At 53.8% G+C, this 57,671-nt stretch carries 49 protein-coding genes, 3 tRNA genes and 1 pseudogene; 23 read left to right on the top strand and 30 right to left on the bottom strand.

The genetic code is table 11. The annotated features are described in order from the left end of the window. Positions 1 to 255 (top strand): hypothetical protein (locus tag RTK01_RS00410; RefSeq protein ID WP_312279069.1); only part of this gene is annotated, 255 nt, incomplete at its 5' end. 19 nt (positions 256 to 274) lie between these two features. After that, positions 275 to 511 (top strand): hypothetical protein, encoded by a 237-nt coding sequence (locus RTK01_RS00415; RefSeq protein WP_312279070.1) that lies wholly within the window; start codon positions 275 to 277, stop codon positions 509 to 511. Positions 512 to 661: 150 nt separating this feature from the next. Here the strand turns inward: RTK01_RS00415 and RTK01_RS00420 are convergent, their stop codons facing one another. The 3 genes from RTK01_RS00420 to RTK01_RS00430 form a co-directional block, all read right to left on the bottom strand. Then, complete coding sequence (locus RTK01_RS00420; RefSeq protein WP_312279071.1) at positions 662 to 811, bottom strand: hypothetical protein; 150 nt, start codon at positions 809 to 811, stop codon at positions 662 to 664. A 337-nt stretch (positions 812 to 1,148) separates the two neighbouring features. Then, positions 1,149 to 1,233 (bottom strand) — tRNA-Tyr (locus RTK01_RS00425). A 9-nt stretch (positions 1,234 to 1,242) separates the two neighbouring features. Further along, positions 1,243 to 1,318, bottom strand: a tRNA-Thr gene (locus RTK01_RS00430). A 76-nt stretch (positions 1,319 to 1,394) separates the two neighbouring features. Between RTK01_RS00430 and RTK01_RS00435 the strand changes: the two genes are divergently transcribed. Genes RTK01_RS00435 through RTK01_RS00445 form a run of 3 tightly spaced genes read left to right on the top strand, consistent with a single transcriptional unit; the run spans position 1,395 to position 2,099 of the window. Beyond that, entirely contained in the window at positions 1,395 to 1,580 is a 186-nt protein-coding gene (locus RTK01_RS00435) for a hypothetical protein (RefSeq protein ID WP_312279072.1), read from the top strand. Beyond that, positions 1,580 to 1,813: a hypothetical protein gene (locus RTK01_RS00440; protein WP_312279073.1), complete on the top strand. Its 234-nt coding sequence runs from the start codon at positions 1,580 to 1,582 to the stop codon at positions 1,811 to 1,813. The genes RTK01_RS00435 and RTK01_RS00440 overlap by 1 nt, the downstream gene beginning before the upstream one ends. Beyond that, the gene (locus RTK01_RS00445; protein WP_312279074.1) at positions 1,794 to 2,099 is read left to right on the top strand and encodes a sigma-70 family RNA polymerase sigma factor; all 306 of its coding nucleotides are present in this window, start codon (positions 1,794 to 1,796) and stop codon (positions 2,097 to 2,099) included. Before RTK01_RS00440 ends, RTK01_RS00445 begins: the two co-directional genes overlap by 20 nt. A 206-nt stretch (positions 2,100 to 2,305) precedes the next feature. On the opposite strand, the gene gltS is transcribed toward RTK01_RS00445, so the two are convergent. Next, positions 2,306 to 3,559 carry a sodium/glutamate symporter gene (gene gltS / locus RTK01_RS00450; protein ID WP_312279075.1) on the bottom strand — a complete coding sequence of 418 codons (1,254 nt, stop codon included), beginning with the start codon at positions 3,557 to 3,559 and terminating at the stop codon, positions 2,306 to 2,308. Between the two features lie 346 nt (positions 3,560 to 3,905). Here gltS and RTK01_RS00455 point away from each other — a divergent pair, with 346 nt between their 5' ends. From RTK01_RS00455 to RTK01_RS00470, 4 genes are all read left to right on the top strand, one after another. Beyond that, a complete protein-coding gene (locus RTK01_RS00455) occupies positions 3,906 to 5,486 on the top strand; it encodes a transporter substrate-binding domain-containing protein (protein WP_312279076.1) in 1,581 nt (526 codons plus the stop codon). 91 nt (positions 5,487 to 5,577) lie between these two features. Continuing rightward, positions 5,578 to 6,909, top strand: a complete 1,332-nt coding sequence (locus tag RTK01_RS00460) for a sigma-54 dependent transcriptional regulator (protein ID WP_312279077.1) — start codon at positions 5,578 to 5,580, stop codon at positions 6,907 to 6,909. A gap of 244 nt (positions 6,910 to 7,153) precedes the next feature. Beyond that, a complete protein-coding gene (locus RTK01_RS00465; RefSeq protein ID WP_312279078.1) occupies positions 7,154 to 8,041 on the top strand; it encodes a YitT family protein in 888 nt (295 codons plus the stop codon). A gap of 199 nt (positions 8,042 to 8,240) precedes the next feature. Next, a complete protein-coding gene (locus RTK01_RS00470; RefSeq protein WP_312279079.1) occupies positions 8,241 to 8,885 on the top strand; it encodes an HAD family phosphatase in 645 nt (214 codons plus the stop codon). Between the two features lie 257 nt (positions 8,886 to 9,142). On the opposite strand, the gene RTK01_RS00475 is transcribed toward RTK01_RS00470, so the two are convergent. From RTK01_RS00475 to recJ, 15 genes and pseudogenes are all read right to left on the bottom strand, one after another. Further along, positions 9,143 to 9,637, bottom strand: a complete 495-nt coding sequence (locus tag RTK01_RS00475; protein WP_312279080.1) for a S1 RNA-binding domain-containing protein — start codon at positions 9,635 to 9,637, stop codon at positions 9,143 to 9,145. Between the two features lie 94 nt (positions 9,638 to 9,731). Then, positions 9,732 to 10,040, bottom strand: a complete 309-nt coding sequence (locus RTK01_RS00480) for a hypothetical protein (protein ID WP_312279081.1) — start codon at positions 10,038 to 10,040, stop codon at positions 9,732 to 9,734. Positions 10,041 to 10,254: 214 nt separating this feature from the next. Then, a pseudogene (gene yabQ / locus RTK01_RS16780) lies at positions 10,255 to 10,560 on the bottom strand (spore cortex biosynthesis protein YabQ); the annotation flags it as partial. Then, complete coding sequence (locus RTK01_RS00485) at positions 10,508 to 10,789, bottom strand: YabP/YqfC family sporulation protein (protein WP_293009085.1); 282 nt, start codon at positions 10,787 to 10,789, stop codon at positions 10,508 to 10,510. The pseudogene yabQ and the gene RTK01_RS00485, both read right to left, overlap by 53 nt. A 70-nt stretch (positions 10,790 to 10,859) precedes the next feature. Beyond that, the gene (locus tag RTK01_RS00490; protein WP_312279082.1) at positions 10,860 to 11,111 is read right to left on the bottom strand and encodes an RNA-binding S4 domain-containing protein; all 252 of its coding nucleotides are present in this window, start codon (positions 11,109 to 11,111) and stop codon (positions 10,860 to 10,862) included. A 101-nt stretch (positions 11,112 to 11,212) separates the two neighbouring features. Continuing rightward, positions 11,213 to 11,488: an HU family DNA-binding protein gene (locus tag RTK01_RS00495; protein WP_293009082.1), complete on the bottom strand. Its 276-nt coding sequence runs from the start codon at positions 11,486 to 11,488 to the stop codon at positions 11,213 to 11,215. A 60-nt stretch (positions 11,489 to 11,548) separates the two neighbouring features. Next, positions 11,549 to 12,355 carry a nucleoside triphosphate pyrophosphohydrolase gene (mazG, locus tag RTK01_RS00500; RefSeq protein WP_312279083.1) on the bottom strand — a complete coding sequence of 269 codons (807 nt, stop codon included), beginning with the start codon at positions 12,353 to 12,355 and terminating at the stop codon, positions 11,549 to 11,551. Positions 12,356 to 12,412: 57 nt separating this feature from the next. Further along, on the bottom strand, positions 12,413 to 14,035 hold the full coding sequence (locus RTK01_RS00505) for a polysaccharide biosynthesis protein (RefSeq protein WP_312279084.1): 1,623 nt from the start codon (positions 14,033 to 14,035) through the stop codon (positions 12,413 to 12,415). Positions 14,036 to 14,114: 79 nt separating this feature from the next. Next, entirely contained in the window at positions 14,115 to 14,513 is a 399-nt protein-coding gene (locus RTK01_RS00510) for a zinc ribbon domain-containing protein (RefSeq protein WP_312279085.1), read from the bottom strand. An 18-nt stretch (positions 14,514 to 14,531) separates the two neighbouring features. Beyond that, positions 14,532 to 15,464: a nucleoside kinase gene (locus RTK01_RS00515; protein WP_312279086.1), complete on the bottom strand. Its 933-nt coding sequence runs from the start codon at positions 15,462 to 15,464 to the stop codon at positions 14,532 to 14,534. A 57-nt stretch (positions 15,465 to 15,521) separates the two neighbouring features. After that, positions 15,522 to 17,027 carry a coproporphyrinogen dehydrogenase HemZ gene (hemZ, locus tag RTK01_RS00520; protein ID WP_312279087.1) on the bottom strand — a complete coding sequence of 502 codons (1,506 nt, stop codon included), beginning with the start codon at positions 17,025 to 17,027 and terminating at the stop codon, positions 15,522 to 15,524. 3 nt (positions 17,028 to 17,030) lie between these two features. Then, positions 17,031 to 17,651, bottom strand: a complete 621-nt coding sequence (locus RTK01_RS00525; RefSeq protein ID WP_312279088.1) for an MBL fold metallo-hydrolase — start codon at positions 17,649 to 17,651, stop codon at positions 17,031 to 17,033. Positions 17,652 to 17,663: 12 nt separating this feature from the next. Further along, on the bottom strand, positions 17,664 to 18,110 hold the full coding sequence (gene dtd / locus RTK01_RS00530) for a D-aminoacyl-tRNA deacylase (RefSeq protein ID WP_312279089.1): 447 nt from the start codon (positions 18,108 to 18,110) through the stop codon (positions 17,664 to 17,666). Positions 18,111 to 18,263: 153 nt separating this feature from the next. Continuing rightward, on the bottom strand, positions 18,264 to 20,477 hold the full coding sequence (locus RTK01_RS00535) for a bifunctional (p)ppGpp synthetase/guanosine-3',5'-bis(diphosphate) 3'-pyrophosphohydrolase (RefSeq protein ID WP_312279090.1): 2,214 nt from the start codon (positions 20,475 to 20,477) through the stop codon (positions 18,264 to 18,266). Continuing rightward, positions 20,474 to 22,576, bottom strand: coding sequence for a single-stranded-DNA-specific exonuclease RecJ (recJ, locus tag RTK01_RS00540; protein ID WP_312279126.1), 2,103 nt, complete (start codon positions 22,574 to 22,576; stop codon positions 20,474 to 20,476). Before recJ ends, RTK01_RS00535 begins: the two co-directional genes overlap by 4 nt. 240 nt (positions 22,577 to 22,816) lie before the next feature. Between recJ and RTK01_RS00545 the strand changes: the two genes are divergently transcribed. Next, positions 22,817 to 24,340 (top strand): S-layer homology domain-containing protein, encoded by a 1,524-nt coding sequence (locus tag RTK01_RS00545; protein ID WP_312279091.1) that lies wholly within the window; start codon positions 22,817 to 22,819, stop codon positions 24,338 to 24,340. A 108-nt stretch (positions 24,341 to 24,448) separates the two neighbouring features. Here RTK01_RS00545 and RTK01_RS00550 read toward each other — a convergent pair whose 3' ends face one another. The 3 genes from RTK01_RS00550 to RTK01_RS00560 form a co-directional block, all read right to left on the bottom strand. Further along, entirely contained in the window at positions 24,449 to 24,859 is a 411-nt protein-coding gene (locus tag RTK01_RS00550) for a hypothetical protein (RefSeq protein WP_293009060.1), read from the bottom strand. 146 nt (positions 24,860 to 25,005) lie between these two features. Beyond that, positions 25,006 to 26,340, bottom strand: a complete 1,335-nt coding sequence (locus RTK01_RS00555; RefSeq protein ID WP_312279092.1) for a glucose-6-phosphate isomerase — start codon at positions 26,338 to 26,340, stop codon at positions 25,006 to 25,008. 113 nt (positions 26,341 to 26,453) lie between these two features. After that, positions 26,454 to 27,572 carry a D-alanyl-D-alanine carboxypeptidase family protein gene (locus tag RTK01_RS00560; protein ID WP_312279093.1) on the bottom strand — a complete coding sequence of 373 codons (1,119 nt, stop codon included), beginning with the start codon at positions 27,570 to 27,572 and terminating at the stop codon, positions 26,454 to 26,456. Positions 27,573 to 27,880: 308 nt separating this feature from the next. On the opposite strand from RTK01_RS00560, the gene RTK01_RS00565 reads away from it, so the two are divergent. Next, positions 27,881 to 27,954 (top strand) — tRNA-Gly (locus RTK01_RS00565). Between the two features lie 389 nt (positions 27,955 to 28,343). On the opposite strand, the gene nhaC is transcribed toward RTK01_RS00565, so the two are convergent. Further along, positions 28,344 to 29,753, bottom strand: coding sequence for a Na+/H+ antiporter NhaC (gene nhaC, locus RTK01_RS00570; protein WP_312279094.1), 1,410 nt, complete (start codon positions 29,751 to 29,753; stop codon positions 28,344 to 28,346). A 13-nt stretch (positions 29,754 to 29,766) separates the two neighbouring features. After that, positions 29,767 to 30,960 (bottom strand): MalY/PatB family protein, encoded by a 1,194-nt coding sequence (locus RTK01_RS00575; RefSeq protein WP_312279095.1) that lies wholly within the window; start codon positions 30,958 to 30,960, stop codon positions 29,767 to 29,769. Between the two features lie 836 nt (positions 30,961 to 31,796). Between RTK01_RS00575 and RTK01_RS00580 the strand changes: the two genes are divergently transcribed. Continuing rightward, positions 31,797 to 33,248: a YdiU family protein gene (locus RTK01_RS00580; protein ID WP_397352063.1), complete on the top strand. Its 1,452-nt coding sequence runs from the start codon at positions 31,797 to 31,799 to the stop codon at positions 33,246 to 33,248. A gap of 46 nt (positions 33,249 to 33,294) precedes the next feature. On the opposite strand, the gene msrB is transcribed toward RTK01_RS00580, so the two are convergent. From msrB to RTK01_RS00595, 3 genes are all read right to left on the bottom strand, one after another. Continuing rightward, on the bottom strand, positions 33,295 to 34,245 hold the full coding sequence (gene msrB / locus RTK01_RS00585) for a peptide-methionine (R)-S-oxide reductase MsrB (RefSeq protein WP_312279097.1): 951 nt from the start codon (positions 34,243 to 34,245) through the stop codon (positions 33,295 to 33,297). A gap of 203 nt (positions 34,246 to 34,448) precedes the next feature. Next, complete coding sequence (locus RTK01_RS00590) at positions 34,449 to 36,554, bottom strand: ATP-dependent helicase (RefSeq protein ID WP_312279098.1); 2,106 nt, start codon at positions 36,552 to 36,554, stop codon at positions 34,449 to 34,451. Positions 36,555 to 36,702: 148 nt separating this feature from the next. Beyond that, a complete protein-coding gene (locus tag RTK01_RS00595; protein WP_312279099.1) occupies positions 36,703 to 37,548 on the bottom strand; it encodes an AraC family transcriptional regulator in 846 nt (281 codons plus the stop codon). Between the two features lie 1,455 nt (positions 37,549 to 39,003). Between RTK01_RS00595 and adhE the strand changes: the two genes are divergently transcribed. The 8 genes from adhE (at position 39,004) to RTK01_RS00635 (ending at position 49,148) form a co-directional block, all read left to right on the top strand. Next, a complete protein-coding gene (gene adhE, locus RTK01_RS00600; protein WP_312279100.1) occupies positions 39,004 to 41,775 on the top strand; it encodes a bifunctional acetaldehyde-CoA/alcohol dehydrogenase in 2,772 nt (923 codons plus the stop codon). A gap of 99 nt (positions 41,776 to 41,874) precedes the next feature. Beyond that, on the top strand, positions 41,875 to 42,780 hold the full coding sequence (locus RTK01_RS00605; protein WP_312279127.1) for an iron-containing alcohol dehydrogenase: 906 nt from the start codon (positions 41,875 to 41,877) through the stop codon (positions 42,778 to 42,780). A gap of 58 nt (positions 42,781 to 42,838) precedes the next feature. Further along, the gene (locus RTK01_RS00610) at positions 42,839 to 43,726 is read left to right on the top strand and encodes a 4Fe-4S cluster-binding domain-containing protein (protein ID WP_312279101.1); all 888 of its coding nucleotides are present in this window, start codon (positions 42,839 to 42,841) and stop codon (positions 43,724 to 43,726) included. A gap of 402 nt (positions 43,727 to 44,128) precedes the next feature. After that, on the top strand, positions 44,129 to 44,953 hold the full coding sequence (locus RTK01_RS00615) for a glycerophosphodiester phosphodiesterase family protein (RefSeq protein ID WP_312279102.1): 825 nt from the start codon (positions 44,129 to 44,131) through the stop codon (positions 44,951 to 44,953). Positions 44,954 to 45,199: 246 nt separating this feature from the next. Next, positions 45,200 to 45,559, top strand: a complete 360-nt coding sequence (locus tag RTK01_RS00620; protein ID WP_312279103.1) for a hypothetical protein — start codon at positions 45,200 to 45,202, stop codon at positions 45,557 to 45,559. 481 nt (positions 45,560 to 46,040) lie between these two features. Next, positions 46,041 to 47,459: an SLC13 family permease gene (locus tag RTK01_RS00625; protein WP_312279104.1), complete on the top strand. Its 1,419-nt coding sequence runs from the start codon at positions 46,041 to 46,043 to the stop codon at positions 47,457 to 47,459. Positions 47,460 to 47,577: 118 nt separating this feature from the next. Beyond that, positions 47,578 to 48,366: an SDR family NAD(P)-dependent oxidoreductase gene (locus tag RTK01_RS00630; protein ID WP_312279105.1), complete on the top strand. Its 789-nt coding sequence runs from the start codon at positions 47,578 to 47,580 to the stop codon at positions 48,364 to 48,366. A gap of 29 nt (positions 48,367 to 48,395) precedes the next feature. After that, entirely contained in the window at positions 48,396 to 49,148 is a 753-nt protein-coding gene (locus RTK01_RS00635; RefSeq protein WP_312279106.1) for a glucose 1-dehydrogenase, read from the top strand. Between the two features lie 216 nt (positions 49,149 to 49,364). Here RTK01_RS00635 and RTK01_RS00640 read toward each other — a convergent pair whose 3' ends face one another. Beyond that, on the bottom strand, positions 49,365 to 50,162 hold the full coding sequence (locus RTK01_RS00640) for an IclR family transcriptional regulator (protein ID WP_312279107.1): 798 nt from the start codon (positions 50,160 to 50,162) through the stop codon (positions 49,365 to 49,367). 274 nt (positions 50,163 to 50,436) lie between these two features. Here RTK01_RS00640 and ilvD point away from each other — a divergent pair, with 274 nt between their 5' ends. Together ilvD and nifJ are read left to right on the top strand one after the other, a co-directional pair. Continuing rightward, a complete protein-coding gene (gene ilvD / locus RTK01_RS00645; RefSeq protein ID WP_312279108.1) occupies positions 50,437 to 52,119 on the top strand; it encodes a dihydroxy-acid dehydratase in 1,683 nt (560 codons plus the stop codon). A gap of 60 nt (positions 52,120 to 52,179) precedes the next feature. Continuing rightward, complete coding sequence (gene nifJ / locus RTK01_RS00650) at positions 52,180 to 55,704, top strand: pyruvate:ferredoxin (flavodoxin) oxidoreductase (protein ID WP_312279109.1); 3,525 nt, start codon at positions 52,180 to 52,182, stop codon at positions 55,702 to 55,704. A 208-nt stretch (positions 55,705 to 55,912) separates the two neighbouring features. Here nifJ and RTK01_RS00655 read toward each other — a convergent pair whose 3' ends face one another. Further along, positions 55,913 to 56,314, bottom strand: coding sequence for a bacteriohemerythrin (locus RTK01_RS00655; protein ID WP_312279110.1), 402 nt, complete (start codon positions 56,312 to 56,314; stop codon positions 55,913 to 55,915). A 269-nt stretch (positions 56,315 to 56,583) separates the two neighbouring features. After that, positions 56,584 to 56,931, bottom strand: coding sequence for a DUF6176 family protein (locus RTK01_RS00660; protein ID WP_312279111.1), 348 nt, complete (start codon positions 56,929 to 56,931; stop codon positions 56,584 to 56,586). A 269-nt stretch (positions 56,932 to 57,200) separates the two neighbouring features. Here RTK01_RS00660 and RTK01_RS00665 point away from each other — a divergent pair, with 269 nt between their 5' ends. After that, entirely contained in the window at positions 57,201 to 57,617 is a 417-nt protein-coding gene (locus tag RTK01_RS00665) for a hypothetical protein (protein ID WP_312279112.1), read from the top strand. The last annotated feature ends 54 nt before the right edge of the window (positions 57,618 to 57,671 follow it).

Raw genomic sequence — 57,671 nt, forward strand, 5'->3', positions numbered from 1 at the left:
GTAAAGTCGCTTACGATTGCATCTCTGGTTTTGCTTACCATGCTTTCTTATACATTTGTTTTTCAGACTTTGTACAGGCCGCCAGAAGACGATTCTCCAAAAGTAACAGATGTTAGTATCATGCCCGAACACTCATATCTGGAGGAAAAAGCGGATGGTAATTTCCTCTTATACATCAATGGGGAACCCCGTGACACGCTGAGCAGAGAGGGCATAAACGACCCTCCCTATTCAGATTTGCCAATATATAAATAAAAATTTTGGAGGCATTAAAATGAGAAACAAGAAAAAGCCGTTGCTATTTATTCTTGCGGCGCTATGTTGCTTAAATCTAATGGCGGTGTCGGCGGCTGCTAGTCAACTTCCTGAAATTACAGAGGATAGCATTGTAAGCCCCCAGGCGGAAGAACGCGAGTGGATTTACAGAATATACGAAGGGAAGTATCAAAAGAGACTGTGGTCTCTTACCTATGGGTATTGGCTGACAGATTGGATTGATTGCGTTGTTTAATTGGTACGATCTAAACACAAGAATATCTGGATTGATTTTTGAGAAAATCAATTTAATTCGAGATGCGTTAGATGCTTTTCCTGATAAGCAAGAGGATATGTCCTCTAAAAGAAATGCAGTGGACAAACTGGATTCACTGGAAAGGTTTGTTCAAGAGGCATTCTGATCGTCTTTGCTTATGTATAAGTCTTCAGCGCATATTTGAACATTGAGCAATGCTTGCTTCATCTCCTCCAGTTTATTTACCGTCTCTGATACGGCGTTGAACAGGAGCAGGTATTCAGCAGATAAGTTTTCCATAGTAGTTTTCCTTTCTAAAATTTTACTGTTACTTATAGTACGTCAAAGAAACAGTAAAAAATGTGGAAAACTGTCGAAGAATTACAAAAAAATTTATAAAACGACCCTCAAGTGATGATTCTTGGGGGTCGTTTTTATTTTTGTGATCGTAATTCAGTATAAAGATAAAAAAATATGTCATTTATACGGGGGTGTTTGACACCTAAATTGACGGCAATTTTGACGGTAATCTGACGACGTTTAAGAGAAAATAAAGGTATTTAAAAATGCTATAAACTTATAAATAGTAAAAACCCTTGCGGCACTCTTTTCTTAGAGCCGCAAGGGTTTCACATTTTGGTGGGGGAAGATGGATTCGAACCATCGAAGTCGTAGACAACAGATTTACAGTCTGCCCCATTTGACCGCTCTGGAATTCCCCCATATTCATTTGGAGCTGGTGGACGGATTCGAACCCCCGACCTGCTGATTACAAATCAGCTGCTCTACCAGCTGAGCTACACCAGCGCATCCAACAGCAAAAGTTATTCTAGCAGACAGTGAGAGGTTTGTCAACCTTGTTTTTGATGGGAGGGTGATTTATATGAGAAAAATACCATACAGAGGACGGGAAGGTCCCCGCTGCGGGCCGTGCGGCGGAGAACTATGCCCGGGAGAGTCCTATTGGCAGATCAATGGAGAGCTGGTTTGCGCCGCCTGCCTTCCGGAATATGCCCGGGGAGAGCTGGAGCCTTTTCGCCGGGTGCTGGGAGAAGAGGTGAATGCCTGATGACACTGATTGAGATGTCCGTTACATACCGGGACGGTGCCGAGGCCCTGCGCCTGCGCATTTGGGAATTGAAACAGAAGCGGCAGGGGCAAGCTGACCCGGAGGAAATTTTTCGTCTGACCCGGCGCATTGCGGAGCTGGAACCGCTGCTGCGGGAGGCGCGGGAGCTGGCAGTGGTGACTGCCCATTATTACGAAAGGGGGTATCACAAGGATGAAAAGTACTGCTTCTAATGCTTTTTCCACCCGCTCCAGTGAGTGGATGGGAGACATGACAGTGTGGCTGCGGGAAAACGCCGAGGACAACGGAGATCGTCTGGCCCGTCTGCGCCGCCAGCTTCATTTGGCCCGCCAGCGGGAGCTGACGCCCCGCCAGCGCCAGTTTTTGGAGAGGTACTTTGACGACGGGCTGACCATGCGGGAAATTGCGGAGGAGGCGGGTGTGGACCCCTCCACCGTGTCCCGGACGCTGCACCGGGCAAAGGAGCGTCTGCGCCGTGCCCTGCAATACGCGCTGTAAGGCATTTCCCGGCTTTGCCCTTTGTGCTTTTGGCTGAGTTGACTGCGGGATGCCAGCCGAGCGAGGACCGCAGGGAAGGGACAAACACCTTTAGGAAAAGGCTCATGAGAAGCTTGAAAGAAATAATCCCCCCGAAACTCGCTGTTCCTGCGGATTTCGGGGGGATTTTTATCGTTTAAGTACGGCTGGGTGAAAGAATCAGTATCTTATGCCGGTTTGACAAAGGTTGCGATAAACCAAATGGTTACCGGCTGATAAATAATATCCACCAGAAATGCGCCCACAATCGGCACAATCATCATTGCCCTGCGGGAAAGACCATACCGCTCGTTGACGGCGGTCATATTGACAATTGCCGATGGGGTCGCGCCCAGACCGTGTCCCATCAGTCCGGCGCACATGACCGCCGCGTCATAGTTCTTTCCCAGAATGCGAAACACCACAAAATAGGCAAACAGCGCCAGAGCAACCACCTGGCAGAGGAGGACAATCAGCATGGGGCGGGCCAATCCGGCAAGTTCCCACATTTTAAGTGTCATCAACGCCATAGACAGATACAAGGCCAGCATGACATCGCCGATTTTTTCTACCATAGGATAGTCAAATTCATAGAGTTTAATCTTTTCATTTAAATTTCGCACAATGATGGCCATAAACATAGCCCCAACATAGTCCGGAAGGCTCAGAGGATTGGGAGAGACCAAATTGATTAAAATGCTGATCCATTTGGCGACCATTGTGCCGAACGCCATGCAAAACAAGATTGCCGTGACATTTTTTATAATGTCCAACCCACTCAGCGTTTTTCCTGTGGAAACATTGATTTCAGTAACACTGGTATCAAAATTCTCGCTCTCGTCCGGCTTCAGGTTGTATTTCTCAATCAGACGGCGTCCAAGAGGGCCGCCGACAAGCACGGCGGAAATAAGACCGAATGTCGCCGCCGCTGCGCCCACCAATGTACCTTGTGCATATCCGATTTCGGCAAAGCTCTTTCCATAGGCCGCCGCCGCGCCGTGTCCGCCGATCATTGAAATGGCGCTGGAGAGAAGTCCGTATGCGGGGGCAAGTCCCGTGAGGGAGGAGACCACGATCCCGATGGTGTTTTGAATCACGGAAACAACTCCGGCGATCAGCCAGTAGATCACCAGCAAAACGCCGCCTTTTTTCAAAAGCTGTACACTGGCACCCAATCCCACCGTGGTAAAAAACGCCAGCATAAAGGGAGCCTGAAATGTTGTGTCAAAGGTAAACGAGTAAGCTCCGCTGAAGTGGCCAATCCATGTGATCAGCATAAAGATGAAGCCGCCCACAACCGGGGCTGGAATGCAGTATCTTTTTAAGAAGCTCAATTTGTTCGTTACGTAGTATCCGACCAGTAGCAAGACTGCGGCCAGGGCCAGGGTTGTAATCATATCTGTGTTGATGTTCAAGACTTGGTCTACGTTTTCAAAAGACATAAAGGCATACCTCCTAAATTTAACACGCAAATTTTCTTGTGGCTGCTCCCGAGGCTGTCCAACTTACTCCTTTCATCCGAAGCTGAATTTCTTGCTCTAAAATACTATGAGCAAGTTTCGTGCCAAAAAAGTTCCCCCCAAAATCCCCCTATTTTTGCACAAAAACAGAGGGCGGAAAAAGGTATGTGCAAAATTTGCACCGCAAAATTTGCACATACCCTCTGTTGTGGCCTTTCCACAGCATGTGTTATAATGTTGTAAAAATTTTAAGTAAAGACGACGGTCTGTGACACCCGCGGATTTAATTTCAAAGAGCCGACGCCTTCATGACACATCAAAACGAGGGGTGAGCGAAATAAAACGATTGCTTGGCATTCTGGTGAGCTTGTTGATTTTGTCAGTGCTCACGCTGCCCACCGCCGCCGAAACACTGCGGGTTGCGGGAGACGAAAACTTTCCTCCCTATGAATTTGTAGACTCCGACGGAATCTTTAAGGGCTTTAATGTCGATTTAATGAAAGCCATCGGTTTATTTACTGACTTGGAGTTTGAGTTTCTCCCCATGCCGTGGGAAGAGGCATATGCCTCCATCGAAGCCGGACAGGCCGATATTATTCAGGGAATGAAGGTATCTGAAGCCCGAAAGCTGCGCTTTGCGTTTTCGACTACATCGGTCCAGAATACCGACTCTATCTATATTCGTTCAGACACCAAAGGAATCAAGACCTTCAGCGATTTGGCAGGAAAGCGGGTAGGGGTTGATTACGGCGATACACGCAACGCTTTTTTAGATACCTTGGAAAACGTCTCTGCTATTTCCTATCAAAACCCGGAGAAGGCGCTGCTTTCCCTGCATCGCGGAGAAGTAGACGCGATGATTGGGAACACGCTGGTAATCAGCTATTTTAGCACACGAAACAACATTTCCGACGAGGTGACGGTTGTTGGCAAGGCGTTTAACCAGCAAAACTACGCCATTGCTGTCGCTGTGGACAGTACGGAGCTTTTGGCCCGCCTGAATAAAGGTATCGAGGCGGTACAGGAGAGCGGCATTTACGATCAGATCTACCGCAAGTGGTTTGGCGTACCCGTTTCCAGCCCCACGCAAAACATTGGACTTGTCGTGGCGGTTGCGGCGGGGGCAATTCTCCTGATTATGAGCATTATTTACATCTATCACCGGATTAATTGGCGCCTGAAAGCGATTATCGCAGAGGAGACGGCAAAGGAAAAAGCTGCCATGGACAAGCTTCGGGAGTATGATAAGCTCCAGTTTATGGATCGGATTATCTCTTCCATTGCCCATGAAATTCGCAATCCGCTTACCTCTATCCGGTTTTATGCCGAACAAATTCCCGGGAAAATCAGCGACCGGGAATTTATGATGGCGGTGGCGGAAGATATCCCGCCGGAAATTGAGCGGATTGACGCACTCATTAAAGAATTTATTGAGTATACGGTTCCCCGCACGCCGTTTCAGGAAGCCATTTCTCTCAAAACCGCTCTGGGACAGGTGCTTACATTTCTTCATGTCCAGATGCGGGAGATACAAGTGGATATGACTGTTCCACCGGATTTGTTTATTTTATTTGATCGAAATCACTTGCGGCAAATTCTACTGAATATTTTGATTAACAGCATTGATGCGCTGGAAGGAGCTTGCGACCCGCGGATTATAATTCACGCTGCCGCCGATGGCGATATGGTGGGCATTGAGTTTTTTGACAATGGCGGCGGCGCCGACGAAGAAAAACTTCCCTACCTTTTTGACCCGTTTTATACCACCAAGCAGAGCGGAAACGGGCTGGGCCTTTTTATTGTCCGCCAGATGGCGGAAGAAAACGGCGGATGCGTGTCCGTATGCAATCAAGCCGACGGGATGATGATTCGGCTGTCCGTCTTGCGGCAAACATCTGCAACACCGTAATGCAAGGGCCAATTAAAGCACCTCTCGCAATTGCGGTAAGCCGCACCATAGCACTTTTGCCGGATCGCGCGGCGGAAAGGAACTGTCACAAATGATTAAAATATTGGTGGTAGATGATGAACTGCCCATCTTAAAATCCCTTTCTTTTGCACTGAAACAGGACTATCAGGTTTATACTGCACAAACAGGAGCGGAGGCGCTGCGTCTTCTGGCGGGAGAGCACATCTCTCTGGTCCTTCTGGACCTGCGGCTGGGGAAGGAAAACGGCATCACGCTCATGCGGAGTATGCTGCAAATCAACCCGGATGCGGCAATTATCATCATGACGGCATACTCTTCCATTGAAAGCTCAATCGAAGCCATCCGTGCCGGTGCATTTTATTTTGTCACCAAGCCGATTCAAATCAATCAACTGATGCTTTTGCTGGAAAAAGCGGCGAGCCAGCTTTCTCTTCAGGAGACTATTTTGGGTCTGAAGGATGTGATTCGCAACAGTCTCATCGGAATCTCTCCGCAGATGCAGGCCATTTATCATCTCATTGACCGGGTGAAAGATACCAAAGCCAGCGTGCTGATTACAGGGGAGAGCGGAACGGGAAAGGAACTGATCGCCAACAAGCTGCACTTTTCAAGCAACAGAAAAGAAAAACCGTTTATTGCCATTAATTGCGCCGCTCTGCCGGAATCACTTCTTGAAAGCGAATTGTTCGGCTATAAAAAGGGCGCGTTTACCGGGGCGGTTAAAGATGAGCCGGGAATTATCTCCAAGGCCGACGGTGGCACGCTCTTTCTTGATGAAATCAGCGAGATGGAACCCCGGCTGCAATCCAAGCTGCTGCGGTTTTTGCAGGAGGGGGAGGTGCGGCAAATCGGCGGCGACAACCTGCGGGTCAACGTGCGGGTCATCTGCGCCACCAACCGGGACCTGGATCAGGAAATCGAGTCCAGACGCTTCCGCAGCGATCTGTACTATCGAATCAATGTCATCAATATCGCTGTGCCGCCTCTGCGGGAGCGAAAAGAGGATCTATCCGAGTTGATTCCGTTTTTTATCAGAAAATATGCTGCGGCCTATGGGAAACAGGTGTTTGGTATTCGCCCGGAAGCCATGGCTCTGCTGAATCGGTATCATTTTCCCGGAAATGTGCGGGAATGTGAAAATATCGTCCAGCGGGCGGTATTGCTGTGCAGCGGAACTGAAATCGGACCGGAGGCGCTCAATTTAAAATATCAATATCCTGCCACAGAGCTTGGGCAGGAGGATTATATCCGCATTTACCCCTGTAAGACGATGAAGGAAATTGAACGGCAGGTGTTGGCCTTTTATCTCAAGACAAACAAAAACAGCCGGCGGGAAACTGCCCGGACGCTGGAAATCAGCGAGCGGGCATTGCAGTACAAAATTAAGGAATACGGGTTATAGGTTTTCCGGTGACGCCCGCAAGGCTGTATACGAGCGGACTGGATGAACGCCCCAGAGGTCTGCAAAGCGTATAGAATCCCTCGCGGACTACTACGCGCCCCTGCAATACGCGCTGTAAGGAATTTCCCGGCTTTGCCCCTTGTGCTTTTGCCCTGCTTTACGTATAATAGGCTTGCGACAATCTTTGCTGTGCTTGAACCCCGCGGGTTCCTTTGGGAACAGGGGAAATAGAAGGAGGAGCCTTATGATTTACACCGCGCTGCACAACCGCTCGCTGCGTCTTCTTGGTGCCGTATTCGGACAATTCCTCGCCGCGCTGGCGATGAATTTATTTCTGGTTCCCATGCACCTGTACACCGGCGGAGTAATGGGGTTCAGCCAATTGCTCCGGACGCTGATGACAGACTATATGGGGATGAGCTTCGGGCAGTATGACATTGCGGGAATTCTCTATTTTTTATTTAACATTCCTATTCTGCTTTTTGCGTGGAAGACGCTGGGGCGCGGATTCGTGGTGCGGACGTTAATCTGTACGCTGGCGTTCTCTGTTTTTTACTCGGTCATTCCCGCAGCGTCCACGCCCATTGTAGAGGATATGCTGACATCCTGTCTTCTGGGTGGCATTATCACGGGCGTAGCCTATGGCATCGTGCTGACCTGCGGCTGCTCCGGCGGCGGGCTGGACGTGGTGGGGCTGGCGCTGGCGGCCCGGGGAACCAATATTACCGTGGGCCGGTTCAGCTTGGGGATCAACGCGGTGCTGTATACTGCGTGTCTCGTGCTGTTCAGCCCCGAAATCGCCATCTACTCCGTGATTTATAACTACTTTTCCGCCACCATTCTGGACCGGATGCACCAGCAGAACATCTCCATTCAGGCCATGATTTTCACCAAGCAAAACGAGAAGGAACTGGCAAAGTATATTACCGAATCCTTCGGTCGGGGCGTTACCTATTGGATGGGAGTGGGGGCCTATACCGGGGAGAACGTGCACGTGCTGTACGTGTGCCTGTCAAAATACGAAGTGGAGGAGCTTCGCCGGGCGGTTCACACCATGGACCCTCACGCGTTTTTCGTGATTCAGTCCGGCATTCAGGTGGACGGCAACTTCCCCAGAAATCTGGGAAACTGAGAACCGCACGCGAAGGAGCGGGCCGGTCGCTGCTCCGGCAGGAGCGCCTGGGGGAATCCGAAGGCGTGGGCATTTTTACAAGCCTGCCGGGGACCCATGCGGGGAAGCTGCACGGGGCTTTAGAGGAAGAAGAAACGAAGGACAGATAAAGAGCGCCGCTTGGGCGGCGCCCTTTTCATGAAAGGGGAGCATAAAAGCTATGCGGCTGCAAGGCGCGATTTTTGATATGGACGGAACCCTGCTGGATTCCATGGGGGCATGGAGAACGCTTGGCTCCGGCTTTATCCGGCGGCAGGGGAAGGAACCGGAGGAGGGGCTTGACCGAACGCTTCATGCCATGAGTATGGAGGAGGGCGCGGCCTACTGCGTGGAGCGGTATGGCCTGAAGGTCAGGCCGGAGGAAATTTCCCGGATGCTGTACGCCGAAATGGAGGAGTTTTACCGGTTTCAGATCAAGCCGAAGGCGGGGATTGAGCGGCTGCTGTCCGTTTTGAAGATGGAGGGCGTGTGGATGTATGTGGCCACAGCCACAGACCACCCCTTGGCGGATCTGGCGCTGGAGGTTTCGGGTCTTGGGAAATATTTTCGCGGACTGCTTACCTGCGGCGACGCGGGCCATGAAAAGGACCATCCGGAGGTGTATGAGATGGCTCTACGCCGTCTGCGCTGCCGGAAGGAGGACACCGTGGTGTTCGAAGATTCTCTCTTCGCCCTGCGCACGGCTAAGGCCGCAGGGTTTTGCACGGCGGCCGTCTATGACCCGTCCGAGCCGAATCAGGACGCCATGCAAGCAGAGGCGGACTATTACATCCGCTCCTTTGAGGATTGGACGCGGACGGAATGAGGGGCGCTGGGCAGTCCTTCCGCGCCTGAGACAACCAGCTTAAAAATGGCAAAAAGGGGCCGCCGGCGAATAATACGCCAGCGGCCCAAATGGGTGGGATATTGGAAAGCTTCCATGACTATCGTACTCCATACGGCTCAAAAACGCAAGGGGGAAAATTGGTCGATTTTTCACTTTTTATGTACAAAATGGCTTTTCATGAAACACGGTTTAAGAGAAAATCCGCAGCTCCAAAAAGGAGCTGCGGATTTTTTTGGTTACTTTCTTCTCTTGCCGCCGCGCTTTCCGTCCACGCTGCGATTCAAATCAGCCATCTTTCCCTCGGAAGCGGAGAGAAATTTTTTCAGCTTGTCCTCAAAGTCCACGTCGCCAGAAGGCGGAATCGCCTGCGCCCGAGCAGGACCCGAGCGGTTTGCCGGTGCATATCCGCCGCCGGCAGGACGCGGCCCGCCACCGCCCACAGCAGGGCGCGGCCCTCCCACGCCCCGGGGAGCGAAGGACCGGCTCTCCTCCTGAGGCAGCGCCTTTTTAATAGAGAGATTGAGCTTTCCGTTTTCCGAGGTCAGCACCCGGACCTTAACGCTCTGTCCCTCCTGCAAATAGTCGTGGACATCATTTACGTAGCTGTTTGCGATCTCCGAGATATGTACGAGGCCGGAGCGGCCTCCTTCCAGGGCGACGAACGCGCCAAACTTCATAATGGCGGTTACCTTGCCCTCCATAATGCTCCCAACCTCAGGCTCTACTCCCATACTGCGTCCTAGTTCTCCCTTCTCAGGTTTCGTTTGTCCGCCGAAGGCGGAAAGATATTCAGATGACCGGCAGGGCGCGCCGCGCCCATGCCGCTCAATTGCTCACATCGTAGAACACACGGTCCCCCGGGGCCACCAGTCCCAGCTCATCCCGGGCGATTTGCTCCATCTGCTCCTGCGTGCCGCCGCCATCGATGGCCTTTTGCAGATGATCGTTGCCCTGCTGGCTGCTGCGAACCTGCTCGCTCAGCATGATCTTCTGGGTTTCCGCCTGCTCCACCTGCGTCCGCAGATGGTATAGCTGTAACCCGAGGGCGACGATGAGCGACGCCAGCAGCAGCTTTCCGAACAGGCCCAGCCTGAGCTGCCGGCGGCTTTTTTTTGGCGCGCCTGTCTTTGCCACAGCTGCTTCCTCCCCGACCGATTTTGTAACGTCGACACGCAATTTTCTCTATTGTATAGCATTTTTTAATAAAAAGAAAGATGTTTTTCAGACGAAGGCCCATTTTTTTGGAGAAATTTTTCAGCCAAATCCAAGGAATTTGCAGCAAATGAAGCAAAAAGTCCAGCGTATCGGCCCAAAAATCCCAAATCGGACGCAGAAGTGCGGAAAACAGTGTGAAAAACAGTACCGTGCCGCCAAGGGTGCCCACCAGCGCAAAAATGCGCAGTTGCCCCTGCGTTCGGTTCAGGGCGAAGAGAAACAGCGCCGCGGCGGCCCACAGGCAGTAGACCACGTCCAGCACCCAAGCGAACTTTGGCAGACGAAGACGGAAGGGGCGAAGCAGATCGTGGGCCACCCCGATGGCCAGCCCCAGCAGAATCGACTGGAGGAATATCCCCAGTTGCTGGTCCACAAAGTTCCGCATATCATCCCAGCAGCCGCCGCAGCAGCCCTCCTCGGCTTGCGGAAGGCTCCTCATAGGACAGGGAATCAATTTTCCCGTCCACCCGCAGCTCTCCGCCCTCCAGCGAGAGCTGACCGATGTGCAGCTCTTCCCCGGTTACCACCAGCGTTCCGGCGGCGGTGGACATGACAATCCCCGTTTCGTCAAACCGCTCCACATCCTCCACGCCGGAGACAATCAGGTGCTCCCGTCCGTTCAGCTCAACCCGATGGGCCTGCGGCATGGCGTTTCCATAGTCGTTCATCTTACGTCCCTCCCCGGTCTGCGCCGGTCCAAGCCGGCGGTCACACCATTCTATGGGAGCGCGCGGCGGATTATGCCCCGCCGGAAACTTCGCGGTACAGGCCCGCCGCGTCCGCCTGACGGACATTCTCTGAAACCGCCAGAACCTCCACCGTCAAGGTCCGCACGCCGAATCGCAAAGAGAGCACGTCGCCCACCTTCACCTCATAGCTGGCTCTGGCGGGCTTGCCGTTGGCCATTACAAGGCCGCTGTCACAGGCTTCGTTAGCCACGGTGCGCCGCTTAATCAGCCGCGCGGTTTTAAGATATTTGTCCAGCCGCATAAAGTTGCTCCTTTTAAAAATTTTTTAAAAACCTTGGATTGGAAAACGCGCGGGGGGACTTTCGTCCCTCCGCGCGAGGCGTTTATTTAACGTTACCGCGCTTACTGCGCGACGGTGTCCTTCAGCGCCTTGCCGGCCTTAAAGGTGGGGATCTTGGAGGCGGGAATCTTGATCTCCTCCTTGGTCTTGGGGTTGCGGCCGATGCGCTCGGCGCGGCTCTTCACTTCAAAAGAACCGAAACCAACCAACTGGACCTTGTCGCCCTCTTTCATGGCGGTGGTGATTGCGTCCAGAGTGGCGGCAATAACAGCCTCGGCTTCTTTCTTGGAAACCTCCGTCTTGGCGGCAACAGCGTTGATAAGCTCAGCTTTGTTCATTTGTATTTCCTCCTATAAAATTCACATCTTCCAGAATATATCTCAAAGCGAAGTCCGCTTTTAAGATTCGTGTTTTTTGGCCTGTTCCCACAGGGCCGTCTTTTCCTCGAAAGGTAGGGAAGCAAGGTCTCCGGCGGCGTGTTCCTCCACAAAGCGGAAGCGGCGCGCAAACTTGTCGCACCCGGCGTGCAGCGCCTCCTCGGGGTCTATCCCGTAGCGCTGGGCAATCCGCGCGGCCACAAACAAAACGTCGCCCACCTCTTCGCGGATGCCGTGGGGCGCGTCCACAGGGCGGGAGGCGTCCTCCACCGCTTCGCGGAGCTCGGCAACCTCCTCGGACAGCTTGTCCATCGCGCCGGAGGCTTCCGGCCAGTCAAATCCGGCATTGGAAGCCTTGCGCTGAATTTTCTCGGCCCGCCACAGGGCGGGAAGCGTTTTGGCAACCGCGTCCACCGCGTCTGCGGCAGAGCTCTGGCCCTTCTCTTTACGCTTCATGATCTCCCAGCGAGCCGACTCCTCGGCGGAGTCTTTGACCTCTTCGGAGCCAAACACATGGGGGTGGCGGTAAATCAACTTTTTGCAGATGCCGTCCGTCACGTCGTCCATGGTGAAGCCGCCCTGCTCGCGCTCGAGCTGGGCGTGAAACACCACCTGTAAAAGCACGTCGCCCAGCTCCTCGCACAGGGCCGCCGGGTCGCCCCGGTCGATGGCCTCCGCAGTCTCACAGCACTCCTCCAAAAGGTTTCGCCGGAGGGAGGCGTGATCCTGCTCCCGGTCCCAGGGACAGCCGCCGGGGGAGCGAAGCAGCTCCATAATCCGAAGAAGGTCCTCATATCCGTATCGGGGCTTACATTGAAAATCTATCATATCTTTTCTGCCTTTGCAAGATAAATTCACGGGAAATGCTTGATTGTTCAGGTTTTTTCACTTCAACCTTAAAATTTTTGCCAACTTTCTGCCATGAGGCATGGATTCCAGATCCTCTGCCCGGAGAATCCGCAAAGCCAGCACCAGAATGCCGTACACCACAACGGCCACCGCAATGGCGCCCAAGGTAGCTGCGGCACTGACCAGATATCCCGAGCCGGGGCCTGCCAGCAGACGGCTGAGAAGTCCGTGGGCAGCCCAGGCGGAAAGACCCATCGCCACGGAGGCGATGGCCGGTTTTGCAAAGATCTGGAGATACCGGGGCTTTTCCGGCGAGTATTTCCACACAAAGTACAAGTTGAATCCGGCAATGACCAGATAGCAGCAAAGGGTGGAGATGGGGGCGCCCATGATGTTGATGGAGGGCGTGCCCACCAGAACATAGTTCATGGCAATTTTGGTGACGCCGCCGGCAACCATGGTGTAAATCGGAATTTTCTCCTTGCCGTAGGACTGCAAAATGGCGTTGGTCAGGTTCATCAGGCAGATGAAGATGCACGCCACGCCCTGCACCCGCAAAAGCGGCGCGCAGGCAATGGCGTCCTGAACCTGCGCGGGATACAGCAGCAGCAGAATCGGCCCCGCCAGCACGCTTAACCCAACGCCAGCAGGGATGGCCAGCAGGGCAATCAGCCGCAGGGCGGAGGAGACGACACGGTTGGCTCTGGCGTTTTCATGCCGGGCCAGCGCCGCCGCCACAAAGGGAATCAGGCTCATGGTCACGGGAAAGACAAAGGAAGGCGGCAGATTCACGAGGTCCGTTCCGTAGCCGTACTGCCCAAACAGGACGCTTGGCGCGGCGGGAAGCTGGCTTTTGATATCGGCCAGTCGGCGCAGGACGATGGTGGTATCCAGCATGGTCAGAAGGCTCATGGCGGAATTGCTCAGCGTGATGGGAATGCCGATGTGCAGAACCTGCTTCATCAGCGTGCCGCTGGAAGGGGGCACATCGTTAGAAAGTGACTGATTGTCCCGATGACGGAACAGATAAAGCGACATAAAGCCCAGAGAGATAACTTCACTGACCGTGACGCCCAATATGGCGCCTGCGGCGCCGTAGGCCACGCCCTTTTGCACCACGCGGATGAGATACCACGCCAGCGGAAGGCCCACGCCCAGCTTAAAGGTGACCTCAATGACCTGTGATACGGCGGTGGGCGTCATGTTGCCCTGCCCCTGCGTGTAGCCCCGCATACAGGCAAGAAGGCTGACGCACAAGATGGTGGGCGCCAGCGCACGGATGGCGTGGGCCGCCATAGGCTGGCGCTGGAGGTCGGCCAATTGGGACGCCCCGAAAAACATCAGCAGCGAGCCGACAAGGCCAATTCCCAAAAACAGCCAGATTGCGGTGCGGAACAGCTTGCGTTCTTCATTTTCCCGCCCTGTGGCGTGGGCGCGGCTGGTGAGCTTGGAAATGGCAAGAGGAAGGCCCGCAGTGGACACGGTCATCAGGACGTTGAAAATATCGTAAGCCACCTTGAAGTAGGTCTTGCCCTCGGCGCTGAGAAGGTTGTTCACCGGAATGCGGTAAACCGCGCCCACGAGCTTCACAATAGCCACGGCGGAGGCTAAAATTGCCGCGCCGCCCAGAAAGGACTGCTTTTTCGCGTTATTCGCCATGAAGTTACCTCGATTTTTTCAAAAGGTTGGAGCCGTTTCTCCAACAAGGATATGCGTACATTCCGCCGTCATGTCTTCGTCACAGGCGGGTTCCGCAGTGGCGGCAGAAAACGTCACCCTGTTTGGGTCCAAACCCGCACAGGGGGCACACCCGGGCATCAAGCTGCCGCAGTCGGGCAATCTCTGCGGCGATGCGGTCCAGCTCCGCGTTCACCTCGTCAATCTCACGGAGCTTGCCAAGAAGCTGGTCGGAGTCGGCAATTTTGCCGGTGTGGGTTCCGTACACCATGGAACCAACCTCCTGCAAAAGCGCGCTCCGCTGGGCCTTCAGGTCTGCCGCGCGGACATTCAGCTTGCTGACGGAGAGAAGGGAGGATGCCTTTTGACCAGCGGCGGTAAAAAGGTCGCCTGCGGCGGTGCCCACCTCCTCGGCGGTTTTCTGCACGGTATCCAGAATCTCCTGCAATCTTTCATCCATGTTGACGCCCTCCTTAACTTAATAGGTATAGGTGCCGCCGCCCACAAATTCGCGGGCCAGAGAATCCAATGCCAGATATTCGGCGGTCATGCCCTCAAAGCGCTCGTAGGCGGTGAGAATCTGGTCCGCCACCGGGTATTTGCCCCGAGGCAGCTCCTCCAGCAGGGGGACCACATACGGTTTGAGGATGGAAAATTCGCACTCGAGAGACGAGTCAAACATCAAATCCGCGTTTTCCTTATAGGGGGAGATGTACAGCTTTTCCCCTCGGCGGACATTATCCCACATTTTCAGGGTAAATTCGGCGCTGCTGCCCCGGAAGTTGTGGTCACGGACAATCCGGCGGCAAAGACGCAGCCACGCATGGTCAAACAGGGCGCTTCCCGCCTCGTCCAGCACGCTGCTGCGGGCCGCGATGTAGAGCTTGAAAGCATGGGGGTTCTTGCCTACAATCACGTCGTTCAGGGCGTGAATGCCCTCGAAAATCACCAGCTCGTCAGGCCCCAGGCGCATGGGCTGGGACATGATGTCCGAGCGCATCTGGCGGGCAAATTCGTATTTGGGCACATGGATTGTCTCGCCCCGGTCCAGCATGGCGAAGTGACGGTTTAAAAGATCGATGTCCAGACAGAAGGGGGACTCGAAGTCAATGGCGCCCTCCCGGTTCCGGGGGGCGGTTTCCGGGTCCACGGTGTTGAAATAGTTATCCATAGATACGGTGTAGGTCATGATTCCCATGGACTTGAGCGCGTCCTCCACCTTCATGGCCGTGGTGGTCTTTCCGGAGCCGGAGGGGCCGGAGAGCAAAATGATGCGGGACTCGCCCCGGTGGGCGGCGATTTTTTCCGCCGCCATGCGCACCTTCTTCTGAAAGTCCTCGTCGCAGCGCCGGGAAAACTCCTCGGGATCGCTGCGGGCCGCTTGATTGATGTCGATGAGAGAATACGCCATGATTTCAAACCCCTTTCCAAAGTGGACTCGCGGCGCGCCTTGCCCGCGCGTCCCGATTCAATCCCCCTCTGTCTCCCGCTCAGGGGCGGAAGAGGAGAGAGAGGCCGCGGCATTTTGGTAAAACGCGGCAAAGGCCGCCTGATTTTCCGAAATCTTGCCGGGCCGCGACGTGTATTCCACCGGGTATTTCAAATTGAATACCCGGCTGATACGGCCCGGCCCGCCCACCATTTTTGTGGACCCGCCCGCGCCGCAGGAGAGAATGGAGCACAGCTCCGACATAATGTAGATGTTGTAAAGATTCTCGGCTCCCGGTTTGCACCAGCCCGTGTTTTCAAAGCTGCCGGACATATACTTCTGCCGGTAGAGATAGTAAGGCCCGTATCCGGCGGCGCGGAGCGTGGGGTCCGCATAGTCCAGCATTTCACCCACTGCCTCGGCGGAGGGGATGCGCAGGCCTTCCAGCGTGATGCGGCTGCCTTTTTTCAGGCTCAGGGTGTGGACGGTGATGTTGTCCGCTCCCAAAGCAATGCAGGCGTCCAGCGATCGGCGGAAGCCCTCCGGGTCGTCCTCGGGCAGGCCCGCGATCAGGTCCATGTTGACATGCTCAAACCCGGCTTCGGCGGCCTGTTCCATGGCAGAGAAAATCTGGGCGGCGCTGTGGCGGCGGCCAATGGCATCAAGCACCCGGTCCTCCATGGTCTGGGGGTTCACGGAAATCCGCGTCACGCCCCGGTTTTTCAGCACCCGCAGCTTTTCCGGCGTCACCGTGTCGGGCCGTCCGGCCTCGACAGTATACTCGCAGCAGGCCGCAAAGTCAAACGAATCGGCAAGGCCGCCCAGCAACCCGTCCATCTGCTCCGCCGAAAGAGTGGTTGGAGTTCCGCCTCCCATGTAAAAGGAACGGACCCGCAGGCCCAACTCCCGGCAAAGCTTTCCCGCAGAGGAAATCTCGGCCTTCAGCGCCGTGAGATACGGCTCTACCAGATGGAAGCTCCGCTCCACGCTGGCGCTGACAAAGCTGCAATAGGCGCAGCGGGTGGGGCAGAAGGGAATGCCAACGTACAGGGCGATATCCTTGGGGCCCAAGTCCTCCCGCACGCGGCGCGTGACGCAGGCCGTCTCCGTTGCAAGTCTTGCACGGCGGGGCGTGACGAAATACTCGTCCTCCAGCATCCGCCGGACTTCTTCGGGGGAGTCGCCCAAGTCCAGAGCAGTTACCGCCGTTTTGTCGGGCCGCACGCCCGTAAGGCTCCCCCACGGGGGCGTTAGCCCGGCGGCCTCCCGGGCGGCCTTGAAAAAGCTCATTTGCAGCAGCCTGCGGCGCTGGCCCTCTTGTTCATAGTCGGTGCCGCTCAACTCCCGCGCCGCTTCGCCTCGGCCTGTGTGCCCCTGATAGAGCATTTCAGTCACCGCTTCGGCATGATTGCCGCTCTGGCGCAAAGTAATTACAGCCCGGTTGGGGTCGTTTCCCTCATAGACGGGCCGCTCCTCCGGCAGCAGGGCCATCAGGGTCTGCTCCATGGCATACAGCTCCTGATGTCCCTCAAATTTCAAAAGCATGGCTCAGCGTCCCAGTGCCTGAAGCATAAAGGGATTGTACGCCCGCTCCCGGCTGAGAAGCGAAGGCCCCATATGGCCGGGGAGCACGGTGTATTCCCCTTCAAGCTGCCCCAGACGGGACAGGGATGCCAGCATGTCGCCCACATTGCCGCCGGACAGGTCCGTCCGGCCGCAGGAGCCGGCAAACAACGTGTCTCCGGCAAACAAGGCCTCGCCGCACAGCAGCGTCACAGAGCCGGGAGAATGGCCGGGGGTGGACAAGACCGAGACGGTCAAGCCGCCCACCTGTACCGTGTCCCCCTCGCCGTAATCCACGGTGGCGGGCAAAGTCAAAAACAGCTCCCGAGTTCGCCGGTCCGCGTCGTCGCCATGGACATCCCGGCGATTCAAATAGGCGGGAATGCCGGGGTACCGCTCCAAAAGCTCCGCCACCGCGCCGGTGTGGTCATAGTGACCGTGGGTCAGGAAAATGCAGACGGGGGTGCAGCCGGTTTCCTCCACGGCATGGGCAACCCGGTCCGCGTCGGCGCCGGGGTCCACAATGGCGCAGACGCCCGCTTCCTCATCGCAAAAAATATAGCAGTTGGTCATAATCGCGCCAACCTGCATGGTAACGATTTTCATGGCAAAAGCTCCTTACAGCGTGTCGGTATCCAAAATCAGCGTCAGCGGGCCGTCGTTCACAGAGTCCACCTTCATATCCGCGCCAAATTCACCGGTTTCCACTCGCGAAACCTTTTCCCGGCATGCCGCGATAAAGGCTTCGTACAGGGGAATGGCAACTTCCGGTCGCGCGGCGGCAAGAAAGTCCGGTCTGCGGCCCCGCTTGCAGCTTCCATACAGGGTGAACTGAGAGATAATCAGCAGCTCGCCGTCCACAGCGTCCAGCCCCAAATTCATTTTGCCATTTTCATCCTCGAAAATGCGTAGGCCGCAAATTTTTTCGGCCAGCTTGAGGACTTCGGCCTCTGTGTCCTCATGGGTAACGCCCAGAAGGATGAGAAAGCCCTGACCAATTTGGCCCTTCACGGCTCCGTCGATGAAAACGGAGGCCCGGGTGACCCTTGTGACTACCGCGCGCATGTGCAGATCTCCTTTACTAATTGATATCTGCCGTGTCATCCTCTCATCACGGGAAAGCCGCAGGGCGGATTTCCCGTGAAAAGGAGCGGCAATGGAGTGAGTGAGCTTTCGCGCCAAAGCGCGGAAGCGAAGGATACGCAATTTGCCGCGACGTCATCCGGCGGGCCGCGTAACGTTCAAAACTCCCGAAACCTGATTGAGCCGCTTCATCAAAGACTGAAGCTGTTCGCCGTCCTTGACGCTGATCTCCAGCGTGATGACGGCAAAGCGGTCCTCGGTGGTGCGGACGTTCAGCGCCGCCACACGAGTATTGGTCACGGACAGGGCCGCGGAAACGTCCAGCACCAGATTGTTGCGGTCTTTGGCCAGAATTTCCAGAGAGGTGCGGTAGCTGTCATTGGTGTCCACGCCCCAAGTGACCTTAATCCACCGGCCCTGCTGGTCCGGCTGGCTGCGGCGCTCCTCCGAGGCGTTGGGGCAGTCGTGCCGATGGACGGACACGCCGTATCCCCGGGTGATAAAGCCGATGATCTCATCCCCCGGAACAGGGGTGCAGCATTTTGAAAATTTCACAAGGCAGTTGGAAAGACCTTCCACGATGATGCCTTGCTCGCTGGGGGCGCGCTTGGGAATGGCGGCCTTTGCTGGTTCCTCGGCTTTACCGGCCTCCATGGCGTCTTCCAGAGACTTTTCCTGCTGGTGCAGCTTTTGAATGCGCATCAGCTCGCTCTGCATCCGGTTCACGGCCTTCTGGGCGGAAAATCCGCCGTAGCCGATGGCGGCGTACATCTCATCCAGAGTCCCGAAAGACACCCGCTTCAAAAGCTCCGGAAGATTTTCAAGGGCCAGTACTTCCCGCATGGCAATGCCGCAGTGCTTCAGCTCCGATTCAAAGGCGGCGCGGCCGTTGGCGATGTTTTCCTCGCGCCGCTCCTTTTTAAACCACTGGCGGATTTTGCTGCGGGCCTCGCTGGACTTGGCGATTTTCAGCCAGTCCCGGCTGGGACCCTTGGCGGTTTTAGAGGTGAGAATCTCCACAATGTCACCGTTTTTAAGCTGAAAGTCATAGGTGACAATGCGTCCGTTGACCTTGGCGCCGATCATGTGGTTGCCCACGGCGGAGTGGACGGAATAGGCAAAGTCGATGGGTGTGGCTCCGGCGGGAAGGTTCTGCACATCGCCGCCCGGGGTGAACACGAACACCTCGTCGGAGAACATATCGATTTTCAGCGAGCGGATATACTCCTCCGCGTCGGTGCCTTCCTGATTTTCAAGGAGGCGGCGGACCCACTCGTATTTTCCCTCAGTGCCCCCGCCCTGACCGTTCTGCTTGTATTTCCAGTGGGCGGCCACGCCGTATTCCGCAATTTCGTGCATCTCCTGCGTGCGGATCTGCACCTCGAAGGGAATGCCGTCTCCACCCATCACGGTGGTGTGAAGTGACTGATAGCCGTTGGGCTTGGGCGTTCCGATATAGTCCTTGAACCGGCCCAGAATGGGCTTGTAGATATCATGGATCACGCCCAGCACGTTATAGCAGTCTCCCACGGAGTCCACCACCACACGGAAGGCAAACAGGTCAAAAATCTCATCCAGAGATTTGTTTTGGTTAAACATCTTGCGATAAATGGAATAGGGGTGCTTCATCCGCCCGTAGACCTTGTGGCGGATTTCCATTTCCGTCAGGCGCTGGTTGATCTGGGCCTGGGTGCGGTTCATAAAGTCGTCATACTCGGCTTTTTTCGCGCTCAGAGTTGAAACGATTTCCTCAAACCCGACCGGGTCCAGATATTTCAGGGACAGGTCCTCCAGCTCCCACTTCATGCGCTGCATGCCCAGCCGGTGGGCAATGGGAGCGTAAATTTCCATCGTCTCCAGAGATTTTTGCTTCTGTTTTTCCGGGGACTGATACTCCATGGTGCGCATGTTGTGCAGCCGGTCGGAAATTTTGATGAGGATGACCCGGATGTCCTTGCTCATGGCAATGAGCATTTTCCGCAGATTTTCCATCTGCTCGTCTTCCTTGGTGGCATACTGGATGCGGGTCAGCTTACTGACCCCCTCCACCAGATTCGCAACCGTGGGAGAAAAAAGCCGGGCAACCTCCTCGTGGCTGGCGGGAGTATCCTCAATCACGTCGTGAAGGAGCGCCGCTTCGATGGACTCGGAGTCCAGCCGCAGCTCCTCAGCCACAATCTGGGCTACCGCCAGAGGATGAATAATATAAGGCTCGCCGCTTTTGCGTTTCTGGGCTATGTGGCTTTTTTCCGCAAATTCGTAGGCGGCCCGGATATGGGCAAAATCCGCCGAGGGGTTATAGGCCCGGATAGTGTCTTCCAGTAGCTGATATTCTTCTTCTACGGTCATTGGGCCTCCCTCCCTTCCCAGACCTGCGCCCCGGCATGAAGCCTTTGCAAAAGGGGGCAGGCGCAAAGATCCACGCTGTCTTCCCATGGAAGCAGCGCAATGTCAAAAAATTCCTCGTCTACGAGGGTGGTGCGCAGAAGCTCCCGCTCTTCAAATACCGCCAGAGCCAAAGCGGCTCGCAAAAACGCTTCCCGCCCACCGGAAAGCTCGGCCACGGAGCGGAGAAACGGCAGCCTTGCGACCGTCGCACGCCCCTGAGGAAGCAATCGGCGGATGGCCTTCAGCAGGACACGGAACTGCTCCAAGGACACGTTCAGGCGGTCCGTCTCCTGCGCTGTCAGGCCCTCGCCGCAGTGTAGCCGCTGAATCAGCTCCAGACTTTCCGCTTCGCTGCGGCTGGGAACGCGGCTGAGCCGCAGGTCTACCATCTGCAATTGCAGGGTGGTCCGACCGCGGAAGGTGTTGCCCTGAAGATAAAAAGCGGCATCCACCCGGTCTCCCACCCGAATGCCGTATTCCTCCGCCGTGGCGGAGAAAAAGATAGCGTCAAACCGGCAAGGACCACGGCTTAATTGCAATTTCAGATGCTTTCCCTGCCCCACGCCCTGAAGGCCCTCCACCCGCGCGCCAAGCAGCGCAAAGACAGGCCGCGGATTCCCTGCACCGTAAGGGTCCAGATGGCCAAGCTGCTCCACCTCATCCATGGTCAGGTCCGCCGGGTCGGCCACGGCAGTGTCAATCTCCAACGCCGGAACGGGAATGCCCTTTCCGCAGTGTGCCCGGACGTAGCCGTTCATTTTCTCCCGGAAGGGGGCGATGTTCTCCTTGCGGATGGTGAAGCCTGCGGCCAGCTCGTGTCCGCCAAATCCATCCAGCAGGCTGGAGCACGCCTCCAGCGCGGCAAAAAGGTTGAATCCCCCGAAGCTCCGGCAGGAGCCCTTGCCCAGATTATCCTGAATGTGAATCATAAAGCTGGGGCAGGAAAATTTCTCGCTGATGCGGGAGGCCACGATGCCCACCACGCCCTGATGCCAGTCGTCGCTGTCCAGCACCAGCGCGGAGCGCTGGGAATCCGGCAAGGACTCGATCTGGCGCAGCGCGTCGGCGCAGATCTCCTGCTCCACTGCCTGACGTTCCCGGTTCAAATCGCAAAGCGCCCGGGCCAGCTCTTCGGCGCGGGCGGGGTCTTCGGTTTCCAGCAGGTCGGCGGCAAGGTCCGCCGCCCCCATGCGCCCCGCCGCGTTGATGCGGGGAGCCAGAGAAAAGCCAATCTGCACGGAGGTGACGGGTTTTCCGTCCAGCCCCGCTTCTTTTAAAAGGGCGTGAATGCCCACAAAATCCGTTCTTGGCAGAGCCGCAAGGCCCCGCTGGACGATAATCCGGTTCTCTCCCTCCATCCGCATCACGTCGGCAACGGTGCCGATGGCGGCAAGGGTGCAGTATCGAGAAAACAGCCGCTCCTCGTTGCCGGAGCCGCCCAGAGCCAGCACCAGCTTCAGCGCCACGCCCACGCCCGCAAGATGTTTGAAAGGGTATGGACAGTCGGCCCGATGGGGGTCCACTACGGCGGCCGCCTTGGGGAGGGGGCCTTTGCACTCATGATGGTCGGTGACCACCACGTCCAGCCCGAGGGAAGCTGCAAAGTCAACCTCCTCCGCCCCGGTGACGCCGCAGTCCACCGTCACCATCAGCGTGGCCCCCTGGTCCCGGAGGGATTGGATGGCCTCTCGGCTCAAACCGTAGCCGTCCTCAATGCGCCGGGGGATATAGCGCAGGCAGGGAACGCCGCAGTTTTTCAGATAGTCCAGCAGCAGCACGGTGGAGGTAATGCCGTCCACGTCGTAGTCGCCGAAGACGGCCACGGTCTCCCCGTCCGCAATGGCGCGGCGGATACGCTCCACGGCCTTGTCCATGTCCGCCATGACAAAGGGGGAGAGGGTCAGCGCGCCGTCGCACTCCAATCGCTTGGCGGCCTCCTCCGCGGAGGAGACGCCCCGGCCCGCCAGCACAGAGGCCAGCAGCGCGGGATATCCTGCCTGACGCAGCGCTTCCACCGCGCCCGGAGAGGGCGTTCCGATGTTCCACTTTTCAAATTTCATCACGGCAACCCCCCTTCCGACAAATTCTGCGGCACAGTTGTGCTATTTTCCAAAATAACTCCACTATTATATCAAAGTTCCACGGAAACGTAAAGAAAATTCTAACCTTTGGCGGCGAATTTGACGGGCGGGCTGGATTCTGCTAAAATAACCGGGGTTATTACACTGGAAGATTTTACGCAGGCCGGGCCGTGGCCCGGCAGATTATTTTATGAAGTGCTTTGAAAAGGAGATGATTGTTTGCTGAAATACATGAAACGGCTGGTTGCCGTGGGCCTTAGCTGCCTGTGCCTGTTGACCGTTCTGCCGGTGAGCGCGGCGGCGGCTCCCAAGTTTTCCGATGTGCCTAAGACGCACTGGGCGGCGGAGTCCATTGCCCGTGCGGCGGAAAAGGGACTTTTGAACGGCCGGAGCGACGGAACGTTCGGTATGGGAGGGTCTATGACCCGTGCGGCGTTTGCCGCGGTGCTGTGCCGCCTGTTTGAGTGGGAGACGGTTTCTCCCGCTGCCGGGTCCTTTGCCGACAACCGGGACCCCTCTAAGTGGTATTACGGCGCGGTGGAAACCGTGTTTGTCCGGGGAGCGGTGACGCAGCAGGAGGAGAATTTCCGTCCCGGCGACGCCATTACCCGGGCGGAGATGGCGGTGATGTTGGTGCGCTCGCTGGGGTATGGGACCTTGGCAGGCCTTGCGGGAGAGCGAAAATCTCCCTTTACCGACGTGACCTTCAGCCTGGGCTATCTGATTCTGGCCAGCGATCTTGGCATTATGACGGGGAACACCCGGGGCGAATTTCTGCCGGATAAGCCCGTCACCCGGGAGCAGGCCGCCGCCGTGCTGATGCGGGTTTACGACAAGCTGCACGCCCCCGCGCCGGAGCTTGTGGGCATTGCCCGGGAGGCGGCGGGACTGAGCCTTGATGGCGTTGGGACCGTGGCGATTCCCGCGCTGAAGCTGGTGTATAACGGGTCGCTTCAACTGGTTTCCGACGTTTCCAAAGAAACGACCGCCGCCATCCGGTCGGCGGTGGGGGACAGGCGCGTGCTGCTTCAGGTTTCCGGTTCCGGCTCCGTTCTTGCCGAGGCGGACCCTGCGGCGCTGGCAAAAGAACTTGCGGCAGTCGCCGTTGACGGCGGCTGGGACGGTGTGCTGCTGGACGTCTCAAAGCTGACCGGCACAGACAGGGCGGCTCTTACGGCGCTGGCGACTGCTCTGCGGACGGCCTTGGGAAAAGACAAGCTTTTCTTCATGGCGGCGGAAGCGCCCGTCCGACAGGGGGGCACGGCCTACAACGGTTATGACTTCGCCGCCCTGGCGGCTGTTACAGACAAGATCATTTTGCGAATTGCGCCCTATTATCAGGTGATTTCCGGCCTGCCCACCACGCCCAGAGAGCCGCTGGAGGAGGTCTATTACGCGATGGAAGCCGTAGCGGCCGCCGTTCCGGCGGAAAAGATAGTGCTTTTGCTCACTGTATCCGGCTCTAAGTGGCGGGGAGAGCGGGCTGAGGGGGATGTGTCCGCGGCGGAGCTTTCCACCCTGCTGTCAACTTCCGGCGTCACGGGCTACTGGTCCGGACGGTATGCCGCGCCCTATCTCAGCTATACGAACTCCGGACAGCGAGTGGTGGTTTGGTATAACGACGCTCGCTCCGCGCAGGCACGGCGGCAGCTTTTGTCGTTTATCGGCGGCGGCGGTCTGTGCCTTGACAATTTGACTGGCCCGCTGGACGGGGATAACGGAATTCTCGCGGGGCTGAAATAAGCGCGGGAACCGCAAAAGAATCCGAAAATAGAAGCGGCGGGATGTGCATTGCACATCCCGCCGCTGTTTGTTAAGAATTTATGTGGGAAAGAGTCTTCGCGCGGACGATTACAGGAATTTCTGCATCCCGTCGGTGGCAAGGCCCACCTCGGCGCTGATGGTGACGGTGAATTTAATGCTGTTCTTCTCGCCGAAAGCGTCCAGCCAATTCAAAAATTCCTCGGTCTTGTGGTCCACGTCGCCGCCGGTCACCTTGCACAGGTTGTCGATGAAAACGTGGGAAATGTCGTAGTTCCCGGCATACAGGCCGCTGATAAAGCCGCGCATGGACTCGTAGTTGTTTAGTTTATATTCCTTTACGTCAATCAGGCGGATATGGTAGTGGATGTCGTAAGTCAGAGCGGAGTTTGATTCAATGCAAACCACGTTGCCCGGCTCGTCCTTTGCCGCGCTGTTGATGAGGTCGATGAGCTGCTTGGTTTTCCCGGAGCCTTTGACGCCCATAATCAATCTAACCATAGTGTATCACTCCTGTTCTTTTGAAATCACGGGGTGGATTTCTATGTCTTCAGCATAGCATAGATTCCCCGAAAAAACAATGCAGAATTCCTGCAAAAAAGTTTGTGAATAATGCCGGGGGCGAAAATTTCGCCCCCGGTATTCGTTTACAGGTTCAGCTTTGCCCGAAGCTCCGCCCCCCGGGCCTCGAAGCCGGTTTTTCCCAGCAGAGCGAACATATTCTTTTTATAGTCCTCCACGCCCGGCTGGTCAAAGGGATTTACGTCCAGCAGATATCCGCTGAGCCCGCAGGCGTATTCAAAGAAGTAAATCAGACCGCCCACAGTCCCCGCATTCCGCGTCCCTGCCTCAATGATGAGGTTGGGAACGCCGCCCTCCGTGTGGGCCAGAAGCGTTCCCTCGGCGGCTTTGTCCCGGATGAAGTCCAAAGACTTTCCCGCAAGGAAATTCAGCCCATCGCCGTCCTCTTCATCCCGCTCAACAGAAAGCTGCCGGGCCGACGGGCCGAATCGGACCACCGTTTCAAACATCATCCGCCGCCCCTGCTGGATGTACTGGCCCATGGAGTGGAGGTCGGCGGTAAATTCCACGCTGGCGGGGAACAGGCCCTTGCCCTCTTTCCCCTCACTCTCACCATAAAGCTGCTTCCACCACTCCGCCATCATGCGAAACGCGGGGTCAAAACAGCCGAGAATTTCAACGGTTTTCCCGTCCCGGTACAGTTGATACCGGGCGGCGGCATACCGCCATGCGGGGCAGTCGTAGCCGGGGACGGCGCACCGCTCCATCATTTCTGCCGCGCCGCCCATCAGCGCGTCAATGTCCACGCCCGCCGCCGCGATGGGCAAAAGGCCCACGGCGGTGAGCACGGAATACCGTCCGCCCACGTCGTCAGGCACCACAAAGGTTTCCCAGCCCTCTTTGTCCGCAAGCGCTTTCAGCGCGCCTTGGCTGCGGTCGGTGGTGGCGAAAATGCGCTCCCGTGCGCCGTCCTTGCCGTACCGCTCCTCCAAAAGCGTCCGCAGAAAGCGGAAGGCCACGGCGGGCTCGGTGGTGGTGCCGGACTTGGAGATGATGTTTACGGAAAAGTCCACGCTGTCCAACAGGTCCAGCGTTTCGCCCAGCGCGTCTGCGTCCAGACCGTTGCCCGCAAAATAGATGTTGGGGCCGTCCTTCTTTTTCAGGTTATAGCTGGGGGAGCACAAAAGGTCAATCACGCCCCGGGCGCCCAGATAGGACCCACCGATGCCCACCACCACCAACGCGCCGGAGTTTTTGCGGATTTTGGCCGCCGCCGCCTTGATGCGGGCATACTCCTCCCGGTCATAGTCTTTCGGCAGACGGACCCAGCCGGTATACTCGCCCCCTGGGCCGGTTCCGCTTTGCAGCTTTTCGTGGGCCAGCCCCAGCCGGGGAGCCATGGCCTCCTCATAGGGCATGGGGATAAAGGAGTTCATATGAAAGGTTTTCACTTCCAGCATAACAACCGTCCTTTCCGGATCGCCCCGCGACCTTGGGTGATGCCCCTATTATACTAGCATTTCCCCTGCGCCACAAGGAAAAATCCAAAAAAGACCGGAAATTCGGACTGAAATCAGCCGCCCAGAAATGCGGTGCGCAGATACCGCAGGGCAAGAGCTCCCCAGGAGACGCGGGGAACGTCCTCTCCCGCCACCAGCGGCACCTCCGCCACCGTCTCCCCACCGGAGGAGAGGATCAGCGTTCCCAGCACGTCGCCTTTTGCAATGGGAGCGGCCGCCTGCTCGGTAAGGGACACAGATTTTTCAAGTTTTCCCGCCTTGGCTTTTTCCAGCAGCAGGGATTCGCCCGCCGCCACGGGCTGCACTGTGGTCTGTGTCCCCAGCGATACGTTCACCGGAGGCAGCGCCCCGTCGGGCATGGCCTTTACCAGAGCATAGGTGGAGAAGCCATAGCTCAGCAGGGCCTTTGCGTCTTCAAACCGCTGAGCGGAGGTGGGGCCCTTCATAATGACGGCGATCAGTTCCATGCCGTCCCGCTCCGCCGTGCCGGAGAGGCAGTATTGGGCCGCACCGGTGGAGCCGGTTTTCAGGCCGGTGGCTCCCTCATAAAAACGGATAAGCTTGTTGGTATTCACCAGAGACGAGGCCCCGTTGCGCAGGGTGTCCATCCAGATGGTGGTGTACTTACGAATGTCCGGGTGGTTTAAAATCAGCTCCCGGCTCATCAGGGCAATGTCGTAAGAGGAGGTGACATGTCCCTCGGCGGGAAGGCCGGTGGGGTTGACGAAATGGGTGTCGTTCATGCCCAGCTCTTTGGCCCGCTGGTTCATTCGCTCCACAAAGGCGTCCTCGCTGCCGGCAATATGCTCCGCCAGCGCCACGGAGCAGTCGTTGGCAGAGACGACGCACACGGCCTTGAGCATATCGTCAACGCTTAGCTGCTCGTTCTCCTTCAGCCAGATCTGGCTGCCGCCCATGGAGCAGGCGTGGGCCGAGGCGGTGACCATGTCATCGTAGTGAAGGGTTCCGTTCTCTATGGCCTCCATGGTCAAAAGCAGGGTCATCACCTTGGTGACGCTGGCGGGTTCCAGCTTTTCATGCTCGTTTTTGGCGAACAAAACCGTTCCCGTCTCCTTTTCCATCAGCAGCGCGGAGGGTGCGGATACCTCCAGCGCCTTGGCCGGGACAATCAACACCAGTGCCGCCGCCAGCGCGAACAGCAGTTTTTTCATAACGCTCCCCCTTTTTTTGGGCAATGCCGCACCATTCTAAATACGCAAAAGCGTCGGCAAATTTGTTCAGGATGAAGCAAGAGGCGCGGCAAATAAGGAATTTATTTGCGGGCGATTTTGCAGAGCCTGAAAAAATTTTGCATGCAAATACGTATGTAAGGCAACAGCCGTAAATTGAGCGGTGGTGCCCTTGCTGTCCCAGTCTATGAGAAATAAGAAAAACAAATGCGCCCTTGGCCATTTTTCGTCTTGCAAAATGGGAACGGGTCTGCTATACTATCCTCACGCGCAATTTGTAGGAGCGATGCGCGGCTGTAGTTCATCGGTAGAACGGCAGCTTCCCAAGCTGCATAGGTGGGTTCGACTCCCATCAGCCGCTCCAGAAATGAATCCCCGGAACCACTGATGTTACAGTGGCTCCGGGGATTCTTATTATCTGGTATGTGTTGCGAGGCGAGGAGAATACGGTCGAAATTAGCCCGGATTTTTAAAATGTACAGGTCAAGATACAGATCAGGCGTTCTGCTCCTTCAGATATGCGTTTGGCTTGACATACAAAGCCCCCTGATGTAGTGTAAAATCCTACATCAGGGGGCTTCTTGCCCATGATCTCTTTCTATTGGGCTTGCTCGCACGCGTGGATAGCTTTCCTAAAAACCAGGCGTACACCGCGTTGGGCGGTCTTTGCAGCGCCGCTTCTCCGGAGTGTGGAGTAGCGAACGGAGGAGCTGGCTTTAGAAAGGCGCACGGCCGGATTGGCGGGAGATGGGGTTATGCGTGTGTTTGCTCCGGCTCGGATTTCGCGGGCTCAATCTTGCCGACGAAGCGTCCGGTTGCAATATAGATAAAGGCAAAGACGACACCCAGCCAAGTCATTGGAGCATAAAGGGCATAATCCATCACCGAAACGCCAAACACGCCGGAGGCGTAAATGCCTGACATACCCCAGGGAATTACCCAGCAAAGGGCCGTGCTGGTATCCTCCAGCATACGGGACAGATTTTTTTTGGGAATGCCGTACCGCTCGTAAATGGGCTGAAAAATGGGGCCGATTACGGTAAAGCAGACATAGTAGCTGGTGGTAATCAGCAGGAAAATAATATTGGCAATATAGGAACCTGCCATAATGGTCTTCCAGCTTTTGGTGGAGCGCTCAAGCGCGTTCACCAGCGTATGGAGCACGCCGGAGGCTTTCAGCGGCGCGCCGAAAACAGCCGCACAGAGCATGATGCTTACGGTACTCATTGTTCCGTTTAAACCGCCGCGGGAAAGCATGGTGTCCACGATTTCAACGCCCGTATCCGAAGCAAAGCCGGAACCCAGCGCGGCTGCCATTTGGCTCAGGGTTGCCCCTTGGAAGATCAGTGCGAACACGCAGCCCGCCAAAACGCCGATTGCGTAGACGGGAATGCTGGGCATTTTTTTAACAATTAAGGCAATGACGATGATTGGAGGAAGCAAGGTCAGCGGATTGAGATTGAAACTGGTCCCCAACGTCTGCAATATCAGGGTAGACGTCTCGCTGGAAACACTTCCGGAAAACTGGGAGCCAATCACCAGATAGAGGCCCAGCGAAATGATATAGCCGGGGATGGTTGTGTAAAGCATGTGCTTAATGTGAGAAATGATGTCGGTTCCCGACATGGCGGGGGCCATGATGGTGGTGTCCGAAAGGGGGGAAAGCTTGTCGCCGAACATCGCACCCACAATAATCGCGCCGGCGGTATACTGCATGGGAATTCCAAGTCCTTGCGATACGCCGATCAGCGCAATGCCAAGGGTTCCGATGGTTCCCCAAGAGGTTCCCGTGGCCAGCGACATGATGGAGCAAAGCAGGCAGGCAATGAACAGAAAGGCGGAGGGGGCAATCATCTGCATCCCGTAATAGATAATGGTGGGGATCGTTCCGGACAAAATCCAGGAGCCCACAATCAGGCCGATGGCCATGGTTATAAAAATGCCGATTCCCATCAGGCGCACATTATCAAACAGCGTCTTTTCAATTTCGTCCCATTTGGTTCCCCAAAGAACCGCGACGGCGGAGGTGATCGCTCCGCCAACCAGCAGAGTAATCGCTGTGGGGGCTTTCACAAATTTCAGTCCGATTATAATGATAACAATGGACAAAACTAGTAATATAATTGCTTTTGACAGACTGTTTTCATTCTTCTTCTCTTTCACAGGGATGCCCTCCTCAATTGATCTTTTTCTTTAATTCACGGACCAGTTGGTCGACTGCCTGACGGATATTGGCGCGGGGTGTGGCGAGATTCAGGCGGATATGGGTATCGCCCGCTCTTTCGGAAGGAAAAAACCAGGAGCCGTAATCTACCGCCAGACCGCAGCTTTCTTGAACAAAGGGCTGCAGTTCCGCGCTTGTCAGGTATGCCTTTAAATCCACCCAGGCAAGATAGGTTCCCTCCAGCGGCGTGACCTGAGCCAATGGCACTTCTTTTGCCAATGTGTCGCGAAGATAAACGAAATTATCCCAGATGACTTCAAGCACAGCCTCCAGCCAAGGTTCTCCGTGGTTATAAACTGCTTGCACAGCCGCATATCCAAAGGTTCCGCCCTTGGTTGCCTGAATTGAAAGGACATATTGGTCAAAACGCCGGCGAATATCTTCGTTTGGAATAATGGCAAAGGAGTTTTTCAGGCCCGCGATGTTAAATGTTTTCGAGGCCGCAGAAAGAATGACCAGCTTGTCGTTATAATCTCCCACAGTTGCGGCCGGATGATGTATCTGTCCCGGCGTCAAAATATCCTGATGAATTTCATCGCTGATTACATAAATACCGTGGCGCTTGCAGGCTTCCAGCATTGTTCGCAGTTCATCAGGAGTACAGACGCGTCCCGTGGGGTTATGGGGAGAGCAAAGAACAAAAAGCTTCACCTGATGTTCAGTCAGGTCCCGTTCAAACTTTTCGGAATCTATTGTATAATGTCCATCCCGGTTGACCAGCTCAGAGCAAATCAGACGCCGCCCTGTGTTTTGAATCGCCTCCATAAACGGATAATAGGACGGCGTCAATATCATGCAGGCATCATCCGGAGCGGTCAGAATGTTGGTTAGCCAATAGATTCCGGGGACTACGCCGCACGTATAGCGCAGCCACTGGGGCTGTATAGGGTATCCATGGCGCCTTGCCTCCCAGGAAACAACTGCGTCAGAGTAGCTCTTTGGCGGCACAAAATAGCCGTATACGCCAAAGTCTACCATCTCCCGAAACGCCTTTTCCACGCACTCGGGTGCCCGAAAATCCATGTCCGCAACCCAAAGCGGCAGAAGATCGTCCCTTCCAAATTTACCGCCCATTGCATCCCACTTATAAGAATTTGTGTTGCGGCGGTCCGGGGCATACTGTGTCTCTAGTTCTGTGATTGTCATCGCTGTTGTCCCCTCCTGTATTCAATTGCTGGCTGACTTTTTTATGCGCCATGTGGTTTAATGGTAAGAAGGCGGCCGTTCTCCGGCGCATTGAATGAGCAATGCCTTATCAAATCCGCAGTGCCTTTCTCACCTCCCCATTTGGCGCTTGCCGGCTTGCAGCTGTATTTCGTACAATTGCCTGCTATTAAATTGAGCAAATACTATGCCAATAAGAGCAATTCCGTCAAAAGGCCGGTATTTGAACATTTTTAGAGAGCATATCGGCATGCGTCCGGCTTTTTGCCGGGCTTGACATCTCCAGAACAGTTTAAAACAAATTGCCAGAATTGGCACAAAAGCTTTAAATCCATTGTGCCGCAACCGTTAGGAAAAAAAGTTAATTTTGACCCGTCGATGCAAAACTGGTTTACATTATGTTGGCTTCGGCATACTTTTGTAGAAAATGAATGCTCAGTGAAATGCCGTGGAACACGGAAGCCAAAATTGAATGAATTTTAAAATATACAGGTCAAACGCTCTGCTCTTTTAGATATGAACCCGGAGAAGCTGGAAGGACGCCACAGCTCGCGCACTGGCCGGGCTTTTTTTGAAAGGCAGACATTCTTCATCTGCGCATAAGTAAACCGGCCCCCGGAAAAATTGTTTCCGGGGGTCGGCTGTTAGGTTGGCGGTTATTTTAGCTTTACGCCGTAGTTTCTCAAATCGGGCTTTATAAACAAACCGCGCAATTCATATTTTTACTCGACTGGCGAATTGATGGATGAGGGAACCTCTCATCTGGAACATAAAAAGATGAAATCAGCCGACACTAAGGCTGACTGCAACATGATTCGATAAGAAGGATGAGAAAATTGGATAAACAAAGATGGAACCTTCATAACAGTTATACAAATCTACCCGAGATTTTCTATACGAAGCAATCCCCAACCGCTGTGCGTAACCCAAAGCTTGTCATTTTCAATCATGCATTAGCCACTTCTTTAGGCGTACCTCTGCAATTAGGCGTCTTTGCCGGAAACGAAATTCCCAGCCAATCCAAGCCAATAGCCCAAGCGTATGCAGGACATCAGTTTGGATATTTTACCATGTTGGGTGACGGACGCGCTATCCTTCTTGGAGAACAGATAACAGATTCCGGAGAGCGATTTGATATTCAGCTAAAAGGTTCCGGGCCAACCCCATACTCCCGAGGTGGTGACGGACGCGCTGCCTTGGGTCCCATGCTACGGGAATATATCATCAGCGAGAGCATGTATGCATTGGGGATCCCAACGACCAGAAGTTTAGCAGTCGTAACAACAGGAGAAGCTGTGAGACGCGAGAAAAACCTGCCCGGAGCAATTTTAACACGTGTTGCGAAAAGCCATATTCGAGTAGGAACGTTTGAATATGCTGCGCGATTTGGCACGGTAGATGATGTTCGCAGTCTGGCGGATTACACCATAACGCGTCACTTTCCAGCCATTGCAGCGGTTGAAGACAAATATCTGCTGTTGCTGAGAGAGACGGTAAAACGGCAGGCACATCTGGTTTGCAAATGGCAATTGGCTGGATTTATTCACGGCGTAATGAATACAGATAATATGGCCATTAGCGGTGAAACCATTGATTATGGCCCTTGTGCTTTTATGGATGTCTATCGCCCGGCAACTGTTTTCAGTTCCATAGATATCCATGGTCGCTACGCCTATGAAAACCAACCGAAGATGGCTGCTTGGAATTTGGCGCGCTTTGCTGAAACCTTGCTGCCCCTTTTGCAGAGTGACGAGAATCAGGCAGTAGGACTTGCACAAGAAGAGGTCTCAACATTTTGGAGCCTGTATCATCATGATTGGCTGGCGGGAATGCGGGCAAAGCTGGGTTTGTATAGCCGGGAAGAGGAAGATTTGGTATTGATCAACGATTTTTTGCAGCTTATGGAACAATATCAAGCGGACTATACGGAGACATTTAAATCCTTAACATTGGGTAAGAACGATGGTCAGAATTTGTTCTCCCAACCTGCGTATCATCATTGGCATGAACGTTGGCAAGAACGTCTTGGCCGACAGCCACAATCAAGAAATGAAAGCGGGGAGCTTATGAAAAGCCATAACCCTGCTATGATTCCACGAAACCATTTGGTTGAAGAGGCGCTGAATGCTGCCCAAGAGGGTGATCTAACCAAAATGAATAAGCTTCTCCTTGCTTTGGAAAGTCCTTACAGCGATACCGCTGAGCAAGAAGAATTCTCGCAATTGCCTCCGCCGGCGTCTTGTCAGTACCAAACGTTTTGTGGTACTTGATGCGTGCAATCCAAAATTGCCGCACCGATATAGAATCCCTTTTTTCTTAATCTATCAGGCCCAGCAAAAAACCATATCCCTCGCGCTCCATGTCCTCTTTGGAAATAAATCGCAGCGAAGCGCTGTTGATACAATAGCGCAAACCTCCTGATTCTTTCGGGCCGTCAGAAAACACATGGCCTAAATGGGCATTTCCAACGCGGCTTCTTATCTCGGTTCGTGCCATATCATGAGAAAAATCTTCTTTCTCGCGGATGACACGAGGATCAATCGGTCTTGAAAAGCTTGGCCAACCACAACCTGATTCAAATTTATCACTTGACGAAAACAGGGGTTCACCCGTAGTAATATCCACATAAATGCCGTGCATAAACGTCTGGTAGAATTTGTTTTCAAATGGTGGCTCGGTGGCATTGCGCTGAGTCACCGCATATTGCTCGGGCGTCAGTTTTTGGCGCAGCTCAGCCGTGTCCGGTGCTGAATACGCCGCGGGATTTACAATGGCGTTTGCCGCCCTTTCAAATCGTGCTTTCCCAATATGACAATATCCACCCGGATTCTTATTCAGGTATTCTTGATGGTATTCCTCCGCCGCGCTGAAATTGCGAAGGGGAAGCACTTCAATCGCAATGGACTCGCTGAAACGGCTTTGCAGTCTGGCGATGGAAGTTTCAATCACCGGAGCGTCTTCTGTGCTGACATAATAGATGCCGGTTCGGTATTGCGTACCAACATCACCGCCCTGCCGATTGTGCGAGAGCGGATCGATTGCTTCATAATATAAATCCAGAAGAAATTCCAGCGGAAGCACGGCGGGATCATAGGTTACTTTTACCGTTTCTGCGTGTCCCGTGTCGGAATGGCAAACTTCCTCATAGGTGGGGGATTCCTTGTTCCCGTTGGCATACCCCACTTGTGTTGACTTGACTCCATGGATTGAGGCAAGATACTTTTCCAGTCCCCAAAAACATCCGCCCGCAAAATAAATCTCAGACATACTCCACCTCCATGCATTAGTATTGCACCCACAGAGATATCTACCCATGCGGGTGACAATCAGTTTCATACAGCCGTAAATGTCAATTCCTTAGCCATGCTCTTCAGTTGAGCATCATGACTTAAACAAAATACGAACGTATTGTCCGTCTGAATTAAAAGAAAGAACACCCTAGTCGCAGCTTAATCAATATGTTCCGCAATTTATCGCTGGAGCCCAAGCAGCCCTTTTTCCAGACAGGCGGACAGGATAAAGCGTTTCACGGTTCCAGTAGCAAAGTGGATTGTGACTGTATCCTCACCTTTTTCCGCGATCATTCCACGCCCGAATACGTTGTGCATCACGTTTGCGCCTTTGATGTAGTCTTTAGCCATCCACTGGATTCTTTGCGCCATTTCCGGCGCCGGACTTGCGGGCGGCACCATCTTCTTATCCCGTTTCCCGGTTGCATTGGGCGTCAGCGGTTCGCAGAATTGACGGATAAACGTACACTCCGGCGCTTTTTCGTAGCTCATAAGCAGCAGTTCGTTTTTTGCTCTGGTCGCCGCCACATAGAACAGCCGCCGTTCTTCCTCGAAGGCAGCTTGCTCGTCTTTATCCAAAGCCTGTCCCGGTTTGAGCATCACCGAGGGTAGGATGCCGTCAATCGCGTCGATGATCGCAACCCGGTCATATTCCAAGCCCTTGCTTGAGTGTATCGTGCTGAGGATCAGATGACTCTTTCTGTCGCCGCCAGCTTCAAAAATACTTTTAAGTGCATTTAGACGCTTCAAAAAGCTTTCGATGTTCTTCTCCCGGGATGCCAGCAGCGAGAGCAGATAGAGCCGCTCGTCGTCGCCGCCGTTTTTCATGAGGTACGCTCCGTATCCCATTTGGTAACGCATCCGCCGCAGCGCATGCGCTGCGCTGTCCGTCTTTAGGGCGGCGAAATGCGCTCTGAGCTCAAAGAGTTTTTCCACGATTCGATTCGGGTTTTTGCCGGTGGGCTTCAACGCGGCAAAGAGAGACGCACATTTCCCCGCTCGGCACTGCTCCACCGCCTTTTCGGCGTCCGCTCGGCTTATGGGCAGGTTCAGCTTATAGTAGACGCGCATGAAAGCCTCTGCATCCAGCGGCGAGAGCGCCAGCATCATAAGGTCCCGGATGCCGGAGACCGTGCGGTTGGTGAAAAAAACACCGTCTGTCTGGCGGATGCAATAGCTGATGTCGTTCCTGTCCAAGAAATCGATTAATGGCACGGCGCTGTCGTTATTGCGGTATAGCACAGCCAACTCCCGTTCGGGTTCGCCCTGCGCCATTTTTGCGATGTAGCTGTATTGCGCCGCCCGGCTTGTAAGCGTCACTTTTCGCACCGGCGCGCCGGAAGGCCGGAAAGCACGCATATGTTTCTTATGCCGCATAGTGTTTCGAGTAATAAACCTGTCCGCCGCCAAAACAATCTCCGGTGTGGAACGGAAGTTCTCCTCCAGAAGCAGGACGGTGCTGTTTGAATAATCTCTCTCAAAGTGCATTAGGGCGTCCGGATACGCCGCGCGGAAGCCGTAAATGCTTTGATCCTCATCGCCCACCATAAAGAGGTTTCCGTCCTTGCCTGCCAGCAGGTGAATGATCCTATGCTGAATCTTGGACGTATCCTGCGCCTCATCCACACAAAGGTACGGGAATCTCCGCCGATAGGAGTTCAGGATGTCCGGGCGGGACTTGAGAATGTTGTAGGCGTAGACCAGTTGGTCGTCATAGTCCATCAGGCGGCGGCGCTTCATTTCGTCGATGTATTTATCGTATATGGGCCCGACGTCCGCGCCGCTCAGATCAAGCGCGTCTATTTCCTGACGGGTAAGGCGCATATTCTTAATGTATGTAATCTGCTTTTGAAGCTCCTTCACCTCGCCGTCCACGGGATAGTCGGCGCGCAGCTTCCGATAGATCTCGGTGAGCAGCTTCCGGTTGTCGTCCAGCAGATTAAAGCCGTCTGCGCCCTTATCTCTTACATAACGGTTGATAATAGAGGCGCACACGCCGTTTATCGTGCGAAATTGAAGCCTTGCGGCGTATTCATCGCCGAACATGGCGGCAAACCGGCTTTTCATGTCCCCGGCCGCCGAGACAGTATAGGTCATCGTGAGGATGCGCTCCGGAGCCACGCCCACGCAGTACAGCATATATCCCAGCCGCGCCACCAGCGCGGTTGTTTTTCCGCTCCCGGGCACGGCAAGCAGCAACACCGCGCCTTCGGTGTGCTGCACTGCCTGTGCCTGCTGCTCGTTGAGTGAGATGTTGAACTGTTTGCAGAATTCTTTGTAAAGCACGTTATTTCCTCGTCGGTTGAATTTCTCTTGCGCGGAGTGGTCGTTTCAAAATTGTTCGTAAATTGGATTACAGGCGCTGAGAATGAAATTATCCGTAAACGGAAGCATCCTGAACAGCCGTAGTCTCCGGGAGTAAGATTGTACACTTTTACTCAGCAATGGGCTCTATATTATGTATTTTCATTTTATATTGCTTGGGAGTTAATCCATACATTTTTTTGAAAATGGCAATAAAATAAGAAATATTCAGATAGCCCAAATTAAAGGCCACATCGGTAACACTAATATCCCGAAGCATTTCCTTTGCTTTTTCCAATTTTATTTTTGTGAAATATTTATTCGGAGTCATTCCGGTTATCTTTTTGAAGTATTGGCATAAGCCTGATTCCGACATGCCTAAATTATATGCGATTTCCTTAATACACACCGGCTTTGTATAGTTGCTGTTCATATATTTGATTGCTTTATTTACGGCATTATTATTATCTAACAATAATTGCCTGATTGCTTCATTTTGAATTAAATGATAGACAAGCTCCTGCGTATACAAATCAATGATAAAGTCCGATCTGTTTTCTTTGCATAGCTCTGTTCTGATTCTGCTTAACAGCTCGTCAAAATTGTTGTTTCCCAGATAAAATTTTTGGTTTAAAAAGAAAGAGAGATTTAAAGAGTAGTCATTGCAAACTTCTTCACTCACGCGGTCAATTACTATGTTATTAAGCTCATAGACAATTGCTTTTGTCGGTTTATATATTTTCATGCCTATCTTTGCCTGAGATGGCAAAATAAGAATTTTGCTGGAATCATATTTTAAGGTTTTATTGTCGACGGTAATGCATTTTTCCCCTTGTGTGATTGTGCATAATCTAGTATATTCGTAAGTTCTATAGCAATCCTGATAACCGGAAGGGAGTTCGTAGCACAGTGTCCTGATGCTATCCGATTCCAAACCATTTAACGACTCCAGATCACTTCTAAAATTCGACAACATAATTATCACCTATCCTAACGGGTAATTGCAGCAACGAGTAAAACTCCAACAACATACAATTACCAATTGTTTACAGCATAGCAAGCCTGAAAACTACTCGTTCTTTAAAAAGAAGAGCCCCCAATCATATTGGAACAAAGCCAAGCGAAAGGGGCTGGCCGCTATCTACCAACAGGAACGCATTTACGGGGAACTTGGACAATCAATATCTTCTCCTGAAACTGGCAGCGTTGTTCTTTCTTCGACCTGACAAAAAAATTCTCGATTCAAGCGTTGCCGCAGGAGCAGTCCAGAACGACAGCGACGTAGGATTTTTTGTCTATGCAAGGAATCTGCATGATATTTTTCAACTATATTTAATTGTGAGCGCCGCAGGAAAGTTTCGCCGAACGGGGTTTTCGGCCATTCCTTCTGCGGCACTTTTTTCGCCGGTTTTCAGCCCACGGCTCCGGTGTTTCAGCAACCCCCCTTTTTTATGGCACTCATCTTACAGTAGAACGCTGGCTCTTCCGCTCCTCTTTGCAATATCACGCCAGCAAAATCAGCCTCACGCCGCAGCTCCTGTCATACGAATCTTACGGGTCATAGAAAATCAGGCCGCAGAACGCTCTCAGACATAGGAACTGCTGGTGAAGAAGAGTAGGCTTGTGAATTCCACCATCATCGCCGCCTGCCCCGGGCCACCTGCTTTTCAGAGGTTGATGTAAGAATTTTTATTCTGTTATGCGGTATTGCCGCAATTATTTCAGCAACCCAGAGATTGTATGGGTATATTTCCCATTCTACCCCTCTCTTTTGAATAAATCAAATTTTTTTCATGCCCCCATGCAACAAAGTCCCCGGGGGCATACAAACGCCGCTATTTTTAGCAATCTTGCCACGGCGATTTTTGAGCCAAAATTAACTTTAAAACCGAATCGACCTATACATTTGCCCGGGAATTTAAAGGGGCTATTATTTTTTTGCCACAAAGTAATTATTTTTTAGCAGTAAATTTTGAATTAATATGTAAATTTTGAGTTAGATTTATTTTTGGTTTTTGGATATTATAGCCATACTGTCAGGGGCGGGGGCTTGAAAATTTGAATAAAAAATCGGAAAGCTATCCGGGACCGGATTGCCGGAGTCCAAGCCGCTGAGCCAAAAGGCGCGGCGGCAGATTGCGTCCGCTTCCGTTGCCTCGTTGAGCAGGTCATACAGATTTTGCAGCAGATATTGCCACAGCAGCAGTCCAAGATCGTGAGGAGTCGCGTCTTCCGTGACGCGCTGTGGTATGGAAGAAGAAATGGAAACCAGTCATTCCAGCGTGTGACAAGTCATGAAAAAGGGTGTCCTGTTAAAATCGTCGGTTTCACGACTGCGCACTTTTTGGGTTGAACAGGAAAGGGGACGATGTGATCCGGATTTCAAAATTCACGGCAACACCAATTGCAAATTGAAAAGGGAGGCATATTTATGGCAAACGCATTATTGATCAATTCGGTAGAAGAATTCGAACAGGCTCTTCCTATCATTCGCGCTTCTCAGGAGGAGTATGCTACCTTCACACAGGAGCAGGTAGATACCATATGCGAAAAGGCCGCCATGGCGGTGTCTAAGATGCGGATTCCACTTGCGAAAATGGCCTGCGAGGAAACTGGCTACGGTATTGTTGTGGACAAGGTAACAAAGAATCAATATGCTTCCGAGCATATGTGGAATTATATGCGTTACGCTAAAACCTGTGGCATTATTGAAGAAAATCGTGCTTTTGGCACCAAGCGGGTGGCCTCTCCCAAAGGTGTAATTGCCGCTGTTACGCCCACCACCAACCCCACCTCTACCACCATTTTTAAAATGCTGGTTGCTCTGAAAACCAGAAATGCCATTATTCTCTCTCCACACCCTCATGCTGTGAAATGTTCCATCGCCGCCGCCAAAATTATTCGGGATGCCGCAATCGAGGCGGGGCTTCCGGAGCATGTGATCAGTTGGATTGGGACGCCCTCTCTGGAAATTTCTGATATATTGATGAAGAAGGTTGACCTGATTATGGCTACCGGCGGCGCCGGCATGGTTCATGCAGCCTATTCTTCCGGCACGCCCGCCATCGGCGTAGGCCCCGGCAACTGCAACGTCGTGATCGACGAGACGGCAGACCTCCGCATGGCCGTGGAGTCTATTATTCACTCCAAAACATTCGATAATGGAATGATTTGTGCCACAGAGCAGCATATCACGGTGCTGAGCAGCGTTTATGACGAGGTGAAGGCTTTACTGAAAGATGCCCGCTGCTATTTCCTGAATGATGAAGAGGCCGCCAAGGTGGCCAAGGTGTTCTACAATCCCAAAAATCACGGCGTAAATCCTCCCGCCGTTGGCCAGACCGCCGTTCGCCTTGCCGAGATGGCCGGAATTCAGGTGCCTTATGATTCCAAGGTTCTGATTTACGAGTCAAACGACACCTCCCACGAAAACCCCTGGGCCAACGAAAAGCTGACCACTTTGCTGGGTATGTTCAAGGCCGACACGCTGGATGAAGCGTTCGATATCTGCGCAAAACTGGTTTACGAGGGTGGCGCAGGCCATTCTGCGGCGCTGTACATAGACCCCACGGAAGAAAATAAGATTGACCGCTTTGCTGAAAAGATGAAGGCTGGACGTATCCTCATCAATACACCCACGGCTTTCGGCGGTATCGGCGATCTGTACAACTTCGATATTGCTCCGTCCCTGACGTTAGGGCCGGGTTCTGTGGGTCACTCCGCATACATGGGCAACACCAACTTCGAACAGTTGCTGGACATCAAGGTCGTTGCCAACCGGAAAGAAAATATGCTGTGGCTTCAGATGCCCAAAAAGGTCTATCATAAGACCGGCTGCACCCCCGTGGCCCTGCGGGAAATGAAGCACGTTTACGATTTTAAACGCGCCTTTATCATTACCGACGCCAACCTCTATCAGATGGGCGCCTGCGATGCGATTGTTAACCAACTGCATGATCTGGGAATTGAAACTGCTGAGTTCTTTGATATTCAGGTGGACCCGCAGATTCAGGACGCCATGAGGGGCCTGCCCAAGATGCACGAGTTTGAGCCTGATGTCATCATCGCTGTGGGCGGCGGATCCGCAATCGACACCGCCAAAATTATGTGGATCATGTATGAGCATCCCGAAGAGGCGTTTTTGGATATGGCAACCATCTTCCTGGATATCCGCAAGAGAGTCCGCTTCTTCCCGCAAATGGGCAAGAAGGCCAAGTTGGTCTGTATCCCCACCACGGCCGGTACCGGTTCCGAGTGCACGCCTTTCACCATTATCTCCGACGCCAACACCGGCATGAAGTGGCCGCTGGTTGGATATGAGATGATGCCCGAAATGGCCGTCATTGATGCGGAAAACATGATGGCCCTTCCCCCGAGAGCGACGCAGGCGTCCGGCTACGACGTGTTGACCCATGCGGTGGAAGCCTATGTTTCCACCTTTGCTACCGAGTATACCGACGGCTTCTGCCGGGATGCCACCACAATGGTATTCAATTATCTGCCGCGGGCCTATCGTTCTGCATTTAAGGGCGCGAAGGCCGACCCCGTTGCCCGTGAGAAAATGGCCGACGCTTCCTGTCTGGCCGGTATTGGCTTTGCCAATGCATTCCTTGGCATCAACCACTCCCTGTCCCACAAGATCGGCGGTTGGTTCCACATCCCCCATGGAACCGCCAACGCGCTGCTGTTCCCCTATGTCTGCCGGTTTAACGCGCAGAAGCACCCCTATCATATGGGGACCTTCTCCCAGTATAAGTATCCGCAGGCATTTGAGCGTTATGTCCAGTTGGGCGAGCTCATTGGCGTCAAGGGCGCCACGGACGAGGAGACGTTTGAAAACTGGATTAAGGCTGCCGAGCAGTTGAAAAAGGACGTGGATATTCCCGAGACAATCTGCGACTGGCTGGTGGAAGCCCACCCCGAAAAGAAAGCCAAGGCGTGGGAAACAGACTTCCTGGCGGCTGTCGACCAGATGTCCGAGTGGGCGTTCCACGATGCGTGCACCGGCTGCAACCCGGTATATCCCACAATCGAAGAGCTGAAGGCCTGCTACCTGAGAGCTTTCTACGGAAACGAGAAGTTCATCGAGAAGTTCGGCGATGTTTTGGCAGTGGCGGTCACGCTGCCTCTCGATACGCATGCGGCGTATCCCATGGGCCTCTCCGCAGAAATCGGCGTGGACAAAGTCGGCGGATTTATTTGATCGCCAGCAATTTCTTTGCCGCCTCAATTTTTCAGGAAGCCGGCGCCTGCCGGCGTCGGCTTCCTGACCGTTTGGTAAATTGGAGGACATCCGATGAATATGTTAAATCTCCCGAAAAAGGTTTATTTTAAGACTGGTTCCGCAAATGTGGCGTTGCGGGAACTAAGCGAAGTCTACCATATGAAGCGTGCGCTTCTCGTATCAGATCCAAGACTGTATCGTAATGGTATCGTTTCTTCGATTGGTCGGCAGCTACGAAAGCAAGGCATCCGCACGGCTGAGTTTTTTTCGATAGGTGCCGTGCCATCCTTTGCCGATCTTCGCAGTGGCCTGCCAAAGCTGTCGGAGTTTGAGCCGGACGTGATCGTAGGCATCGGCGGCGGCGGAGCGATGAGCGCTGCCAAGGCCCTCTGGCTTTTGTATGAAAACCCGGAAATGGATTTGGCGGCGGCGGTAGAATCTCCCGCTCGCATTCGCACCGGTGACAAAGCAAAACAGGTGCTGGTGGCCACTTCGTTTGGAAGCGGAGCACAGAACTCGCCGTTTTGCGTGTTAAAAAATGATTCCGGAGATATCTGTGTCATCAACAGTTTTGCGCTGCTGCCGGAAATTTCGGTGACGGACGCCCGCTTTACCGAAAGTTTGTCTCCGGCGCAAATTAAGGCCTGCGGACTTTCCACGCTCTCACAGTCAATTCGTGCATTTGCAGACGACGGGTGCTGCGAATATACTCAGGGGTTGTTACGAGAGGCAGTCAGGGCGGTGCTGAAGAATCTGAAGGCTGCTGAAGGAGGCTGCCCTGTGGCGCTGGAAAAGCTTCATAACGCAGCCGCTCTTGCGGGTGCGGCTTACGGGAACACGATGGATACCATTGATTTTACCGCGCCGTTCTACTCGTTCGCCACAGAAAAGGCCATGCATCAGGAGCGAATCGAAATGTTGGCTCATGACTTGAACTTATCAGGAACCCAGAAGCTGTGGGAGGCATGTGAGGCGCTTTTCTAAAAACCGCAGGCAAGCCATGGCGCCCAAGCGTGTGCATTACTCTGAAAGGCCTATCACTATGAACTATCCGTATAAAACGCGGGAGGGCGGGGCAACGATCACGATTTTTGTCCCATATGACTGCCGCAACCACTGTCCCTTTTGCATCAACAAGGGCGAATATGCAAATCCGACCGGGTTTTCTGTTGAGAAAATCTGCGAGAGCATTGAGCGGATGAATGCCGTCACACCTTACTGCGACTATGTGTTTACGGGAGGAGAACCCCTTGCCAATCTGGATTCTCTCCAGAAAATGCTCGATAAGATTCCCTCCACTCACAAGGTCTACATCAATACCACGCTTCCTGTGTCCGAGTATCAGTCCGAAGAGGACGTTGTGACGTTTACCCGGCGGAATCGGGATAAGATCACCTGTATCAATGTCTCCCGCCATATGCAGCAGTATGTGGTGGAGTCCAACGATCAACTGCTGACCAGACTGGCAGTTCCCTTTCGGATTAACTGCGTCCTCTATCAGGATTATCCTGCGTGGGCTCTGATCCCCTATCTGGATCGGTTCGGGAGTATCCCCGGCAGTTCTGTCCAATTCCGGTTCGACTACACCGCCACTACGCCTGACAACCTTTACGAGGAGACGGGCGACCAAATTTTGCAGGATTTGAAAAAAATTGCCGTCTACACCGGACTGGAGGGGTGCCGGATGCGCTGTGGTTTTCATTTTGATTACCGTGGTCTGGAGGTAACCTACCACAAGACCCTGCCTTATAGCACCATTGTAGAGCAGGACGCGCACAGCGGCGTGACCTACGCTATTTTGTACGACATTCTCATCAAGCAGAACGGTGACATTCACTCTGACTGGGACGGCACACCGCTGAATCTGGAAGCATACCGCAGCGCCGTGTTTGAGGCCCATGATTTGAAGTGGCTGACTCAAATTGCATAAGCAACTGACAAAGGCGGTGCAGCATTGCTGCGCCGCCTTTGTCTGCATCCTTCGAATTTTCTGGGCTGAAAGCAGATACGGGTGATGCGGGATGAGACTTTCCGCTTTTTAAGGGCCAAATACAACTTCCGCCTATATTTTCCGCCGTGGCTAAAAGCTGTTGCGGTCTTTTTTTAGTGTCCTGCGAAAGGCTGACGGCGCCCTGCGCCGCTTGCCTATTTCCGCCTTCCTCAGCACCGGAAAACATCTGTGCGTGTTTTGAAGAGCAACGCCAAGACGTTAATAAGCCTATAACCTCCAAAATGTGACATGTATGCAGAAGCTTCTTAAAAGCCGAACTATAAAATCGGCAGAGAGGGAGGCGGCGTATAAGTGAGTAAGAATCGTGGGATTTTCCGAAAAATGGGCGCGGGGCTTTTTGCCGCAGCCTTTCTAGCTGTCTGGATGTGCGGCTCATTCTTATATCAGCCGCTCAAAAAAGCAAATAACTGTGAAGTTGAAATTATGGCGCATCGGGGGGACTCTTTTCGCTTTCCTGAAAACACAATGGCCGCCTTTCGGGGTGCGGCAGACGCAGGGGCAGACTATGTCGAACTGGACGTGCGTCAGACATTGGACGGGGTCTTGATCATTATGCATGACGATAATCTTCTGCGCACTGCCGGTGTAGATCGGGAACTCTGCGACGTTACCTATAACGAACTTCGCAGTCTGAAAGTAAAGAAGAATGGAGGACTTTCGTCCATTCAGGAGACAATTCCAACGCTGCGGGAAGTATTGCGGGTCCTGAAAGGCAGCGGTCTGATGCTGAACATTGAACTCAAACCATGCAGGGAAGGCGGCTATGAAAAGGGAGTCGTAGATTTGATTTTGGAAGCAGACATGCAGAACCGATGTCTGATCGCTTCCAGTGACTGCGGAATTCTTCAGCGAGTGAAAAACTATGCTCCTGAAATTAGAACAGCATATGTGGGCTGCGATTTTAAAAGCCGCATACTCCGGCTGCAATGTGCCGATGCAATCAGCCTGAAGGAGAGCTGTGTGGATGCAACTGTTGTTCAGCTTGCCCATTCGGCGGGAAAAAAGATCTATGTGTGGACCGTCAATACAAAGCAGATGCTGGATAAAGCAATTGCTTTAGGGGTGGATGGCGTTATTACAAACAATCCGATGCTGGCAATTCAACGGACTTATTTTGTCGAGCAGCAGCCCGCGATGCGGGAGTAATACGGGCAGAGAACTCGGATGAATACTCTCACTATTTCGTCTCTGTTTCTCTAAGCGAACAGTCATTTCAACCATGTTGAAAAGACTGTTCGCTTCTCGGCAATTCACTACCATAGCCTTGATCAGACGAAACTGAGCACCCCGGGTGCAAACAGTATAGTAAATCACATTGTCCAAGTAGAGAGTAATCATGCTATTCCCTGGAGTGCGCCGTTAATTGAATTCGAAACATCCGGTAAATTCATTTTGATTTCTCCTTCTAAAAATGATGTTGAAGCGCAAAATGAGCTCCAGGTATGGGAAAAGTATAAGCGCCAACTTTACACAGCTTCAAAAATGGAAAATTTACTTAATTTTGCTTTAGTGTTCCTAAAAGCTTGCGCGTTTTTACAAATCTGGCGCGGCCATCTTGTAAAAAAGAGACCACATGTTTTGTCGATTGATTGCATGGGCTGCTCGCGCCGTCTGTCAGGATTTTCGCGTAAATATCTGTGTAAGCACCTTTCAAATACTCCGCCCGCGCTGCCCTTGAAGCGTTTTCATCTGCACCTAATTAGCAAAGGCATTTTCATTGGTTTGCAGAAAAAACAGCCTAAATCCGGCTGATTTTTTAAAATTACAGCGCAAGGTGCGGATTAACTGCTCTGTTCCTTGGAGTTTGCGTCCAAATCGTGGACAGACTATTTTTGTGGGCGGCGTTTGAAGTGGATAGATTTTCAATAACACACAAGTGCGCAACCTTCGCCTTCAAATTCAATGTTCTTTATTATAGAATAGATTTTGAAATATTTATTTATTTATCTAATTTCTGAGACTTTGCTGCAACAAACTCAGTCGATTATTTTGTTATAACGCACTATAATTAAGCTAAAATAGCGGCGTTATGCATAAAAATACTCGTCAGATGTTGACAAAATATGTCGTCCGGTCTATTATTTATATAGTTCTCCATTGTAGAATACAAGGCGATAAAAAAGAACGGAGCAAGCGAAGAATCGCTGGCCATACTAAGGAGGGTGATAGTCCTGACGAACACTCTTTCCCGGCAAAAAATCAACACAGGTATGAAAAAAGGAGAGAAACGATTATGTCCGCAGGAATATTTCTGTTAATTTTGGTGATTGCAATTCTCGCTCTGGTAGTGATGATTGTAAAGCTGAAAATGCACCCGGTACTGGCGCTGTTTATAGCGGCCTTGGGTACCGGCATCTCCCTTGGTTATGGCGTGATCGGCACGGTTGATTATGTCAGCAGCGGCTTTGGCAACACGCTGGGCAGCGTGGGTATCACCATCATTCTGGGCGCCATTATTTCTATGGCCATTGAGGATACCGGCGCAGCCAAGGCCATCGCCAACTTTTTTATTAAGCTTTTTCGGGGCAAGAACATGGAGTTGGCTCCGTCCCTGACTGCTTTCATCATGTCCATCCCTGTTTTCGGCGACATCACCATGGTGCTGACCGCCCCCATTGCTTCCATGCTGTCCAAGCGCAAGCACATCTCCATGTCTACCATGGCATCCTTCACCGGGTTGGGTCTGTTCCTGACTCACGCGTTGGTGCCCCCTACTCCCGGCATTCTGGCCATCGCCATTATGTTTAAGACTGATCTTGGCATGACGATTATGTGGGGTATTGTGGTATCACTGGTGGGCTTTTTCGTCCCTTATTTCCTGCTGCGCAAGTGGACGGCGAAGGAGTGGATTGAGCCCAATCCCGAATTTGTTCGGGATATGGCGGAGACTCATTCCGATAGTGTGGATGACATCCTGATCAAGGATCCTGGCCTGCCGAATACGGTTTTGGGCTTTTTGCCCCTGCTGTTGCCCGTGCTGCTGATCTCCGCTTCTTCCTTCGCTCAGATGTACGCCACAGAGGGCAGCGCCATCTATACCATCTGCACCGTCATGGGTAACAAGGTAATTGCTCTGTTTGTGGGTCTGGTGTACTCCGTGTGGCTGGGCTATCGGCAGCGCACGATGGTGCGGGGCATTTATGCAACCACTTATAACCAGCCTAATATCAAGTTTAATGAGATCGTGCTGGACAAGTGGGTTGCCCGGGGTCTGGTGGTTTGCCTGTCTCCGCTGCTGATCACCGCCATGGGCGGCGCATTCGGCAATGTGCTGAAAAATTCTCCCGCTCTGGCGCCTCTGTCTGAGATGATTGGCAACAGCTCCATTCCTACCATCGTGGTGCCCTGGGCCATTGCCGCCATCATGATGATCGCCGTTGGCTCCATGACCACCGCCGGAATGACCGCCGCGGCGATTGTGCTGCCTATGATGCCCGATCTGGGTCTGGCTCCCCTGGCCGCCGTGATGGCCATTGGCAGCGGCTGCCTGATGGGCAACCACTACAACAATTCCGGCTTCTGGGTGATGGGCCAGTTCTTTCATCTGAACACCCAGCAGTCTGTGAAGTACGTGACCATTCCCTGCGCGGTATCCTCCGTGGTGTGCCTGATTACTGTGGCGATCATGAACGCCGTGGGTATTTTCGGCTAATCGCTCGCACTCCGCACTCCTTTCGGGGGCATTGCGGGTATCCCGATGCCTTCGGTGTTCAAAAGACGGCTTTCGCGGAGTGTCCGCATAGCCTGAAAAAAACAGAAAGGACACGATCATGAACATTCGCTTTGACAACAAGGTGATTCTCGTCACCGGCGGCACCGGAGGCATCGGCCAGTCCTACGCGGAGCTTGTGGGCACGCTTGGGGCTAAGGTGGCCGTCTGCGGTACAAATCCCAAAAAGCTGGAGGCGGCACTGGAGAGCCTTCGTTCCAAGGGCATCTCCGCCTTTGGTGAAACCTGCGACGTTTCCAACGCCGCTTCTCTGGAGGGCTTTGCCGCGCACACAGAGGCCGAGTTGGGCCCCATTGACGTCTGGGTCAGCAACGCCGGTGTCTATCCTCAATACAGTATTATCGACACGACCGAAGAGATGTGGGACCGGACGGTGGATACTAATCTGAAGTCTGTCTATCTGGGCGCCCGCATTGGGTATCGCTTTATGAAGGACAGGGGGGGCGTAATGCTGCTGGCCTCTTCCTTTGCCTCCCTGTTTCCCTCTGTCGGCAGCGGCGTGTATGCTGCCACCAAGTCCGCAATCAGCTCCATGGTCAAAACGCTGGCCGCCGAGCTGGCCCCCTACGCCATTCGGGTAAACGGGTATATTCCGGGCCTGATCAATACGGACATGAACCACGCTCTCATTGAGGAGCGGGGAGAACAGCTTCGCGCCCCCATTGCGCTGCGAACCTTTGGCGAAGCAATTGACGTAGCGTGGGCCATGGCATTTCTGTCTTCCGACTACGCCCGCTATATCACTGGAACCAGCATCGAGATCAGCGGCGGAAAAATGGGCGTTCAGAATCCTATGAAGGCTTGGCAGGATAAGGAAACCCGAGCTTAAGCCCGGGGACAGGAAAGGAAAACCTGAATATGAATGTGAAAGACAAGGTAATTGCCGTTACAGGCGGCGCAGGCGCAATCGGCACCACGCAGACAAAACTCCTGGCCGAAAACGGCGCGGAGGTCTGGGTGCTGGATTTGGCGGCAGACCGGGCGGAAGCTCTGGCAAAGGAGCTGACAAACGCTGGCTGCCGCGTCCACGGCGTCGGAATGGATGTGGCCAGTGAAGAGGCTTGGAAGGCAGTGACAGAACGGATTGTAGAACAGAGCGGGCGGCTGGATGTGATTGTAAACAACGCCGGTATCAATATCCGCAAGACCATTGAGGAAATGACCAAAGATGAATGGATGCAGATGATGGAAGTAAATACCGGCAGCGTTTTTCTTGCCACCAAGTATGCCATTCCCGTTATGCGGCGGCAAGGGGGCGGCGTCATCCTCAACACAAATTCTATCTGCGGCCTGATCGGTCACATGAATACCCCCGAGGCCTATACTGCCACCAAGGGCGCCGTGACGCTGCTGACAAAATCCGTGGCCGCCCGCTACGCAAAGGACAACATCCGTTGTAATTCAATTCATCCCGCCACCATCGACACGCCCTTTGTGGCGACCCTGATGGCAGACCCGGTAAAAAAGCAGGCCCGGATTGATGAAATCCCTCTCGGACGGCTGACCACCGCGGAGGACGTGGCCAACGCGGTGCTGTATCTGGCAAGCGAAGAGGCATCTTTTCTCAACGGCGTCAATCTGCCCATCGACGGCGGCGTGACCTGCTACTAAAAAAACGTATTTACAGGCGGCAAAACTTTAATTGCTTTTTGAAAAGAGCACACGGCGATTTAGGTGAATAGCATAACCACCCGGTCTGTACATGCTCATTTCCGCGGAAACAGCAAAAAACGCCGCGAACAGCGGCGTTTTTTGCTTAAACCTCTATGACCGGGCAAACGTTTCGGGCAAATTTTTCCCAAAGTCTCCCGGAAGCTTGATGCGGCTTCAGCCTGGATTTTCTGCCCCCGACAGTTCCAGCACATACCCAAACACTTTTTTAGAAATCGCTGCGCCGGTTCGTTTCAGCTCATTCACCAGCCCGTTGTCGCAGGCCATACGGATGCGGGAAGTCATACCAGACACACTAATGGCGCAGGCCACGACTCCCAAAGCGGAAAATACCGGGATGGCAACGCAGGACAGCCCGATGGCAATTTCTTCGTTATCCTCGGCATAGCCCTGCGCCCGGACCTTGAGAATTTCCTCCCGAAGCTGCTCGGAGTTTGTGATGGTGTTATACGTCATGGTTTTCAGGCTTCTGGAGAAAATCCGTTCCTGCATGGCGGGATCCATGTAGGCAAGGATGCACTTCCCCACGCCTGTGCAGTGCAGGTCATTATGGGTGCCGATCTGGGTGCTGATAAAAATAGAGCCGGTGGCCTCTACCTTATCTACGTAAATCACACCGTCGTTTTGCTCTATCGCACAGTGTACGGTTTCGCCGTACTTGAGATTGATCTGCTCCAAGTATGCATGGACGGAGCGGATGATGATATTCTGAACCTTGACCGTGTTGGAAAAGCTCAACAACTTCAGACCGAGCACGTATTTCTGATTCTCGGGGTTTTGCTGAAGATATCCCAGATTAGTCAGCGTATTGATCAGACCGAAGGTTGTGCTTTTGTTGAGCTCCAGCGCATTGGAAATTTCCTTTACGCTGTGCTCCGAACACCCGGTCTTCTGAAATAACTCCAGAATGGAGAAAGCACGTTCCACCGATTGAATGTTCTTTGTAGTTGCCATAGTCAACCTCTTCTATATGTTCTGTATTGCAGAATACTGTTGCTCATATTATAAGATACAGGATTCTTCCTGTCAATAAAGCGTAAAAAATTCTAAAAATATTTTGAATGAATAAACTTCGTACGATATTGACAGACAAAAGCTAAGATAATATAATATTTCAGAGGAAAATAAACGACAGTGTAGAATGTCGAGCGAAAAAACGCAAACTGTTGCTTCTGAAAACAGATGTTAGACAAACCCAAGCCGCGAAAGGTTAAGGAGGAAAATTTTTATGGAATTTCGCAGTAAAACAATTTTAGGTGAGGAGGACAGCGCCTTTGCGCGGTCCCTGTTTAAATCCATGGGGTATACGGACAGCGAGCTGAAGGAAGGGAAGCCTCTCATCGGAATCGCCAACACATGGAACACTGTGGTGCCCGGCCACTACAATTTGGACAAGGTTGCGGAATACGCCAAGAACGGCATTTACGCAGGCGGGGGCACGCCCGTGGAATTTGGCACCATCGCCGCCTGTGACGGCGTGGCGCAGGGTCACGAGGGGATGCACTATATTCTGCCCTCCCGGGAGATTATCTGCAACTCCGTGGAGATTATGGCTCAGGCCCACCGGCTGGACGGGCTGGTGCTGCTGGCCTCCTGCGACAAAATCGTACCTGCCATGCTGATGGCCGCGGCCCGGCTGGACATCCCTTGCATCGTCTGCGTGGGCGGCCCCATGCTGGGCGGCATTGAGTTTGACGGCCGCAAATCCGACCTGACCTCCATTTCCGAGGCGTTGGGAATGGTGAAGGCCGACAAGCTTTCCGAGGGCGAGTATGCCGCGCTGGAGAATACCGCCTGTCCCGGCTGCGGTTCCTGCTCTTTCTACGGCACAGCCAACACCATGTGCTGCGTGTCCGAGGCGCTGGGCATGTCCCTGCCCGGCAGCGCCCTGATTCCCGCCGCCTATGCCGCCCGTCTGCGCAGCTCTTTTGAAGCGGGTCGGACCATTGTGGACCTGTGCAAAAAGGGCATCACCGCCCGCCAGATCCTGACCCGCGAAGCGATCCGCAACGGCATCAAGATGACCATGGCTACCTGTGGCTCCACCAACGCCGTGCTGCATCTGTCCGCCATCGCCAACGAGGCGGAGCTGGACATGAACGTGGTGGAAGAGTTTGAGGAGCTGAGCAAAACCACTCCCCAGATTGCCAAGGTCAACCCCGCCGCCAAGCCGGAGATGGAAGCCTTCTTCCGGGCTGGCGGAATCCCCAGAGTCTCTCAGCGTCTGGGCGACATTCTGGATACCTCCGTTATGACGGTCACCGGAAAGACCCTGAAGGAGAATCTGGCGGAATACGTCTATGAGTATCCCGAGGACTCCACGATTATCAAAACCGTGGAGGAGCCCTTCTCCAAAACCGGCGGCGTGGCGGTGCTTCATGGCAACCTCTGCCCCAACACCGCCGTGACTAAGCCCGGCGCCATCGATCCCTCCATGCACCGCTTCGTAGGCAAGGCCAAGTGCTATAACAGCGAAGAGGAGGCCGAGGAGGCCATTCTGGGCGGCAAGGTTCAGGCCGGCGATGTGGTGGTTATCCGCTATGAGGGTCCCAAGGGCGGACCGGGCATGCGGGAGATGTTCAAGGCCATGAAGTATATGTACGGCGTGGGCCTGAGCAAATCCGCCGCCCTGATCACCGACGGGCGCTTTTCCGGCACCAACAACGGCTGCTTCGTGGGTCATATTTCTCCCGAAGCTGCGGAGGGCGGCCCCCTGGCTATCGTTCAGGACGGCGACGAAATCCTGATTGACGTGGACGCGGGCAAGCTGGAGCTTCATGTATCCGACGAGGAGATTGCCAAGCGCTACAAGAGCTGGAAGCTGCCTGAAAAGCACATTCCCAACGGCTACCTGCGTCTGTATGCCAAGGCGGCTACTTCCGCGGATCAGGGCGCGATTATTAAGATGTAATATCTCTGTTTCCAGCGCGGAATTTTCTGCGCTGGAGACGATATGCCAGGAGGAATATAGATGTCTGAGAAAAAAATCATGAAAACTATGGACGGCAACGAGGCCTGCGCCACTGTTGCTTACCACTTTACGGATGTGGCCGGGATATTTCCGATTACACCGTCCTCTCCCATGTCCGAAAAGGTGGACGAATGGTCTGCCGCCGGACGCAAGAATATGTTTGGCCAGCGTGTGACGCTGGTGGAGATGCAGTCTGAGGGTGGCGCCGCCGGCGCGCTGCACGGTGTGGCCGAAGCGGGTGCTTTAGCCACCACCTTCACCTCGTCTCAGGGCTTGCTTTTGATGATTCCCAACCTGTATATCATGGCCGGACACCGGATGCCCGCCGTGTTTCACGTGGCGGCCCGCTCTGTTGCCCAGCACGCCAACAATATTTTCGGCGACCATCAGGACGTGATGACCTGCCGGGCCACCGGTGTGACCATGCTGTCCTCGTCCAGCGTGCAGGAGGTGATGGACCTTGCGGCCATCGCCCATCTGACCACCGTGAAGACCCGGGTTCCCTTTATTCACTTCCATGACGGCTTCCGCACCAGCCACGAGATTCAGAAGATTGAGATGATTGATCTGGATCGGGTTTCCGCCTTGCTCGACAAGGATGCGCTGGAGGAGTTCCACCGCATCGCCATGAACCCCGAGCATCCCGTTCAGCGCACCACCGTGCAGGGTCCTGACGTGTATTTCCAGTCTCAGGAGGCCAACAACGGGACGTATGACGAGATTCCCTCCGTGGTGGAGGGCTATATGCAGGAGATCAACAAGATCACAGGCCGGGATTACCATATCTTTAACTACTACGGTGCGCCCGACGCCGAGCGCGTGATGGTCATGATGGGCTCCGCCTGCGAATGTGCCAAGGAGGTTGTGGACCATCTGTGCGAAACCGGAGAAAAGGTGGGCCTTCTTCAGATTCACCTGTTCCGCCCCTTCGATATGCAGTATTTCTTGAACGCCCTGCCCAAAACGGTGAAGAAAATCACCGCCATGGATCGGTCTAAGGAGCCGGGCGCCATTGCCGGGGCGGTATATCTGGACGTGTGCGCCAGCTATGTCAACGACGGCGATGCACCGGAGATTTTCGGCGGCCGCTATGGCCTTGCGTCCAAGGACGTGACCCCCGCCCAGATGAAGGCTGTGTTTGACAACATGAACGCGGCCGCGCCCAAGCGCCTGTTCACCATCGGCGTGAACGACGATGTGACAAACCTGTCTCTGGAGGTTCACGAGCCGCTCATCACCGAGTCCGCCGACACGGTTTCCTGCAAGTTCTGGGGCCTTGGCTCCGACGGTACCGTGGGCGCAAACAAGAACTCCGCCAAGATTATCGGCGACCACGCGGGGATGTATACACAGGCGTATTTCGAGTACGACTCCAAAAAATCCTACGGCATCACCAAGAGCCACCTGCGCTTTTCCAAAGACCCCATCCGTTCCACCTATTTGATTAAGGCGGCGGACTTTTTGGCTTGCCACTCCCAGTCCTATATCAATAGCTATGACATGATCCATGAGGTGAAGGACGGAGGAACCTTCCTTTTGAACACCGCATGGACAGAGGAAGAGCTGGGCGAAAAGCTGCCCGGCGACGTGAAGAACTATATTGCAAACCACAATGTGCAGTTTTACATTGTGGACGCCAATAAGATTGCCCGGGAGCTGGGCCTTGGAAACCACGCCAACCTAATTTTGCAGTCTGCGTTCTTTAAGCTTGCCCGTGTCATGCCCGTGGATGACGCCATCCGCTATATGAAGGAAGCCGCCCAGAAGACCTATGCCAAAAAAGGCGAGAAGGTCGTGAACATGAACCTGGCCGCCGTGGATGCGGGAATCAACAGTCCTGTGAAGGTAAGCGTTCCCGCCGCGTGGGCGCAGGCGAAGGATGACCGCACAGTGGATGAAAACCTGCCTGTGGTGGTAAAGAACATTGTCATCCCCTGCAACCGCCAGAGAGGTGACGACCTACCGGTGTCCGCCTTGCTGCCCTATCAGGACGGCACGTATCCTCTGGGCACCTCCAAATACGACAAGCGGGGCATTGCTTCCGCCGTGCCGTCTTGGGACCCGAACAAATGCTTGCAGTGCAACCAGTGCACCTTTGTCTGCCCCCACGCGTCCATCCGGGCCTATCTGGTGGACGAGGAAGAGGCAAAGGCGGCTCCCGCCGGGTTTGAAATGGTGGACGCCAAGGGTGCTGCGGGGCTGAAATATCGCTTGCAGGTCAGCACGCTGGACTGCACCGGCTGCGGAAGCTGCGCAGCCTCGTGTCTGGCCAAGGACAAGGCCCTGACCATGAAGCCCGTGGACGACAGCATGTATGATGAAACCAACTGGAACTACGCCCTGACGCTGACTGACAAGCCCGGCGTGTTTAACCGCAAGACCCTGAAGGGCAGCCAGTTTTCCCAGCCCTTGGTGGAGTTCTCTGGGGCATGCGCGGGCTGCGGCGAAACGCCCTATGCGAAGCTTCTCACCCAGCTCTACGGCGATAAGACCTATTGGGTCAACGGCGTTGGCTGCTCTCTGGCGTGGGCGGGCGCGTTCCCGTCTCTGCCCTATACCGTCAATAAAGAGGGGCGCGGCCCCGCGTTCTACGGGACGCTGTTTGAGGATCAGGCGGAGAACGGCCTTGGTATGGTGCTGGCTGTGAAGCAGCGCCGGGCCAATGTCCGCCAACAGGTGGAAGCGCTGATTCCCCTTGTGTCTGGCTCGGAGCTGGAAACCGCCTGCAAAGCATGGCTTGCCTCCTTTGAGGATCTGGACACCAACGGCGCCGACGCCCGGGCACTGGCTGCGGCGCTGGAGCGTGCGGAGCTTTCCGGCGAAGCCAAGACTCTGGCTGAGGAGATTTTGCTCCACCGCGACCAGTTGGGCAAGAAAACGGTCTGGCTCTTCGGCGGCGATGGCTGGGCCTATGACATCGGCTTCGGCGGTCTGGACCATGTGATGGCCTCCGGCGAGGACATCAACGTGTTCGTGGTGGACACCGAGGTGTATTCCAACACCGGCGGACAGTCCTCCAAGGCCACGCCCGTGGGCGCCTCCGCCAAGTTTGCCGACGGCGGAAAGAGAACTGCAAAAAAGGATTTGGGCCGTCTTATGATGACCTATCCCGACGTATATGTGGCCTCTGTGGCCATGGGCGCCAATCCCGGCCAACTTATGAAGGCCGTCAACGAGGCCGTCAGCCACAAGGGACCCTCCATTGTCATCGCCTATGCCCCCTGTATCAACCACGGCATCAAGGCTGGCATGAACAATGTGCAGGCCGAGATGAAGAAGGCAGTGGACTGCGGTCTGTGGCCCCTGTATCGCTACGATTCCCACAGCAAGGAGAAGCCCTTCTCTCTGGATTATAAAAAGCCCTCCGTGCCTGTCAGTGAATTCCTGAACGGGGAGGTTCGCTATTCCGGGCTGAAGGTGAAGTATCCCGAAGCTGCCGAGATGCTCTTTGCCCAAGCGCAGCAAGAGGCGGACGACCGCTACCGAACCTATGTCCGTCTGGAAAAGAGTTATAACGAAGCGTAATCCCCCTGGGTTTGCCAATCCGCCTTTGCCCCGCCATGCTTACCTTCTCTTTCATTTTCCCACGGGGCGGTGTGGGCGAATCCCTTATACAAGACAGCAGGCCAAAGGGCCTGCTGTCTTGTCGCTTTTGTGGAGGATATGTTGCTTTGCACAGAGATAAAACATCTGCCGTGCCGGTCAAATTCCGGCACGGCAGATGTTTAACATTTTATTTTCCCTGCGTTTTTGCAAATTCGCCAATCTTTTTGTCCATGTTGGAGATGTGCTTTGTCAGCCAGTCCACCACGATTTGGTTGGCGCTGATAATCACCAAGATATTGCCACCGGAGGCGGCGTAATCGCTGCGCAGCTTTTGCAGTTGGGCGATGAAGGCGGTGTGTGCGGCCTTTTGCTCCGCATAACCCGGATAGTGAATGCGCTGCATATAGCTCTCTTCATCGGCAAAATGTTTTTTGGTGTAGCTATCCAGAAATTCCAGCAGCTCGCCTATGTATTCTTTGGCCTGATTTCGTTTTCCCGCTTCAAAAAGCTGCTCGGCTTTTTCAAACAGAAGCTTGTGCTGATCGTCAATTTCCCTGACCCCAACGGAGAGATTCGGCGTCCACGGCATGGTGATTCCCCCTTTTTATATGTCTCAAATCTTTTTACTATCATACATCATCATAAGACGATGTTCAACTGTTCCGTGGATAAACCGGATGCATATTTTGAAGAACATATGTGAAAATCATTGATCACCACGGGGAACGAATACTTGGAAAAGTGCAAAAAGCGAGGCAGCCTGTAAAAGCTTTTCAGGAGCAATGCTTGACCTGAGGGCAAACCTTGCGGGCCTGCGCAAGCCGCGCCCCGGCACACCCAAATTTTAGTCAGGGCGTATCAGCTTTCCCCAAAGACGGACAGATCACCCAGAAGCAGCTCTGGTGCAATTTGAACAACGCTTTCCACGTCGATGCACTCGGCCATATATTCAAAGTGCTTCTTATCCAACGGATTGCCGCTTTGTGCCGCGACCTGATTCGCATATTGAAGATCATCGGCAAGAACAAACATGTAAATATAGCTGATACCGCCCTCTTTGCTCATAAAGTAGACCTCAAGGTGCTCTCGCTCGTTTTTAAGGGTTTCCTCGCCCTTCTCCTTGTTGGCTGTTAAAAAATCAATCCATTCGCAGGCAACGGCTTCCTTTCCCGCCTTGACTTTCGCCTTGAACAATACCGCATCCACTATCATTCCTCCCATCACTGCATTAATTAGTAGTAACTAACTACAATTATGGCACAAAATTTTGGAGCCTGTCAAGTGAAACATACCCTGCCGTGTTATCCTGCCTGCGCGCATACAGCGGCGCGAAAATAGCGGCTTTAAAGGTAAACAAAAACATGAAGTAAAAAATCGACCGCCCGGGAGCTTCCCCCGGGCAACTTCTGTTTCTTGCAGAGGATATCAAACGGGTACTTATTGAATACACTGGGTTATGAAAGGAGTGTATGCCCGTGTTTGACAGGGTCGCAGCACCGCGTATAGACATTTATGACGGTATCACAAACGAATACTACGGAAGATCAATCTTTCCCGTGACCTCAGAGATTGAAGACAACCTGCTTCAAATTGTGAATTATGAAGGTGCGCCCAGAGCAATGCTGTTCCAGGACGATACGTTTCTCCCTGCGTCCGCCAGCTATGTTCCGCCGGGACTTTTTGAAAAAGTCAGACGAAACGGGATTGTCCGCGCAACCTTTCGGGATGCAAATTCGCAGTTGTGGGTGCCCGTAGAAATCCATATGAATTTTGACTCGCAGGTGCGGGGGAATTTACTGGGCGACCAATATCATTTTGACAGTGTTGTATATACCGATATTGATGTTCAGGATGTAAAGGTCCTTCCTCAGGGAGCGAAGGATACCACATAAAATAAATAAACTCCCCAGAGTCCGCCAAAAGGCAGACTCTGGGGAGAAGCTAAG

The organism is Oscillibacter sp., from assembly GCF_031978065.1.
Lineage (GTDB): Bacteria > Bacillota > Clostridia > Oscillospirales > Oscillospiraceae > Oscillibacter.

Excerpts from the sequence above, each read along its gene's own strand:
- RTK01_RS00505 (WP_312279084.1), bottom strand. The coding sequence starts at position 14,035 with ATGGCGAATAACGCGAAAAAGCAGTCCTTTCTGGGCGGCGCGGCAATT.
- RTK01_RS00535 (WP_312279090.1), bottom strand. The coding sequence starts at position 20,477 with ATGACCGTAGAAGAAGAATATCAGCTACTGGAAGACACTATCCGGGCC.
- RTK01_RS00575 (WP_312279095.1), bottom strand. The coding sequence starts at position 30,960 with ATGACAATCACAGAACTAGAGACACAGTATGCCCCGGACCGCCGCAAC.
- RTK01_RS00630 (WP_312279105.1), top strand. The coding sequence starts at position 47,578 with ATGAACATTCGCTTTGACAACAAGGTGATTCTCGTCACCGGCGGCACC.
- adhE (WP_312279100.1), top strand. The coding sequence starts at position 39,004 with ATGGCAAACGCATTATTGATCAATTCGGTAGAAGAATTCGAACAGGCT.
- RTK01_RS00525 (WP_312279088.1), bottom strand. The coding sequence starts at position 17,651 with ATGAAAATCGTTACCATGCAGGTTGGCGCGATTATGACCAACTGCTAT.
- hemZ (WP_312279087.1), bottom strand. The coding sequence starts at position 17,027 with ATGCTTTTGAAATTTGAGGGACATCAGGAGCTGTATGCCATGGAGCAG.
- RTK01_RS00550 (WP_293009060.1), bottom strand. The coding sequence starts at position 24,859 with ATGGTTAGATTGATTATGGGCGTCAAAGGCTCCGGGAAAACCAAGCAG.
- dtd (WP_312279089.1), bottom strand. The coding sequence starts at position 18,110 with ATGCGCGCGGTAGTCACAAGGGTCACCCGGGCCTCCGTTTTCATCGAC.
- RTK01_RS00595 (WP_312279099.1), bottom strand. The coding sequence starts at position 37,548 with ATGTTGTCGAATTTTAGAAGTGATCTGGAGTCGTTAAATGGTTTGGAA.
- RTK01_RS00495 (WP_293009082.1), bottom strand. The coding sequence starts at position 11,488 with ATGAACAAAGCTGAGCTTATCAACGCTGTTGCCGCCAAGACGGAGGTT.
- gltS (WP_312279075.1), bottom strand. The coding sequence starts at position 3,559 with ATGTCTTTTGAAAACGTAGACCAAGTCTTGAACATCAACACAGATATG.
- RTK01_RS00445 (WP_312279074.1), top strand. The coding sequence starts at position 1,794 with ATGAAAAGTACTGCTTCTAATGCTTTTTCCACCCGCTCCAGTGAGTGG.
- msrB (WP_312279097.1), bottom strand. The coding sequence starts at position 34,245 with ATGTCTGAGATTTATTTTGCGGGCGGATGTTTTTGGGGACTGGAAAAG.
- RTK01_RS00465 (WP_312279078.1), top strand. The coding sequence starts at position 7,154 with ATGATTTACACCGCGCTGCACAACCGCTCGCTGCGTCTTCTTGGTGCC.
- RTK01_RS00440 (WP_312279073.1), top strand. The coding sequence starts at position 1,580 with ATGACACTGATTGAGATGTCCGTTACATACCGGGACGGTGCCGAGGCC.
- RTK01_RS00475 (WP_312279080.1), bottom strand. The coding sequence starts at position 9,637 with ATGGGAGTAGAGCCTGAGGTTGGGAGCATTATGGAGGGCAAGGTAACC.
- RTK01_RS00510 (WP_312279085.1), bottom strand. The coding sequence starts at position 14,513 with ATGGATGAAAGATTGCAGGAGATTCTGGATACCGTGCAGAAAACCGCC.
- RTK01_RS00605 (WP_312279127.1), top strand. The coding sequence starts at position 41,875 with ATGTTAAATCTCCCGAAAAAGGTTTATTTTAAGACTGGTTCCGCAAAT.
- RTK01_RS00625 (WP_312279104.1), top strand. The coding sequence starts at position 46,041 with ATGTCCGCAGGAATATTTCTGTTAATTTTGGTGATTGCAATTCTCGCT.
- RTK01_RS00490 (WP_312279082.1), bottom strand. The coding sequence starts at position 11,111 with ATGCGGCTGGACAAATATCTTAAAACCGCGCGGCTGATTAAGCGGCGC.
- RTK01_RS00415 (WP_312279070.1), top strand. The coding sequence starts at position 275 with ATGAGAAACAAGAAAAAGCCGTTGCTATTTATTCTTGCGGCGCTATGT.
- nifJ (WP_312279109.1), top strand. The coding sequence starts at position 52,180 with ATGTCTGAGAAAAAAATCATGAAAACTATGGACGGCAACGAGGCCTGC.
- RTK01_RS00460 (WP_312279077.1), top strand. The coding sequence starts at position 5,578 with ATGATTAAAATATTGGTGGTAGATGATGAACTGCCCATCTTAAAATCC.
- RTK01_RS00560 (WP_312279093.1), bottom strand. The coding sequence starts at position 27,572 with ATGAAAAAACTGCTGTTCGCGCTGGCGGCGGCACTGGTGTTGATTGTC.
- ilvD (WP_312279108.1), top strand. The coding sequence starts at position 50,437 with ATGGAATTTCGCAGTAAAACAATTTTAGGTGAGGAGGACAGCGCCTTT.
- RTK01_RS00635 (WP_312279106.1), top strand. The coding sequence starts at position 48,396 with ATGAATGTGAAAGACAAGGTAATTGCCGTTACAGGCGGCGCAGGCGCA.
- RTK01_RS00610 (WP_312279101.1), top strand. The coding sequence starts at position 42,839 with ATGAACTATCCGTATAAAACGCGGGAGGGCGGGGCAACGATCACGATT.
- RTK01_RS00515 (WP_312279086.1), bottom strand. The coding sequence starts at position 15,464 with ATGGCGTATTCTCTCATCGACATCAATCAAGCGGCCCGCAGCGATCCC.
- RTK01_RS00555 (WP_312279092.1), bottom strand. The coding sequence starts at position 26,340 with ATGCTGGAAGTGAAAACCTTTCATATGAACTCCTTTATCCCCATGCCC.
- RTK01_RS00640 (WP_312279107.1), bottom strand. The coding sequence starts at position 50,162 with ATGGCAACTACAAAGAACATTCAATCGGTGGAACGTGCTTTCTCCATT.
- RTK01_RS00470 (WP_312279079.1), top strand. The coding sequence starts at position 8,241 with ATGCGGCTGCAAGGCGCGATTTTTGATATGGACGGAACCCTGCTGGAT.
- RTK01_RS00420 (WP_312279071.1), bottom strand. The coding sequence starts at position 811 with ATGGAAAACTTATCTGCTGAATACCTGCTCCTGTTCAACGCCGTATCA.
- recJ (WP_312279126.1), bottom strand. The coding sequence starts at position 22,576 with ATGAAATTTGAAAAGTGGAACATCGGAACGCCCTCTCCGGGCGCGGTG.
- RTK01_RS00435 (WP_312279072.1), top strand. The coding sequence starts at position 1,395 with ATGAGAAAAATACCATACAGAGGACGGGAAGGTCCCCGCTGCGGGCCG.
- mazG (WP_312279083.1), bottom strand. The coding sequence starts at position 12,355 with ATGATAGATTTTCAATGTAAGCCCCGATACGGATATGAGGACCTTCTT.
- RTK01_RS00485 (WP_293009085.1), bottom strand. The coding sequence starts at position 10,789 with ATGAACGACTATGGAAACGCCATGCCGCAGGCCCATCGGGTTGAGCTG.
- RTK01_RS00655 (WP_312279110.1), bottom strand. The coding sequence starts at position 56,314 with ATGCCGTGGACGCCGAATCTCTCCGTTGGGGTCAGGGAAATTGACGAT.
- RTK01_RS00615 (WP_312279102.1), top strand. The coding sequence starts at position 44,129 with ATGGGCGCGGGGCTTTTTGCCGCAGCCTTTCTAGCTGTCTGGATGTGC.